Annotated in this window: 54 protein-coding genes (1 of these 54 running past the window's edge); 28 read left to right on the top strand and 26 right to left on the bottom strand. The window is 68.3% G+C overall.

Features of this window, described 5'->3' with window-relative positions:
- The 3 genes from KL771_RS06930 to KL771_RS06920 form a co-directional block, all read left to right on the top strand.
- Window positions 1–445: the 3' portion of a hypothetical protein gene (locus KL771_RS06930; protein ID WP_261967820.1), read on the top strand. The gene continues 254 nt to the left of window position 1, outside the view; the window shows 445 of its 699 coding nt (coding positions 255–699); its start codon lies off the left edge, out of view; the stop codon is at window positions 443–445.
- 283 nt (window positions 446–728) lie between these two features.
- A complete protein-coding gene (locus KL771_RS06925; RefSeq protein ID WP_261967819.1) occupies window positions 729–1,121 on the top strand; it encodes a hypothetical protein in 393 nt (130 codons plus the stop codon).
- A gap of 143 nt (window positions 1,122–1,264) precedes the next feature.
- On the top strand, window positions 1,265–1,837 hold the full coding sequence (locus KL771_RS06920; RefSeq protein ID WP_261967818.1) for a Uma2 family endonuclease: 573 nt from the start codon (window positions 1,265–1,267) through the stop codon (window positions 1,835–1,837).
- Window positions 1,838–2,658: 821 nt separating this feature from the next.
- Here the strand turns inward: KL771_RS06920 and KL771_RS06915 are convergent.
- From KL771_RS06915 to KL771_RS06880, 8 genes are all read right to left on the bottom strand, one after another.
- Window positions 2,659–3,984 carry an AAA family ATPase gene (locus tag KL771_RS06915; protein ID WP_261967817.1) on the bottom strand — a complete coding sequence of 442 codons (1,326 nt, stop codon included), beginning with the start codon at window positions 3,982–3,984 and terminating at the stop codon, window positions 2,659–2,661.
- A gap of 65 nt (window positions 3,985–4,049) precedes the next feature.
- Window positions 4,050–6,710: an excinuclease ABC subunit UvrB gene (gene uvrB / locus KL771_RS06910; RefSeq protein ID WP_315901491.1), complete on the bottom strand. Its 2,661-nt coding sequence runs from the start codon at window positions 6,708–6,710 to the stop codon at window positions 4,050–4,052.
- Between the two features lie 290 nt (window positions 6,711–7,000).
- Entirely contained in the window at window positions 7,001–7,864 is an 864-nt protein-coding gene (locus KL771_RS06905; RefSeq protein WP_261967815.1) for a DMT family transporter, read from the bottom strand.
- A 276-nt stretch (window positions 7,865–8,140) separates the two neighbouring features.
- Entirely contained in the window at window positions 8,141–8,746 is a 606-nt protein-coding gene (locus KL771_RS06900) for a hypothetical protein (protein WP_261967814.1), read from the bottom strand.
- A 142-nt stretch (window positions 8,747–8,888) separates the two neighbouring features.
- A complete protein-coding gene (locus tag KL771_RS06895; protein WP_261967813.1) occupies window positions 8,889–9,269 on the bottom strand; it encodes a hypothetical protein in 381 nt (126 codons plus the stop codon).
- A gap of 255 nt (window positions 9,270–9,524) precedes the next feature.
- Complete coding sequence (locus tag KL771_RS06890) at window positions 9,525–10,196, bottom strand: hypothetical protein (protein WP_261967812.1); 672 nt, start codon at window positions 10,194–10,196, stop codon at window positions 9,525–9,527.
- Window positions 10,197–10,521: 325 nt separating this feature from the next.
- On the bottom strand, window positions 10,522–11,346 hold the full coding sequence (locus KL771_RS06885) for an anti-sigma factor (RefSeq protein WP_261967811.1): 825 nt from the start codon (window positions 11,344–11,346) through the stop codon (window positions 10,522–10,524).
- The gene (locus KL771_RS06880) at window positions 11,343–11,906 is read right to left on the bottom strand and encodes a sigma-70 family RNA polymerase sigma factor (protein ID WP_261967810.1); all 564 of its coding nucleotides are present in this window, start codon (window positions 11,904–11,906) and stop codon (window positions 11,343–11,345) included. Before KL771_RS06880 ends, KL771_RS06885 begins: the two co-directional genes overlap by 4 nt.
- Before the next feature lie 325 nt (window positions 11,907–12,231).
- Between KL771_RS06880 and KL771_RS06875 the strand changes: the two genes are divergently transcribed.
- Complete coding sequence (locus tag KL771_RS06875) at window positions 12,232–13,002, top strand: DUF4394 domain-containing protein (RefSeq protein ID WP_261967809.1); 771 nt, start codon at window positions 12,232–12,234, stop codon at window positions 13,000–13,002.
- A 146-nt stretch (window positions 13,003–13,148) separates the two neighbouring features.
- Here KL771_RS06875 and KL771_RS06870 read toward each other — a convergent pair whose 3' ends face one another.
- Window positions 13,149–13,529 carry a DUF3775 domain-containing protein gene (locus KL771_RS06870; protein ID WP_054360646.1) on the bottom strand — a complete coding sequence of 127 codons (381 nt, stop codon included), beginning with the start codon at window positions 13,527–13,529 and terminating at the stop codon, window positions 13,149–13,151.
- A 576-nt stretch (window positions 13,530–14,105) separates the two neighbouring features.
- Here KL771_RS06870 and KL771_RS06865 point away from each other — a divergent pair.
- The 3 genes from KL771_RS06865 to KL771_RS06855 all read left to right on the top strand — a co-directional run bounded on the left by KL771_RS06865 (window position 14,106) and on the right by KL771_RS06855 (window position 15,442).
- Window positions 14,106–14,612 carry a DUF1097 domain-containing protein gene (locus tag KL771_RS06865; protein WP_261967808.1) on the top strand — a complete coding sequence of 169 codons (507 nt, stop codon included), beginning with the start codon at window positions 14,106–14,108 and terminating at the stop codon, window positions 14,610–14,612.
- A 209-nt stretch (window positions 14,613–14,821) separates the two neighbouring features.
- Window positions 14,822–15,175: a DMT family protein gene (locus KL771_RS06860; protein ID WP_054360648.1), complete on the top strand. Its 354-nt coding sequence runs from the start codon at window positions 14,822–14,824 to the stop codon at window positions 15,173–15,175.
- 6 nt (window positions 15,176–15,181) lie between these two features.
- Window positions 15,182–15,442, top strand: coding sequence for a SemiSWEET transporter (locus KL771_RS06855; protein WP_261967807.1), 261 nt, complete (start codon window positions 15,182–15,184; stop codon window positions 15,440–15,442).
- Here the strand turns inward: KL771_RS06855 and KL771_RS06850 are convergent.
- The 6 genes from KL771_RS06850 to KL771_RS06825 all read right to left on the bottom strand — a co-directional run bounded on the left by KL771_RS06850 (window position 15,390) and on the right by KL771_RS06825 (window position 22,128).
- Window positions 15,390–16,076, bottom strand: coding sequence for a hypothetical protein (locus KL771_RS06850; RefSeq protein WP_261967806.1), 687 nt, complete (start codon window positions 16,074–16,076; stop codon window positions 15,390–15,392). The genes KL771_RS06855 and KL771_RS06850 overlap by 53 nt on opposite strands.
- A gap of 79 nt (window positions 16,077–16,155) precedes the next feature.
- Window positions 16,156–16,695: a DUF1499 domain-containing protein gene (locus KL771_RS06845; protein WP_261967805.1), complete on the bottom strand. Its 540-nt coding sequence runs from the start codon at window positions 16,693–16,695 to the stop codon at window positions 16,156–16,158.
- A 45-nt stretch (window positions 16,696–16,740) separates the two neighbouring features.
- Window positions 16,741–17,733, bottom strand: a complete 993-nt coding sequence (acuI, locus tag KL771_RS06840) for an acrylyl-CoA reductase (NADPH) (protein ID WP_261967804.1) — start codon at window positions 17,731–17,733, stop codon at window positions 16,741–16,743.
- Between the two features lie 126 nt (window positions 17,734–17,859).
- Window positions 17,860–19,080 carry an MFS transporter gene (locus KL771_RS06835; RefSeq protein WP_261967803.1) on the bottom strand — a complete coding sequence of 407 codons (1,221 nt, stop codon included), beginning with the start codon at window positions 19,078–19,080 and terminating at the stop codon, window positions 17,860–17,862.
- 211 nt (window positions 19,081–19,291) lie between these two features.
- Window positions 19,292–20,770: a cell wall hydrolase gene (locus KL771_RS06830; RefSeq protein WP_261967802.1), complete on the bottom strand. Its 1,479-nt coding sequence runs from the start codon at window positions 20,768–20,770 to the stop codon at window positions 19,292–19,294.
- Window positions 20,771–21,171: 401 nt separating this feature from the next.
- Window positions 21,172–22,128: an ArgK/MeaB family GTPase gene (locus KL771_RS06825; protein WP_261967801.1), complete on the bottom strand. Its 957-nt coding sequence runs from the start codon at window positions 22,126–22,128 to the stop codon at window positions 21,172–21,174.
- Between the two features lie 651 nt (window positions 22,129–22,779).
- Here KL771_RS06825 and KL771_RS06820 point away from each other — a divergent pair.
- Window positions 22,780–23,313, top strand: a complete 534-nt coding sequence (locus KL771_RS06820) for a hypothetical protein (protein ID WP_261967800.1) — start codon at window positions 22,780–22,782, stop codon at window positions 23,311–23,313.
- Between the two features lie 25 nt (window positions 23,314–23,338).
- Window positions 23,339–23,683 carry a hypothetical protein gene (locus KL771_RS06815; RefSeq protein ID WP_261967799.1) on the top strand — a complete coding sequence of 115 codons (345 nt, stop codon included), beginning with the start codon at window positions 23,339–23,341 and terminating at the stop codon, window positions 23,681–23,683.
- A 230-nt stretch (window positions 23,684–23,913) separates the two neighbouring features.
- Here KL771_RS06815 and ppdK read toward each other — a convergent pair whose 3' ends face one another.
- The gene (gene ppdK, locus KL771_RS06810; RefSeq protein ID WP_261967798.1) at window positions 23,914–26,607 is read right to left on the bottom strand and encodes a pyruvate, phosphate dikinase; all 2,694 of its coding nucleotides are present in this window, start codon (window positions 26,605–26,607) and stop codon (window positions 23,914–23,916) included.
- 223 nt (window positions 26,608–26,830) lie between these two features.
- Between ppdK and KL771_RS06805 the strand changes: the two genes are divergently transcribed.
- Window positions 26,831–28,609, top strand: a complete 1,779-nt coding sequence (locus KL771_RS06805; RefSeq protein ID WP_261967797.1) for a tetratricopeptide repeat protein — start codon at window positions 26,831–26,833, stop codon at window positions 28,607–28,609.
- Window positions 28,610–29,245: 636 nt separating this feature from the next.
- On the opposite strand, the gene KL771_RS06800 is transcribed toward KL771_RS06805, so the two are convergent.
- A complete protein-coding gene (locus KL771_RS06800; protein WP_261967796.1) occupies window positions 29,246–29,809 on the bottom strand; it encodes a type IV toxin-antitoxin system AbiEi family antitoxin domain-containing protein in 564 nt (187 codons plus the stop codon).
- Window positions 29,810–30,012: 203 nt separating this feature from the next.
- Here KL771_RS06800 and KL771_RS06795 point away from each other — a divergent pair, with 203 nt between their 5' ends.
- Together KL771_RS06795 and KL771_RS06790 are read left to right on the top strand one after the other, a co-directional pair.
- Window positions 30,013–30,330 carry a hypothetical protein gene (locus tag KL771_RS06795; RefSeq protein WP_261967795.1) on the top strand — a complete coding sequence of 106 codons (318 nt, stop codon included), beginning with the start codon at window positions 30,013–30,015 and terminating at the stop codon, window positions 30,328–30,330.
- Window positions 30,331–30,702: 372 nt separating this feature from the next.
- Window positions 30,703–32,853, top strand: a complete 2,151-nt coding sequence (locus KL771_RS06790; RefSeq protein ID WP_261967794.1) for a methyl-accepting chemotaxis protein — start codon at window positions 30,703–30,705, stop codon at window positions 32,851–32,853.
- A 145-nt stretch (window positions 32,854–32,998) separates the two neighbouring features.
- On the opposite strand, the gene KL771_RS06785 is transcribed toward KL771_RS06790, so the two are convergent.
- Window positions 32,999–33,580, bottom strand: coding sequence for a hypothetical protein (locus KL771_RS06785; RefSeq protein WP_261967793.1), 582 nt, complete (start codon window positions 33,578–33,580; stop codon window positions 32,999–33,001).
- Between the two features lie 165 nt (window positions 33,581–33,745).
- Between KL771_RS06785 and KL771_RS06780 the strand changes: the two genes are divergently transcribed.
- Window positions 33,746–34,264, top strand: coding sequence for a TerB family tellurite resistance protein (locus KL771_RS06780; protein ID WP_261967792.1), 519 nt, complete (start codon window positions 33,746–33,748; stop codon window positions 34,262–34,264).
- 39 nt (window positions 34,265–34,303) lie between these two features.
- Here KL771_RS06780 and KL771_RS06775 read toward each other — a convergent pair whose 3' ends face one another.
- Window positions 34,304–35,218: a hypothetical protein gene (locus KL771_RS06775; RefSeq protein ID WP_261967791.1), complete on the bottom strand. Its 915-nt coding sequence runs from the start codon at window positions 35,216–35,218 to the stop codon at window positions 34,304–34,306.
- 7 nt (window positions 35,219–35,225) lie between these two features.
- Entirely contained in the window at window positions 35,226–35,429 is a 204-nt protein-coding gene (locus KL771_RS06770) for a hypothetical protein (RefSeq protein ID WP_261967790.1), read from the bottom strand.
- Between the two features lie 312 nt (window positions 35,430–35,741).
- Between KL771_RS06770 and KL771_RS06765 the strand changes: the two genes are divergently transcribed.
- Window positions 35,742–36,845, top strand: coding sequence for a DUF2336 domain-containing protein (locus tag KL771_RS06765; protein WP_261967789.1), 1,104 nt, complete (start codon window positions 35,742–35,744; stop codon window positions 36,843–36,845).
- A gap of 235 nt (window positions 36,846–37,080) precedes the next feature.
- On the opposite strand, the gene KL771_RS06760 is transcribed toward KL771_RS06765, so the two are convergent.
- The 6 genes from KL771_RS06760 to KL771_RS06735 all read right to left on the bottom strand — a co-directional run bounded on the left by KL771_RS06760 (window position 37,081) and on the right by KL771_RS06735 (window position 45,365).
- Window positions 37,081–37,461: a DUF1491 family protein gene (locus tag KL771_RS06760; protein WP_261967788.1), complete on the bottom strand. Its 381-nt coding sequence runs from the start codon at window positions 37,459–37,461 to the stop codon at window positions 37,081–37,083.
- Between the two features lie 134 nt (window positions 37,462–37,595).
- Complete coding sequence (locus KL771_RS06755; protein ID WP_261967787.1) at window positions 37,596–38,144, bottom strand: DUF1254 domain-containing protein; 549 nt, start codon at window positions 38,142–38,144, stop codon at window positions 37,596–37,598.
- Window positions 38,144–38,719: a DUF1214 domain-containing protein gene (locus KL771_RS06750; protein ID WP_261967786.1), complete on the bottom strand. Its 576-nt coding sequence runs from the start codon at window positions 38,717–38,719 to the stop codon at window positions 38,144–38,146. Before KL771_RS06750 ends, KL771_RS06755 begins: the two co-directional genes overlap by 1 nt.
- Window positions 38,720–38,870: 151 nt before the next feature.
- Entirely contained in the window at window positions 38,871–40,796 is a 1,926-nt protein-coding gene (locus tag KL771_RS06745) for a tetratricopeptide repeat protein (RefSeq protein ID WP_261967785.1), read from the bottom strand.
- 1,029 nt (window positions 40,797–41,825) lie between these two features.
- Window positions 41,826–42,632 (bottom strand): VHL beta domain-containing protein, encoded by an 807-nt coding sequence (locus KL771_RS06740; protein WP_261967784.1) that lies wholly within the window; start codon window positions 42,630–42,632, stop codon window positions 41,826–41,828.
- A 150-nt stretch (window positions 42,633–42,782) separates the two neighbouring features.
- Window positions 42,783–45,365, bottom strand: a complete 2,583-nt coding sequence (locus tag KL771_RS06735) for a transglycosylase domain-containing protein (RefSeq protein ID WP_261967783.1) — start codon at window positions 45,363–45,365, stop codon at window positions 42,783–42,785.
- Between the two features lie 146 nt (window positions 45,366–45,511).
- Between KL771_RS06735 and KL771_RS06730 the strand changes: the two genes are divergently transcribed.
- The 14 genes from KL771_RS06730 (at window position 45,512) to KL771_RS06665 (ending at window position 55,628) form a co-directional block, all read left to right on the top strand.
- Window positions 45,512–46,021 carry a YcgN family cysteine cluster protein gene (locus KL771_RS06730; RefSeq protein ID WP_261967782.1) on the top strand — a complete coding sequence of 170 codons (510 nt, stop codon included), beginning with the start codon at window positions 45,512–45,514 and terminating at the stop codon, window positions 46,019–46,021.
- 220 nt (window positions 46,022–46,241) lie between these two features.
- Window positions 46,242–46,850, top strand: coding sequence for a hypothetical protein (locus KL771_RS06725; protein WP_261967781.1), 609 nt, complete (start codon window positions 46,242–46,244; stop codon window positions 46,848–46,850).
- On the top strand, window positions 46,795–48,129 hold the full coding sequence (locus KL771_RS06720; RefSeq protein ID WP_261967780.1) for a DNA-packaging protein: 1,335 nt from the start codon (window positions 46,795–46,797) through the stop codon (window positions 48,127–48,129). Before KL771_RS06725 ends, KL771_RS06720 begins: the two co-directional genes overlap by 56 nt.
- A gap of 1,035 nt (window positions 48,130–49,164) precedes the next feature.
- Window positions 49,165–50,340, top strand: coding sequence for a phage portal protein (locus KL771_RS06715; protein WP_261967779.1), 1,176 nt, complete (start codon window positions 49,165–49,167; stop codon window positions 50,338–50,340).
- A gap of 545 nt (window positions 50,341–50,885) precedes the next feature.
- Complete coding sequence (locus tag KL771_RS06710; RefSeq protein ID WP_054360676.1) at window positions 50,886–51,071, top strand: hypothetical protein; 186 nt, start codon at window positions 50,886–50,888, stop codon at window positions 51,069–51,071.
- A 42-nt stretch (window positions 51,072–51,113) separates the two neighbouring features.
- The gene (locus tag KL771_RS06705; RefSeq protein WP_261967778.1) at window positions 51,114–51,245 is read left to right on the top strand and encodes a hypothetical protein; all 132 of its coding nucleotides are present in this window, start codon (window positions 51,114–51,116) and stop codon (window positions 51,243–51,245) included.
- A 1-nt stretch (window position 51,246) separates the two neighbouring features.
- A complete protein-coding gene (locus KL771_RS06700) occupies window positions 51,247–51,849 on the top strand; it encodes an HK97 family phage prohead protease (protein WP_261967777.1) in 603 nt (200 codons plus the stop codon).
- Complete coding sequence (locus tag KL771_RS06695; protein WP_261967776.1) at window positions 51,846–53,132, top strand: phage major capsid protein; 1,287 nt, start codon at window positions 51,846–51,848, stop codon at window positions 53,130–53,132. Before KL771_RS06700 ends, KL771_RS06695 begins: the two co-directional genes overlap by 4 nt.
- 165 nt (window positions 53,133–53,297) lie before the next feature.
- Window positions 53,298–53,873, top strand: coding sequence for a head-tail connector protein (locus tag KL771_RS06690; protein WP_261967775.1), 576 nt, complete (start codon window positions 53,298–53,300; stop codon window positions 53,871–53,873).
- Window positions 53,852–54,199: a head-tail adaptor protein gene (locus KL771_RS06685; protein ID WP_449301119.1), complete on the top strand. Its 348-nt coding sequence runs from the start codon at window positions 53,852–53,854 to the stop codon at window positions 54,197–54,199. The genes KL771_RS06690 and KL771_RS06685 overlap by 22 nt, the downstream gene beginning before the upstream one ends.
- Entirely contained in the window at window positions 54,196–54,609 is a 414-nt protein-coding gene (locus tag KL771_RS06680) for a DUF3168 domain-containing protein (RefSeq protein ID WP_261967773.1), read from the top strand. Before KL771_RS06685 ends, KL771_RS06680 begins: the two co-directional genes overlap by 4 nt.
- Window positions 54,610–54,624: 15 nt before the next feature.
- Complete coding sequence (locus tag KL771_RS06675) at window positions 54,625–55,038, top strand: phage major tail protein, TP901-1 family (protein WP_261967772.1); 414 nt, start codon at window positions 54,625–54,627, stop codon at window positions 55,036–55,038.
- Between the two features lie 51 nt (window positions 55,039–55,089).
- On the top strand, window positions 55,090–55,467 hold the full coding sequence (locus tag KL771_RS06670) for a gene transfer agent family protein (protein WP_261967771.1): 378 nt from the start codon (window positions 55,090–55,092) through the stop codon (window positions 55,465–55,467).
- A gap of 5 nt (window positions 55,468–55,472) precedes the next feature.
- Window positions 55,473–55,628 (top strand): phage tail assembly chaperone, encoded by a 156-nt coding sequence (locus KL771_RS06665; RefSeq protein WP_261967770.1) that lies wholly within the window; start codon window positions 55,473–55,475, stop codon window positions 55,626–55,628.
- The last annotated feature ends 227 nt before the right edge of the window (window positions 55,629–55,855 follow it).

Here is a 55,855-nt window from a genome sequence, read left to right as displayed (position 1 = left end):
CATCGAGAAGGTCACCGCGCCGGATGCGGCCCGCAAGGAACTGGCCGAGCTGCAGGCGCTGATCGCCGACGCGCTCGGCTCGGTCTCCGACAACGGGCCGGTCGCCACGCTCGGCCAGAAGGTGATCGAGTTCTCGCGCGCCAAGCAGCGCCAGATCGAGGCCGACACCAAATTCACGGCCGAGGAGCGCGCCTTCCTGCTGAAGGAATGGACCCGCATCGGCACCGAGGCCCGCCGCGCGGCTGAAGACCTGACCAATGCCCGGCAGGAATTCGCCAAGCTCCTGCGCACGGTGCAGACGCGCAGCGACTATATCGAGGAGCTGCAGGCGCTCAACAATGCCGACCAGATGCTGCAGGTGATCAAGCGGCTCGCCGACGACATCCGCAACGCGTCCTCGGCCCTGAAAAACTTCATCCAGACCGTCACCCCGCCGCAATCCTGATCCCGTCGGCGGCATCTGGGCCGCACGGGTTGCGTCCCATCCCCGTGCGGCCCGAAATCTCCCCGGCCCGAATCTCTCCCGCATGGGCCTCTCCGGGGCGGCCCGGCGGGACCTGTGCCGAACCGCCGCAGATTTCCTGAAGACCCGCGAAAGCCTGCCCGCCATGGTCGCCGAGATGCCTTGCCGCCGCCCGTCCCCGCTCGCTGAACCCGTTGTCCCCGCCGGGGGCTTGAGCCTGCCGGCAGCGGCGATCCGGCCAAGGACTGGGACGACCCTTTCGGAGTTGCCGAAGGTCGGGGCGGCCGCGACCCGGCGCGCGGCCCTGCGGACACCCCACGCCCGGCGCGCGACCTTCGCCCTGGCGGCAGCCCTGGTGGGCGTTGGCCTCGCCGGCTGCAAGCTCTCCGAGGAGACCGGCTTCGTCGAACTGCGCCGGCAATATGCGCAGACCGGCGCCGGCATCTACCGCCTGGAAGGCGAGGAGGTCCCCGGCCTCGCCAACCCGACCGCGACCGCCTCGGCCATCGTCCGCCGCCGCACCGGCACCGTCACGGTCGACTTCTTCCGCGCCGATCGCGCCTACGAACTCTGCCGCTTCCCCCTCGCCAAGAACCGCATCGTCACCGTGACGCTGACGCTCGAGGGTCGCGAGATCAAATGCCGCGTCGAGGCGTGAGGGCGGGGCATTGCGGCGTTCCGGCCGGTCCGGCTTGAACCCCTTGCCGGCGGGCGTCAATCGGCCCCGGACGGCGATCCCCGGTCGCCTGCCGACCGGCCGGACGTTTCCGTCCGATCGGGAAATGCTCTAAAGTCTCGCGCATGAACATGCGCACGGTTCTTTCGGCGGACGGACGCCTGCGCCGCGCCTTCACGGTCGAGGACGTGGAGCGCATGGTCGAGGTCGGCCTGATCGGTCCCGACGAGCGTCTGGAGATCGTGGCCGGGGAGATCCTGCCGATGTCGCCCAAGGGAGCGCGCCACGAGGCGCTGCGCGTCGCCCTGCTCGAACATCTCTTCGACCATCGCCCACCCGGCCTGCGCATCGCCTCCGAACCCGGCTGGCGCCTGGGCGAGGCGCTCTATCTCGAACCAGACCTGCTGCTCTATCCGTCCGCCATCCCGCTCGATCGCCTGCGCGGCCCGGACGCGCTGCTGGTGATCGAGATCGCCGACTCGACCCTCGGCTTCGATCTCGGCCCCAAGGCCGCCGTCTATGCTGACCAGGGCGTACCGGAATACTGGGTCATCGACGCCGCCACCCGGGCGACGCATATCCACCGCCGGCCGGGGGCGGAGGGATATGCGGTGATCGAGGTGGTCGCGGCGGAGGCGGAGGCACGGGCCGCTGGGGCGGGGATTTCGGTGGTGATCGGGGCGTTGGGGGAGGGGTGATCGCGTCGGCGGCTCCTCAGAACGGCGAGGGGATCGAGCGCGGACACGCCCATCGGTGTGAAATACCGCAGGTCGCGTGTGAGCACCGTGTAGCCGTGGACGGTCGCGGTAATGTGACCGGCGCGAGGCGTTTGACTTTCTTGACACAATAACGGTGTCCTGAAAATGTCATTTATTTAGTAATAAATTTGATAAAATTAAGTAATACCTAGAGATACATTGAGCGCTGGTTCTCCAAATTCTAATAATGCATCACATATTCATCCAGTGACATATGTCAAGCAAAGCCTTCCGCAATTGTGAAAAGCTTGGAGATATCTCGGCAAGTTTCTTTGGGGAAATAGAACAGAATAGATCTACTCCAACTGTTGTTTTGTCATAATCAATGTTTGCTTTTCGCAATTGTCTTATAATTATTGACTCGCATACAATTCCTTCGTAATTTTTCTGTGGTACTAAATTTGTATTTATGCTCCCGTCGTCTTGCAAGAACGGTGCAATCCAGGATTCTAAAGACCTATCGGCAATACATATTATTAATTGGTCTTCCTTTATTCCAAGCTTATTTAAGTGAAAACGCAATTCAGTATTTAATGAATCACAGCTTTTATTTCTTTTTTCTCTATCGAATATCACGACGACTGGATGGTGCCGATTACCAAGATTCTGAAAATGAGCGTATATGCGCGTTGCGATTGCCTTCATCTCGACGTCAGAGTTGTTGATCCCAAGAAGTATAACTCTCTTTCCCGGACAAATACGGTTAATTACAAGTTTTTCTTGCTTTCCTTCGACTATAAAAGCTGGGTCTGCCATTGATTTTAACCAAGCGATCCAGTTGTGTAAAACCAGCCGAGGCCAAAGCCAGTTTTTTTCATTATTTGACGTAGTCGTTTTGTATCGGAGATCGCGCTTGTCATTGTGTATCCAGCTTTGAAGTCGACAAGTACGATCTCCTCTGGTCTTAGCAAATTTATTAGCGTTTCGCTGTGAGTTGTTATGAGGGCAAAATTATTTTTATTCTTCTCGCAAGATGCCCTAAGTAAGTTTACTATCTCGCTTAACATGCGTGGATGTAGGAAATTTTCCGGTTCCTCAATCACAAAAATCGATCGATTACTTAGAATCGCAGTTACTAAGGCAAGCCATTTCACAGTTCCGTCAGAAAGGTAGCGCAACGGGACAATGAACTCGCAGCCGTCGCCTCTTAATGTGGCGCGCATTTGCAGGCGGTTCTCGATTACCCTATTTTCAACGTCTATATCTATAATGTCATCGTTCACAAGTTTCAGTAGCGATTTAATTCGAGGTAGAATATCTGGTTCATACATATCAAACTGATTCAAGTAAAAATTAAGACGATATTCGTCCTCAATTTGGGGTTTCTTGAGATGAAATATTGTTGCAGCAAGACCGCTTCCATCCGGATTTACTATTGGCTGAGTAGAAATATCTTCATCGCGCTTTACGTTCTCCGGGACAATATTGAAAGCACGGCCGGCATGAAGATCAATCGTGATCCTCGAAAAAAGATATCCAAATATATACGATTGAGATATCAAGGATATCTCAGAGAATATGTCTTTCTGACTGTTTATAACTTCGTCGAAATAAATCTTTCTATTTCCCAGAAAATCTAAAAAATCTCTCGATTCACTTAGATCCACCGAAATTTCTTTGCCTTTTGACTTTATTATTAAATCGCTAAGTTTATCGTGATCGATAGCTTTTGCTGTAAGTGAAAACAAACCAATGCTAATCTCTTGGGAACCAAACCCTACCTCGCCTTTCTGAGGGTCGAAAAAAATATTAGCGCTATACTTGTACGCAATAGTTTTCTTGTGATTTCTATTTTTACCATTCCTTGGACGCTCTGGGCCATCGCCAAAAACAGTTATACTTAAATATTGGGTTTCCCCTCGCCGTGCGGTCTCTGTTGCTCGATCAAATACTTCTCCTGCACCACCTGAGCGGCCAATTGCCTCTGATGCTGAAAATATGCAGATATTTGAAATGAACTCAAATAAACGTACGATAGTAGTTTTACCAGCCCCATTTGTCCCAAGCAGTACATTCAATCCTTGCCGAATTTCAAACGAGAAATTGCGGAGGCTTCGAAAACCATCAACTTCGATTTTTCTGAGCATGTAAGAAACCAAAAACTCACTAAAGCCACACATTTATAGAAAGCGAACGCACGCAAGTCTAGGCCTTATGTTCTCCCCTTCCAACGCCCCTTGCCCTTGGCGGCGACCGTCCCCGCTGCCGTGCTCGAGGCCGGGCGCTTCGGCAGCTCCCCCGTCCCGAGCGGGATTTCCGTGCGGCCGACGGTCATTTCGTCGAGGGAGTTCTTGCGGGCGCGGCTGGGGGGGAGGTTGCCGGCGGCGCCGTATTTGCGCGGGCCGGTGAAGCCGCCGGTGGTGTCGTCGACGGCGGCCTGGCGGGCGATCGGGTCATCGGCGACCATCAGGTCGGTCTCGCGCAGGCGCTTGATCTCGTCGCGCAGGCGGGCGGCGGTCTCGAATTCCAGGTTGGCGGCGGCGTCGCGCATGCGCTTCTCCAGGTCGGCGATATGGGCCTGGAGATTGTGGCCGACCAGATGGCCGCCCTCGGCGAAGCCGGCATCGACGGTGACGTGGTCCTGCTCGTAGACCGAGCCGAGAATGTCGGAGATCTCGCGCCGGATCGTCTCGGGCGTGATGCCGTGCTCGACATTGTAGGCGGTCTGCTTCTCGCGCCGGCGGTCGGTCTCGGCGATGGCCCGCTCCATCGAGCCGGTCATGTGGTCGGCATAGAGCACCACCCGGCCGTCGACATTGCGCGCGGCGCGGCCGATGGTCTGGATCAGCGAGGTCTCGGAGCGCAGGAAGCCTTCCTTGTCGGCATCCAGGATGGCGACCAGGGCGCATTCCGGGATGTCCAGGCCCTCGCGCAACAGGTTGATGCCGATCAGCACGTCGAAGGCGCCGAGGCGTAGGTCGCGGATGATCTCGATCCGCTCCAGCGTCTCGACATCGGAATGCATGTAGCGCACGCGCACGCCATGCTCGTGCAGGTATTCGGTCAGGTCCTCGGCCATGCGCTTGGTCAGGGTGGTGACCAGGCTGCGGTAGCCGCGCGCCGCGACTGCCTTGACCTCGCCGAGCAGGTCCTCGACCTGGGCCTTGGCCGGGCGGATCTCGATCGGCGGGTCGATCAGGCCGGTCGGCCGGATGACCTGTTCGGCGAAGACGCCGCCGGCCTCGTCCATCTCCCAGCCCCCGGGGGTCGCCGAGACGCAGATGGTCTGCGGCCGCATCGCGTTCCATTCCTCGAAGCGCAGCGGCCGGTTGTCCATGCAGGAGGGCAGGCGGAAGCCGTATTCGGCCAGCGTCGCCTTGCGCCGGAAGTCGCCGCGATACATGCCGCCGATCTGCGGCACGGTGACGTGGCTCTCGTCGACGAAGACCAGCGCGTTGTCGGGCAGGTATTCGAACAGCGTCGGCGGCGGCTCGCCCGGCTTACGGCCGGTGAGGTAGCGCGAATAGTTCTCGATGCCGGCGCAGGAGCCGGTCGCCTCCAGCATCTCGATATCGAACACGGTGCGCTGCTCGAGCCGCTGCGCCTCCAGGAGGCGGCCGGCGGCGTTGAGCTCGTTCAGCCGGTGCTTCAGCTCCTGCTTGATCGAGGTGATCGCCTGCTGCAGCGTCGGCTTCGGCGTTACATAGTGCGAGTTGGCATAGACCTTGACGAATTTCAGGGCCTGCGCCTTCTGCCCGGTCAGCGGGTCGAACTCGACGATGGATTCGACCTCGTCGCCGAACAGGCTGATGCGCCAGGCGCGGTCCTCATAGTGGGCCGGGAAGATCTCGACGGTATCGCCACGCACCCGGAAGGTACCGCGCACGAAGGCGGCCTCGTTGCGCTTGTATTGCAGGGCGACCAGGTCGGCCAGAAGCTGGCGCTGGTCGAGCCGCTCGCCGACCTCGATCGAGAAGGTCATCGCCGTATAGGTCTCGACCGAGCCGATACCGTAGATGCACGAGACCGAGGCGACGATGATCACGTCGTCGCGTTCGATCAGCGAGCGCGTGGCGGCGTGGCGCATCCGGTCGATCTGCTCGTTGATCGAGGATTCCTTCTCGATGAAGGTGTCGGTGCGCGGCACATAGGCTTCGGGCTGATAGTAGTCGTAGTAGGAGACGAAATATTCGACCGCGTTGTTCGGGAAGAAGCTCTTGAACTCGCCATAGAGCTGGGCGGCGAGCGTCTTGTTCGGAGCCAGGATCAGGGCCGGGCGCTGGGTGCGCTCGATGACCTGCGCCATCGTGTAGGTCTTGCCCGAGCCGGTGACGCCGAGCAGCACCTGCAGGCGCTCCGCCTGCTCGACGCCGGCGACCAGATCGGCGATCGCGGTCGGCTGGTCGCCCGCCGGGGCATATTCGGACACGATCTTGAGCGGGATGCCGCCTTCGGATTTCTCCGGCCGCTCGGGCCGGTGCGGCGTCCACAGCTTGCCGTCCTTGAACAGCGGATTGCCGGACGAGATCAGCGCGGAAAGCGCCTCGACGGTGGCGGTCGCGCTGGCGCGCGGCATCGCCTGCGCCTCCTCGAGCGTCAGGTCGAGCCCGGCCATCGGCATCAGGCCGGCGCGGGCGCGCTCTTCCGGCGAGGCGTCGCCATCCGCGCCGCGCTGGCGGCCCTTGGCGCGCGGCTTCTTGTCGGCCTTCCCGGTCGCGGCGGCGGGACCGGCGGCCTTGGCGGTCGGCGGCGCGGCCGGACGCTCGCGTGCGGCCTCCTCGGTGATCTGCTGCGCCCAGCCGGCGACCGGCCCGCTCAGCGGCACGCCCTCGAAGCCGGCCTGCGGCTGCTCGCCGAAGCCGTCGCCGGTCAGGCTCGAACCGGCGGGCTGCGCGAAATCGGCTCCGCCGGCCTCGGCATCGAGCGGCACGGAGGCGTCCAGAGGGGCGACGAGGGGGCCGCGGCGGCGGGGCGCTGCAGCCGGGGAGGCGGATTTCGGGGAACGGGCCATGGCCCGAATATGGCCCGAGTCCCCCGCCCGGAAAAGGGCGCCGGCCGCCGATCCCGTCAGACCGTGTCAGGAGGGCGGGAGGGGGAGCCCTTCACGGGGTGTTGGTAGACTGGGTAGGCAGAGTGCAAATGGCCGCCGGGAAGCCCGCGCCTTCAGGCTGCCGTGTGGGTCCGCCCGGGGCGCCACTGGCCCCAGAGAGTTCCGGCGACGATCATGCCGGCGCCGGCCAGAGTCGCTGCGCCCGGCACCTCGGCGAAGAACAGGAAGCCCCAGACCGAGCCCCAGACCAGGGCGGTATATTCGATCGGCGCCAGAGTGGCGGCCGGGGCGCGCGCGAAGGCCATCGCCAGCAGCATGTGGCCGACGACCCCCATCGCGCCGATCAGCGCCGCCAAGGCCCAGCCCTCCGCGGAGACCGGCACCCAGACCCAGGCGGCCGGGGTGGCCAGGATCAGCGCGGGGCCGATATTCTGGAACGCCACGATGGTCACCGCCGGGTCGCGCGTGGCGCGCGAGCGCAGCAGCACCAGCGACAGCGCATAGGTGAAGGCCGAGGCGACGGCAGCCAGCACGCCCCAGCCGGCGGTGAAGCCGGCGCTGCCGAGCCGGCCGCCGACGATCACCAGCATGCCGGCGAAGCCGATTGCCAGGGTGGCGCCGATGCGCCAGGAGAAGCGCTCGCGCAGGATCACGACGCCGAGCAGCGCGATCAGGGCGGGTGCGATGAAGGACAGCGCGATCGCCTCGGCCAGCGGCAGGGCGGTCAGCGAGTAGAAGAAGGTCGTCGCGGTGACCACGACCAGCATCGCCCGCCAGGCATTGGCCGTGATGGTCTCGCGCCCCGGCCAGCCCGGACGCAGCCAGGCGGCGAGCAGGAGTGCCCCGAGCGACCCGGAGGCGAAACGCAGGAAGGCGAGCTGCGCGACCGGCATCTGGCCGCCGAGATACTTGATGGCGACATCCATGGCGGCGAGCAGGCCGACACCGGCGACCGCGAGAAGGGCTGCGGCATTCATGGTCGGCGGCGTCTCCCGTGGGGGCGGCCCGGTGGCCGCACCCGGCGCGCGTTCCGATCCCGGGAGATCGTTCGCAGGCCGTTTCGTTGTTCGGACTGGCGCGCCGGTCGTTCCGGGCGGGAAACGGCGCGGCGCGTCGCATCCTTAGCGGTTTTGCGCATCCGCGGCGAGCCTTGCCGGGCGCGGAGCCGGGATGCGGGCGCCGCGGGGGCTTTCGCCGACCTGCGGGGCCGAGTTTCGGCTCTGCGGGGGTCTTCGAGGGTCCCGAAGGGATCGTCAGCCCATGCCGGCCGGATGACGGCGCAACGTGGCGGCCAGCTGGATCAGGCTGAGGGCGAGGAAGCCGGCCAGCAGGCAGGCCAGGGCGATGCGGGCGTCGGGGGTGATCGAGACCGGGTCGCCGAGGCCCGGGATCAGGAACAGGGCCAGCAGGGCGCCCCAGAACAGCGCGGCGACGATCAGCATGCGCCGGCTGGCCTTGGGCCGGAACAGGAGTTCGGAGGGTGAAAGCGGCGAGCGCAGCACGGGCGTCGGTACGGTGGGCCGGCCGGCCACGTCGCGCAGATCCAGCCGGAGCCGGATCAGGCTGCCGATCGTGAAGGCGAGCATCGAGATCGCCAGCGCCGTGGCCAGGGCCGGAATCGAAAGCCGGTGATCGAAGCCGACGACCACGGCCGGCATGGCAAGGCCGATCGCCAGGCTCGCCGTCAGGCGCACCGTGCGCTGGCGTTCCTCGACCGCGTCGCGCAGGGCCGCGTCGGCCGCATAGGCCTTGACCGGTCCGAAGACCGAGAATGCGGCGAGCGGGACGAATGCCGGACGCCCGTCGCTGTCGGCGAAACGGTAGTCCGGAAGGCGGGGAAAGAGGGCCCGTAGGCTCATGGGAGTTTCTCCTCGGCAGGACTCCTGACAGCTCTGGCGTCGCGGCCGCGGCCGGGCGTCCCGCCGGCCGCGCTCCGTGAACGGCGGCAGCGGCGGGCGGAGGCGGTCAAACCCGCTTCCGCACCGCCGCGATCGTCTCGGCTCAGTAGCTGTTCTCGTAGCGGCCGTTGGCGCGGGAATTGTCGTGGCGGGCACGGGCGCGCTGGGCCGGGGTCACGCAGACATGGTCGCCCGGGAAGGCCTCGCGCCAGACATAGCCGTTGCGGCAGGTGTCGCGGCCATAGGCGCCGCCCGACGGATTGACGCGATACTTGGCGGCGAAATTGTCGGCCTTGGCGCGAGCGCGCTCGGCCGGGGTGACGCAGACGGTGTCGCCGACGAAGGCCTCGCGCCAGACGTAGCCCTGGCGGCAGGTGTCGGGGCCGTAAGCGCCGGCGGCGGCCGCGGGGCCGGTGGCGGCGAAGGCCGAAAGGACGGTGACGACGGCGGCAGCACCAAAGGCGACGAAGCGGGCGGTCAGCATGGTCGGTCTCGCGGGGTTCGGAGGGGGCGGCCGGTTCGTTTCTTCCCGTCCGCCGATGTTTCGAGACTATTGCGCGGCCACTGAACCGGCTCTGAGGGACGGTTGCAGAAAGCGTTCATCATGAAATCTCGTGTCCGGACGGTTACGTCGCGGCGCTGCATCCGCACGGGCCGGCCGCTCCGCGTCCGGATCGCGCCGGGCGGTGAGACCCTGACCGGGCGCCTCGATGTCGGTCCTTCACCCGTCCCCGGGGCGTCATTGCGGCCGGGCGCGGGCGCACCAGTCGAGGCTTTCCGGCTCGAAGGCCGGCCGCTTGCCCTCGATGTCGCCGAGTACCGACACCGCATGGGCGGCGGCTTGGTCGGCGGAACGGTGCAGCATCACGGGCCGGCAGTCGCGCACCAGCGTCAGCTTCGGGTCGTCGAGGCGGCCGAGCGGCTTGCCGGCGGCGTCGACGATCCGGCCGAGCACCTGCACGATGCCGCCCTTGGGATCGAGATAGATGCGGCCCTCGCGGCGTGCGACCCGGCCGGTCTCCGGCCCGCCCGGGGCGTCGGCCAGCGGCGCCGTCAGGGTCGTGAACAGGAAGGCCAGACTGCCGTCGGGCCGGAAGCAGGAGGTCTCGACCTGGCGGGCGATACCGTCGATGTCGAGCGTGATGCGCAGCACCGAGGCGGCCTTGTCGTCGCGCCGGTCCCAGAACGCGAAAGCATCGCCATAGCCGTTGCCGAAATCGCGTCGCCAGCCGACCCAGCCCTCGGGGCCGGCCTTGGACAGCACGGCCTCGCAGGCCGCCCAGGCCTTGCGGATCTCCGGCAGGGCCGGATCCTCCGCGGCGCGTCCGGCCGTGGCGGCCGACAGCAGCCCGGCAGCGAGGCCTGCGAGCATCGTCGCGGAGTGGCGCAAGGACGAAAGGCGGAACGGCATGGCGACTCCTGCTCGGGATCGCCGCAGCCTAGCAGATTGCTGAAAAACGCGCCGGAATGCGATCAAACGCGGGTCGTTCCAACTCTGTCATCCCCGGGCTTGTCCCGGGGATCCAGACTTTCCAAGGACTTGGCCATCGCACTGGATCCCCGGGACAAGCCCGGGGAAGACAGAATGGCGGGTTCGGAGTGATTTTCAGCAGCCTGCTAGATCAAGCCGCGCCGCCGGGGGAGGCCCGGCGGCGGGTCGCCGTGCGGATCGCCCGCAGCAACGGATTGGCCTCGGCGATGGGCCGCCGTCGGCATGCGGCGGCCGGTCAGGGGGCTCACAGGGTCCGGCTGGTCAGGCCTTTCATCAGCACCGGGCCGGTCGGCCGGCCGGTCGGCGAGCCGGTTTCGGGTTCCAGCGTGATCTCGAACAGCTGGTCCGGGCGCGGGCCCGGCAGGCTGCCGAGATCGAGCGAAAGGGTCCGCGCCCGCCCGGTCAGGCCGACCGGGACCGGGCCTTGCGCCTTGTCCTGCAGCGTCCAGACCTGCAGCGCACGGCCGGCCGGCACCGGCAGGTCGGTCAGCGGCACCAGGCGCACGCGGCCATCCGCGAAGGCCTCGACGACGGCGCCGGGCTTGCCGGGTTCGATCAGCAGCACCGCGACCACCTCCGGCCGGGGCGCTGCCCGCATGGCGACCGAAAGGGCGACGGCGGCGACCAGGGAGGCGGCCACGGCCAGCCCGCGCCAGACCCGCAGGTTGGCCCACAGGCCGGGGCTGGCCCCGGCATCGGTACCCGGTCCGGGTTCGCCAGGGCGGCGGAAGGGCAGCACGGTGCCGCCGGATTCCGCCGAGGCTGCGATATCCTCGGCGACCGGACCGGCTTCGATCCGGGCGGCGGCGGTCTCGCCGGGCGCGGCGCGTTCGGCGGCCGCAATGCCGGCTTCGATCGCCGGCCACAGGCGGTCGGGCATCGGGCGCTGCGGCGCGGTGGCATCGAGCTCGGCGAGCCGGTCGCGCCAATGGGCGACCTCGGCGGCGAACAGGGCGTCGTCCTCGGCAAGGCGCTCGGCGGTGGCGGCGTCCTCGGGCTCGGCCAGTCCGAGCACCCATTCGGCCGCAAGGACCGTGCGGCGGGCGGGATCGCGGGCGAGGTCGGTCATCCGAGGCACTCTTTCAGGGTCGACAGGCTGCGCCGTATCCAGGATTTGACGGTGCCGAGCGGCATGCCCAGCCGGCCGGCCAGCTCGCCGTGGCTGAGCCCTTCGGTATAGGCGAGCACAATGGCGGCGCGGCGTCGGGTGTCGAGACGTTCCAGGCAGCGGCGCAGCGCACTGGCCTCCGAGAGCTTCAGGACCATGGTCTCAGGATCGTCGCCCTCGGACGGCCGGTCGAGTTCGTCGGGTTCCGCGACCAGGTCGGTGCGCGCCTCGGAGCGCAGGATGTTGAGCGCCCGGTTGCGCAGGATGGCATAGATCCAGCTCCGGCCGCGGCCGAGGCGGGGGTCGAAGCTGTCGGCGCGGCGCCAGATCTGCACGAAGGCATCCTGCACCGCCTCCTCGGCCAGGGCCCGGCGCTTCAGGATGCGCTCCGCCACGCCGAGCATGCGCCCGGCTTCGGCCGCATAGATGCGCGCCAGGGCCGCCCGGTCGCCGGCGGCGCATCCGGCCAGCAGCGCCTCTGTCTCGACGCCGTCGGCGTCGCGATCGGTTCGTGCGTCCAAGCCTGCTCCTCCCTGCCTTTGCGGACGTGTCGCCGCGTCCAAGCGATCCGGCTGCGCATTCCGACAGTAGCGTCTCTTTCGGTCCGGTCCCGCATCCCGACGGAACCGGTTCCGTGGTCCCGTCCCCGCAAACCAGCAAAGCCGGTCTCTCGGCCTCGAATGCGCATTCCAATAGAACCGGACGACAGGTCTACCCATGGCGCCGGCGATCGGATGCGGGGCGGGTCAAATAAAGATGATGGCCGCATCCCGGCCGGCGTCCGGCGGGTATCCATGGCGCGGGTCGGAACCGGCTCGCATCCAGATTTTTGACCGGAGACATCCCATGATCCTGCGTAGCGCCGCCGCCCTGACCCTTCTCCTGCTCCCGACCGTCGCCCAGGCGGAGACCATCGCCGCCTTGGTCGGCCCGGACATGATCGCCGTCATCGACACCGCCGAGAAGCGGGCGGCCAAGCCGGTTCGCGTCACCGGCCTCACCGGCCCGATCGTCGGCATCGACATCCGTCCGTCCGACGGCATGCTCTATGCGCTCGGCGCGGACGGCACCGTCGCCACCGTCGACGCCATGACCGGCAAGGCCACCGTCAAGGTCAAGCTGGAGACCTCGCTGCCGGCCGGCGTGAAGGGTGCGGTCGACTTCAACCCGGTCGCCGACCGGATGCGCATCATCGGTGAGGACGGTACCAGCCTGCGCGTCAATGTCGACGACGGCAAGGTCGCGGTCGACGGCAAGCTGCGCTACGCCGACCAGGACGCCAACAAGGGCAAGATGCCGAAGGTCGGCGCGGTCGCCTATACCAATTCGATGAAGGGCGCCAAGGAAACGACCCTCTACGATCTCGACGCGGCGACCGGTGCGCTGGCCCGCCAGGTGCCGCCGAACGACGGCATCCTGAACACGGTCGGCACCGTCGCCGGCACGGTCGCGGCCTTCGATATCGTCTCGGACGGGCAGGGCGGCAACGCCGCCTGGGTGCTGGTCGGCACGAGCCTGCACAAGCTCGACCTCGCCGCCGGCACCATGGCGAGCCCGGTCAAGATCGACGGACTGACCGGTCCGGTGCGCGACATGGCGATCATGACGCGCGGCTGATCCGCCCGCTGCAGACCGGAGCGGGCCGGACCCCAGAAGGGCGGACCGATCCGTCTTGGACAGGAATCCCCTGAACCCGCATCCGTTAAACGCCCGATCGGAGCCTCAGAGATCCGATCGCGGCGCCCGGGTCGGCCGCCGCGCCGTCACTCGGTCTCGTAGCCCATGATCGACAGACCCTCCTCGAGCAGGTCGCCGACATTGGGGATGCCGAGCAGGTAGCGGGCGGTCGAGCGGACCGCCCGTTCGCCGGCACGGCGGACGGCGACGGGCCATTCCTGCGGTTCGAAGTCGCCGCGGCCGACCCAGACAAGAGCGACCAGATCGGCCTGTTCGTCGATGTTGAGCCCGTCGATGACGCCGCGGATCTGCTCCTCGGTGCCGTCGTCCGCCAGCGTCTCCAGGACATGCAGCGCGCCGTCCTCATAGCCGTCCTGGCCGCCGTCATAACCGCCGGCGCCCTCCTTGCCGTCGAACATGCGCAGATATTCGATCAGCTCGGTGACCTTGCCCACCGCAATGTCCATCCGTTCCCTCCCGACCATCGGCCCTCTCCCCTGCAGTCTCGGATTCCGTTCCTACCGGTCGGTGGAGATCGGTGGGCGAAAGGTCGAACCTGCAGTCCTCCACGCGATCCGGAGGCCTTCGGGCGCGTCCATCATGCCACAAATCCCACTGATGCAGGCATCATGGCCGGGTCTGGACCTCTCCGCCTTGCGTCGGATCAAGCCCGTCCGACCGCGCGGGGGGCTTCCGGGATGGCACGGTGGCCAATTCGGCAGTGTCGTAACGTCGCAAGCCCGGGCTGCCGGGCGGTCCGGCGGTCGGGCGCCGCGTCCTGCTGCGGCGCGGCAAGTGCCTGAATCCGTGCAGCCTTGTGTGCAAGACAGATCAGGATTCGATCTTACGGATCCGTCTCGACCGAAAAGACCCCTATGCGGCGCCTCCATGACAGCAACAACGCACTTGTGCATAGTGCCGGGCGCTGGGGGACGTAGAGGGGATGCGCGGTCGTCAAGACGCGCAGGGCGCCGCTGTGAACATTTGTGTTCGGCGGTACGGCAACGTCTTCCCGGAACTGAAGAAAGAACTGGGAGGGAATCATGCATCTCGTTACGGCATTGGCCATCGTGATCGGCGCCATGGGGGGCCTCGCCACCTATGTCTATCTCGGGCCGCTGGCGCCCTACGGCCTGGCGATCTGGGCCACCTTCATCGCCTGGGCGAGCTTCTTCCACTGCGGCGGTAACGAAGCGGCCCTGCGCAATTCGATCTTCGCCAATCTCTGGGGCGCGCTGTGCGCGACCGTCGGTCTGGTCCTGGTGACGCAGGTATCGCTCGGCGCCCTGCCGGTTACCGCCGGCGTCTGGGTCGGCGTCAGCGTCGCCGTGATGATCCTCGGCGCGCATGTGCCCCTGTTCGGCGCCATCCCGGCCGCGGTCTACGGCTATGCCTCGACGGCCGCCTTCGCGCTGCTCGCCGACAAGCTCGGCACGCTGCTCGGCGGCGGGCTCGGGACCAATCCGTTCCTGACCATCGGCGCCTCGATGATCATCGGCAACCTGCTCGGCTACGTCTCCGGCAAGATCGCCGGTGCGCTGGCGAAGTGAGCGGACGGGATATCGGAGGCGGCCAAGCCGCCCGTTGAAGCCGATCGGTTGACGGATGGGGCTCGGCCACAGGCCGGGCCCTTTTCGCATGAGAATTGCCCGGATTGCAGGGGCGGCAGTCCCGGATCGGGCTTGGCCGGCGTCCCGGCTGCGGGTATGTCCGGAGCGGGTCGGACGCGAGGGGCGTCCGCCCGAACCTCCGGACCGCCATGCAAAGTCTTCTTTCGACACCGATCGCGCCGATCGTCCTGCTTGCCGCGTCGAATGTCTTCATGACCTTCGCCTGGTACGGGCACCTGAAATTCCCGCAAAAGTCGCTATGGGTCGTGGTGCTGGCAAGCTGGGCGATCGCCTTCTTCGAATATTGCATTGCGGTTCCGGCCAACCGCTACGGACACGCCTTCTATTCGGCCGCAGAACTGAAGACCATCCAGGAGGTCGTCACCCTGGTCGTCTTCGCCGTCTTCTCCTACTTCTATCTCGGCGAAAGCCTCGGCTGGAACCATGCGATCGGCTTTGCGCTGATCGCGCTCGGTGCCTTCTTCATCTTTCAGAAATGGTGACCAGTCGTGAACCCGGTCTTCATCGAAATCATCGGAGCCGTCGCGGCGCTGTGCACCACGCTGTGCTGGCTGCCGCAGACCATCCGCGTCATCCGGCTGCGCGACACGTCGAGCCTGTCGCTCGCCACTTTCTCGATCTTCGTGATCGGGATCGTGCTGTGGCTCGCCTATGGGATCATGATCGTCAGTTGGCCGCTGATCCTGGCCAATGTCTTCACGCTCGCACTGAACGGGACGATCCTGGCATTGAAGCTGCGCTACGGCTGAAGGTGAGGCGCCGGGCCCAGGCGGCGACGCGCACGAAGCCGAGATAGCCGAGCGCATAGACCACCGCGGCCGGAACCGCCGGGATCAGAAGCCACGGCACCATGGCCGAGGTCGCGTAGTTGTCGCCGAGCTCGACGCCGTAGATGCGGCACAGGCCGCGACCGGCCTCGGTGATCCGGCAGGAGTCGTGGTCGGCGAAATGGACCGCCGCCACCGGCGCGGCCAGCACCCCGAACAGGCAGATCACCGGCAGCAGGGCGCCCCAGACGAAGCGCTGGCCGAGATCCTCCGTCGAGCGGTGGACCAGGACCGTCGCGATCAGCATCGGCAGGCCGACGAAGACCGGCATGTCCCAGGCCGCCTCGACCGAAACGCGGATCACTTGACCGAGATCGACCGCGCCGATCCGGCAAAGCGATGCGGCCTCGGCGTCGCAGCCTGCGCTCGACCCGAACAGGGCGGCGAGGGCGATCAGTGCGCTCGGTACCAGCGGCAGGGCCAGCACGAAGGCGGCCAACTCGAACAGCGGTTCCGCCTGTTCGGTCGCCGGCGCGACGCTGTGGAGGGACGACGGATCGGACGACAGGGGATGGCGCGGCACCGTCAGGGTGCCCCGGCGTTGGACTACGGACATGACACAACCCTCCCGGACACGCGAACGGCCCCCTACCGGCCTCCGCCCGATCGCCGTCGGAACGGCTTGCGGGCAGGGGTCAGGACTCGTCACGCCGGAGCGGGATCTCCGAGGAAAGGCGATCGATCCACCGCATCAGGCGCGACCGATTCCTGTCCGGATCGATGCCCCCGATCTGGCTGCGCGACGATAGTGCAAGGGTGCTATGGTCTCGTGTAAGTTCAATGTACCTCACGACAATCGTATCGGGGAAGCGAAATATTAGGGTTCTGGAAAGGTATCGCTCCTCGCCGAGACCGGCGTCGCTGGCAATCCGGCGGGTGAGCGGATCGGCTTCTGCGATGCGCTTCAGGGCCCGGGCCAGCTCGCGCGCGGGGACCGCGAAGACGGGGGCGGAACGGTCCGGCCGCGCCGCGCGGCAGAGCGACGGCGGGCAGACCAGTCCGTCGGCTTCGGGGTGCGGACGGGTCAGCGTCTCGAAGTCGACCCGGCCGAGATCCGGGTCGCCGAGGAACAGCCGCAGGGTGCCCTCGCGGCCGACCACGGCGACGAGCAGCAGGGACGAAACCAGCAGGAAGCCCGCCATGTGGATGGCGATGGAAATCGCGATGCGACGCATGGCGGGCCTGCCTCTTGGCCGGGCCGGAACGGTCGAGGCCGCCGGTCAGGCGACCTTGACGACGATGCGGCCGCGCACCTTGCCGGCCAGGATGTCGGGCGCGGTGCCGATCACGTCGGCGAGCGCGATCTCGCTGGTCATGGCCTCGAGCTTGGCGAGGTCCAGGTCGGTGACGACCCGCGCCCAGGCGGCCTCGCGCAGGGCCTTCGGCGCCATCACGGAATCGATGCCGAGCAGCGCGACGCCGCGCAGGATGAAGGGCGCCACCGAGGACGGCAGGTCCATGCCGCCGGCGAGCCCGCAGGCCGAGACCGCGCCGCCGTAGCGGGTCATCGACAGGACGTTGGCGAGCGTTGTCGAGCCGACGGAATCGACGCCCGCCGCCCAGCGCTCCTTGGCGAGCGGCTTGGGCGGGCCGGCCAGTTCGGCCCGTTCGAGGATCTCGGCCGCGCCGAGGCCCTTCAAGTAGTCGGCCTCGCTGGTCCGGCCGGTGACGGCGATCACGTGCCAGCCGAGCCGGGCCAGCACGGCGATCGCCACCGAGCCGACGCCGCCGGCCGCGCCGGTGACCACGACCGGGCCGCGCGCCGGGGTCAGGCCGTGCTTTTCGAGCGCCATCACGGCCAGCATGGCGGTGTAGCCGGCAGTGCCGACCGCCATGGCGGAACGGGCCGAGATCGCCGCCGGGCGCTTGATCAGCCAGTCGCCCTTGACCCGGGCGCGGCCGGCATAGCCGCCCATATGGGTCTCGCCGACGCCCCAACCGTCGAGGATGACGGCATCGCCGGGTGCGAAATCGGGATGGGCCGAGGCGGTGACGGTGCCGGCGAAATCGATGCCGGGCACCATCGGGAAGCGACGCACGACCGGGCTCTTGCCGGTGATGGCGAGGCCATCCTTGTAGTTCACGGTCGACCACTCGACCGCGACGGTCACGTCGCCGTCCATCAGCTCGCTCTCGGCGATGGCGGTCAGCGCGACGCTCTGCTGCTTCGTCGCGTCGTCGCGGGTGACCAGGACCGCGGGGAACTTATCCATGCTTTGCGTCTCCTCCGGAACATGTGCGGCGGAAACTGCCCGACGCGCCGGAGATCGGCAAGCGGCGCGGACGGCGGATGAGCCCTGCGGTCAGCGGGGCTCGAACCGATCGCGCGGTGCGGCGCATCATTCCGCCGGGGCGGGACCCTGCAGGCGCGGCACCGCCGCCTCGCGGATCGGCATGTGGATGACGGCGGCGAACAGTCCCAGCGCCACGCCCATCCACCAGACCGGGTCGTAGCTGTTGTTGAGGTCGTAGAGCTTGCCGCCGAGCCAGACGCCCAGGAACGACCCGATCTGGTGCGAGAAGAAGACGATGCCGCCGAGCATGGCCAGATAGCGGGTGCCGAACATCACCGCCACCAGCCCGTTGGTCGGCGGCACGGTCGAGAGCCACAGGATGCCGATCACGGCGGAGAAGATCACGACGGTGGTGGGCGTCGCCGGCACCAGCAGGAAGACCGTGAAGGCGACGGCGCGCAGGAAGTAGATCAGGGCCAGGATGACGCGCTTGGAGACGCGCATGCCGAGAAACCCGGAACCGAGCGAGCCGAAGATGTTGAACAGGCCGATCAGCATCAGTGCCGTCACGCCCCACTTCGCGTCGAGGCCGAGATCGCGGATATAGGCCGGGAAATGCACGGAGATGAACGCGACCTGGAAGCCGCAGACGAAGAAGCCGGTGAACAGCAGCACGAAGCTGCGATGGCCGAAGGCCTCCGACAGGGCCGCGCCGACCGACTGGTCGACCGAGCCGATCGCCCGCGGCGCCGGCTTGCCCTGCAGCGGGATCGACAGGAGCGGGATGATCATGATGATCCCGGCCAGCGCCCACAGCGCATCGTGCCAGCCGAAACGCTCGATCAGGCCCTGGCTCAGCGGCGAGAAGAAGAACTGCCCGAAGGAGCCGGCGGCGGTGGCGAAACCGAACACCATGGTGCGCTTCTCGGGCGGCACGGCGCGGCCGAGCGCCGCCATGATGATGCCGAAGGCCGAACCGGCGACGCCGAGACCGACCAGGATTCCGCCGCCGACCTGCAGCCAGGCCGGTTCCGGCGCCCAGGCCATCACGATCAGGCCGATCGAATAGGTGATGGCGCCGAGCGAGAGCACCCGCGCGGTGCCGAACCGGTCGGCGAGGCCGCCGAAGGCGACGGCGCCGACGCCCCACATCAGGTTCTGCACCGCCATGGCCAGCGAATAGGTCTCGCGGCTCCAGCCCTTGTCGGTGATCATCGGCAACTGAAAGAAGCCCATCGCCGAACGCGGGCCGAAATTGATCGCGGCGATCAGGCAGCCGGCGGCCACCATCAGCCAGAGGGGAAAGCGCAGGGTGCTGGTGGTCATGGCCGGTCTCGTCGGTGCGCGCCGTGGCGAAAGGCCGAAGGCCCCGGCCGCCGCATCCGCAGAGCGGGGGTGAAGGCGGATGGGGCTGAAATGGTGCGCGAGTCAGACCTCAGAATAGGGAGTGCCGACCGTCCGGCCTAACGAATTGTCCTGATGCTTTCGGTGAACGGCGTTGATGGATCGCCATCCATAGACAAGAATCGCTGCGGTATCAGATCCAGCCGCCGTTCACGGTGCGGTAGAAGACATGGACGCCGATCCTGGTTTTCCGGATCATGCCGCGGCGCCAGTTCGGATAGACCCAGGTGGCGTGATAGTGGGTCGAGTCGCCGATCTCCGGCAGATAGGTCTTGCCCGTGGTGACCGCGCGGGCGATCTCGACGGCCTTGTCCCAGGCCTCCGGCTCGTTGACCTCCTCCGGCCTGCCGTCGCAGGCGAAGGAGAACTGGCAGCGGCCGAACCAGCGGGCATTCTGGTAGACCACGTCGCAGATGCGCTTCGGATAGGCGGGATTGCGCAGCCGGTTGAGCACCACCTGGGCGACAGCGGCCTGGCCGCGCTCGTTCTCGCCGCGCGATTCGAAATAGATCGCCTCGGCGAGGCATTTCTGCTGGCGCTGATCGTCGGCGCCAGCCGGCAGGTCGCCATAGGCCCATGCATGCATGTTCGCCGGCAGCTTCGGTCCGACGCTGGCCTTGGCGCCCGGCTCACCGAGAACGGATCGGAACGGCGCCTCAACGTCGGGCGCGTCGGTGGCATAGCTGAGCATCGGCACCTGGGCTTCAGGGGCGAAATCGCGCCCGCGCGAGGCGGTTCGCACCGCAGTCCGGCGGCGTGCCGCGGCCGACGTTTCGGTGGCGGCCGGGGCGATCCCGGCGCTGCGCCCGACGGCATTCGGGGCCGTGGCGCTGGCATGGATCATGATCCAGGGCGCCGGCGCAAAGCCGCCGGCCACGCCGGCATCGGCGCTCGGCAGGGATAGGGCGGCGGTGGCCGATGCCTCGGCGGTCTCGCCGGTCGTCGGCGGCGCGGCGGAAGCGACGGGTGGGACCGGGCCGGCGTCGATCGGCGGCGGCGCGATCTCGGCCGACGGCCCGGAACGGTCCGAGACCGCCGGATCGGCCACGAAGGTTTCGATCGGCTCGACCGGGATGCGCAGAACCGCGACCTTGCGATTCTCCACCGGGACCGGCGCGGGCGGCAGCAGCATCGGGCCCTGATGCGCGGCCACGGCCGGTTGCCCGGCCGATGCCGGGTACCCCGCCGGCGTCGGGCGCCCTGCCGGCGCCGGAAGCACCGACGCGGCGGCGATGTCGGCCCGCATGGCGGCGTCCGGCGTGATCGCTCCGGTGACGACCGGATCGGCCACTCCCGGTCGGGCGAGGCCGGCTGCATGGGCGGCCGGTGCTGCCGCCAAGACGGGCGTGGCGTCACCGAGGGCGCGGCCGTCGCCGGCCACCCGGCTCGCGTCGCCCGTCGCCGTTTCGGTCCCGGCCAGTCCGGTCCGCAGGGCGGAATATTCCTCGAACCAGGCGGTGCCCGGCGGCGCGAAGGCGATGACGGTGATCCCGGCCCCGGGAGCCTTCGGCGCGGGCGGTTCCGCGGCGAAATGCTGGATGGCCGGAACGCTGAGGGCGGTCAGACCGGCGATGCCGAGAACCCGGCGAATTCGACCCTTGGACGGACGCAACTGACTGACCCCATACGACGCGTGAACCGGCACTCAATGGCCACGGCTGGCATTTTCTGCCTGGTAACCTTGAGAAGCCGTTAATGGTGGCGAGATCGTGGGCGAGGCCGATCCGGAGCGGCCGGCGGCATCCGGTGCACCACCGATTCCGATCCGCTTACCGGATGGAGAGCATCACCTGTCAGGGGCGATCGCGCCGGCCCCGAACAACGCAAGATCCCATCAGGCTGCTCCGTTCTGATCGGAAAAAACCTTCGTCAGCAATGATCGAATGAGGAGGATCCGGTCCTCTCGATGCGGGCGACCCTCCGGTCGCCATCCTCGGCTGCCGCGGTTCGCCGGACCGCGCCCCGCCCGATACCGACGGAAGCCCGATATCGACAAAAGCTGGAAGCCGGCGCTCAGCTGCCGACGGGGACGGTCAGCCGCCGCTCCAGGTCCTGCGCGAGGCGGCGGATCGCCTCGAAGGGACCGCCCGAGTCCGCGAGGGCGGCGGCGGCATCGACGGTCGCGAGGCCCCGCTGACCGTAGCGCAGGCGGATCGCATCCTCGACCCAGTGGCGGACCTGGGCGGCCCTGCGAAGTCCGAGCCGTCCCGCTTCCGTCGTCCAGGCCGCGTGCTCGGCGACGGCGGCCTCCAGCGCCGCCAGTCCTTCGCCGGAGGCCGAGGATACCGAGACCACCCGGGCGCGCCACGCGTCGGCGGCGGCATGGGTCAGGGTCAAGGCACCCTCCACGTCGGCGCGCGCGCGTCGCGCGGTCTCGCCCATGTCGGCCTTGGTGACGGCGACGACATCGGGCAGTTCCATCACGCCGGCCTTCATGAATTGCAGGCTGTCGCCCGAACCTGGCTGGATGCACAGAAGCACGGTGTCGGCCGCGAAGGCGATGTCGGCCTCCGACTGGCCGATGCCGACCGATTCCACGATCACCCGGTCGAAGGTCGCCCGCATCAGCACCACCGCTGCCACCGCGTGGTCGGACAGCCCGCCGAGCCGGTCGCGCGCCGCCATGGAACGGACGAAGGTCCCGCCGTCGTCGGGATCGGTCCTGAGACGCGTCCGGTCGCCGAGCAGGGCGCCGCCCGTGAAGCGCGAGGAGGGATCGACGGCGATCACCCCGACGGTCCGGCCGGCCTCGCGATGGCGACGGATCAGGGCGTTGGTGAGGGTCGACTTGCCGACACCCGGTGGGCCCGTAATGCCCAGGACCAGCCCGTCCGCCCGCCGCGTCGCCGCATCGAGCAGAGCCGCGAGCGGTTCGGTCCCGTCGGCGGTTTCGATCAGGGACAACGCCCGCGCCAGGGCGGGCTTGCCGCCCGCGCGGATGTCGTCGAGCGAGGGAAACGGGCGGGCCATGGCGATCGGTGGTCTCCGGCGATTGTCGGCCCGGCCGCGTGGCGGGCGCCTGCTGCAGTCATCCCGTCCGGCGGGAAAGCTGTCAATCGAGACCCGATCAGGCCCGTCGAACCGCCCGGAGGGGCGCAAGTCCAACGCAACGCCTTTTCTGTGGCATGCCAAATCTTCTCGAGTCGGTCAAAACGATACCGCCTGCCGGGCGATCGATGTCAGGATTCACCGGGCCGGATTGGGGATTCGACTTAAGTTTCTTCTTCTGGAAATTCCTGAATTCTCGTCTGCTATCTTTCAAAAATCGCAAGAATGTCGCCTGGAGAACAGGCCTGTCATTCGAATTCACTGCAGTCATGACGTTGCTGTCGTCAATCCTGAGGACCTTCGGTTCCGCCTTCTACATAGGCATTTCTGCAACAGCCGACAAAAGGTCGCAGCACCTGCTTTTCCCTGCGGCATATTGCTGTTAAGGGCGACATGTTCATAGGGCTCCTCTCAGGGACTCCCAGCCCGCCGAGGACCGAACACCCCTCGGACGCCTGCGTCCGAGGGGATTTTCCTGCGTGTCCGGGCGATCGCGAGAACGCGCCGCGGCCTTGCACATCTTCCTGCCGTATGAAAGATGTTTGCTCGTTTTGATTTGAAGCCGTTCGAACCATGCTCGATCTTGCATTTGGACCTTGTCTTGGTCCTGCCCGCAGCGTGTCGGCGGCCGAGCTGTCCTTTTCACCTCAGACGCTTCAGAGCCTGACAAGAAAGACATCGCGAACTTTAAAAAGATACATGAGTGCTGCCGATAGCGGCCTTCTCATTCCCCAAGTCATTCAGAAGCATCACAACATTCTTTGGGTTGTTGACTGTGATGGCGAAATTTGGTTCGCGTTGAAGGAAACCGGTGACGATCGCACCGGCGGATTGCTTTATCCGCTTCCGAGATCTCCCGAATTCAGACGCCCACCAAATCATGTCAAGTTGGGTCATCCGGCACTCGTGAGACCGCAGCAAATGGCTCGAATTGGCGGGGAGATTATTTTCGACCCTGATTTCGGTACAACGTCAAATTGGGTGATCAACAACGCCTCTGGACGATTCGGCATTCGTCCCCATCTCAAGCTGAGACATCTGGAGGCGGTGCGCGACGCATTTTCGGACTTTGGCATTGCTTTGGAACTGGAGTTCATTGAGGCTTGAAGCTGGGCATCTGGAGGTAGCAGACATGATGGAACTCCGCAGGTTGCGCCCGTCCGAATTTCGTTTGCTAGGCAATGAACTTGCAAATGGTGCTAAGGCGAGTGCCTTCCTGGCCGCCCTCAAGGCCTGTCTCAAATCTGTCAATGCCGGTGATGCCGCAGACGCGGATGATCTCTTTGTGATGTCCAGGAAACTCAGCGCTGCAGGCGTGTGGGACCAAATGCCGGTCGATAGATTGACGGCGACGTTGCATCGCGCCTCACGCGCGGCCGTCGACCCCGTCATCGACGGAATGCCACAAGCCCTCGCCGAAAACATTCGTTCTTTGCTTGACGCAATGGAGAACGACGAACTGCGACGCCGAGCCTAGTGGTCAAAATCTGACATTAGCGTCCCGCAAATGTCAGATTGAATTGACCATGCGGTCAAAGGGTTAGTGGTTCGATCGAAATCCTTTACCCCGTCGGGCTCATGAACCGGTGCGGTGGCGACTTCAATGGCCGCCGGCGATTGCCTCCTTGTCGCGATCGCCGGGACCTCAGCGAGATCCTGTTGGAGTTCCGGCCGATCCAGGCGCGACCGGCCGGAACTGGATAGCTTTCAAGCCGTCGTGTCGGCGTGGCCGCTGTGTCGCTTCTCCTCGATGGAGGCCTGGGCGGCGGCGAGGCGGGCGATCGGCACCCGGAAGGGCGAGCAGGAGACATAGTCCAGCCCGACGCTTTCGCAGAAGCGGATCGAGGCCGGGTCGCCGCCATGCTCGCCGCAGATGCCGAGCTTGATCTTCGGTCGCACCGCACGGCCGCGCTCGACCGCGATCCGAACCAGTTCGCCGACGCCGGCCTGATCGAGCGACACGAACGGATCCTGCTCCAGGATGCCGCGCTGCAGATAGGGCCCGAGGAACTGGGCGGCATCGTCGCGCGACAGCCCGTAGGTGGTCTGGGTCAGGTCGTTGGTGCCGAAGGAGAAGAACTCGGCCGTCTCGGCGATCTGGCCGGCCATCAGGCAGGCGCGCGGCAGCTCGATCATGGTGCCGACCGAATAGTCGATCGTCGTGCCCTTCTCCTTGGCGACGGCGGCCGCCATGGCGTCGATGCGCGCCTTGACCAGATCGAATTCCTGGCGCATCGCGACCAGCGGGACCATGACCTCGGGCACCACCGGCCGGCCGGTCTTGCGGCCGGCCTCGACCGCCGCCTCGAAGATGGCGCGTGCCTGCATCTCGGCGATCTCGGGGTAGTTGATCGCCAGCCGGCAGCCGCGGAAGCCGAGCATCGGGTTGAATTCATGCAGTTCGTCGGCGCGTTCGCGCAGCTTCTGCGGATGCACGCCCAGACCCTTGGCGACCTCGGCGATCTCCTCCTCGGTCTTGGGCAGGAACTCGTGCAGCGGCGGATCAAGCAGGCGGATCGTCACCGGCAGGCCGTGCATGATCTCGAACAGTTCGACGAAGTCGGCGCGCTGCATCGGCAGGAGCTTGGCGAGCGCCTGACGGCGCCCCTTCTCGTCGTCGGCGAGGATCATCTCGCGCACCGCGACGATGCGGCCCTCGTCGAAGAACATGTGCTCGGTGCGGCTGAGGCCGATGCCTTCCGCGCCGAAGCGGACCGCGACGCGGGCATCCGCCGGGGTCTCGGCATTGGTGCGCACCGCCATGCGGCGGGACGCATCGGCCCATTCCATCAGCTTCGCGAAGTCGCCGGACAGTTCCGGCTGCAGCATCGGTACCCGGCCCTTGAGCACCTGGCCGCTGGCGCCGTCGATGGTGACGATGTCACCTTTCTTCAGCGTGATCCCGCCGGACGTCAGGGTTTCGGCCGCATAATCGACCCGGATCGAACCGGCGCCGGAGACGCACGGCTTGCCCATGCCGCGGGCGACCACGGCCGCATGGCTGGTCATGCCGCCACGGGTGGTCAGGATGCCCTCGGCCGCATGCATGCCGTGGATATCCTCGGGGCTCGTTTCGATGCGCACCAGGATGACCCGGCGGCCCGCCTGCTTGGCCGCCACCGCATCCTCGGAGTTGAACACGACCTCGCCCGACGCCGCGCCCGGCGAGGCCGGCAGGCCCTTGGCGACCAGGACGCGCTCGGCGGCAGGGTCGATGGTCGGGTGCAGCAGCTGGTCGAGGCCGCCCGGTTCGATCCGCAGGATCGCCTCGTCGCGGGTGATCAGCCCCTCGCCGCACATGTCGACCGCGACCTTCAGGGCCGCCTTGGTGGTGCGCTTGCCCGAGCGGGTCTGCAGCATCCACAGCTTGCCGCGCTCGATGGTGAATTCCACATCCTGCATATCACGGTAATGTGCTTCCAGCGTGTCGCAGATGGCGACGAACTCGCGGAAGGCTTCCGGCATCACCGCCTCCAGCGAGGGCCGCTCGGAACCGGCCTCGATGCGGGCCACTTCGGTCAGATCCTGCGGCGTGCGGATGCCGGCGACCACGTCCTCGCCCTGGGCGTTGACCAGGAACTCGCCATAGAGCCGCTTGTCGCCGGTCGACGGGTTGCGGGTGAAGGCGACGCCGGTCGCCGAGGTTTCGCCCATGTTGCCGAACACCATCGCCTGGATGTTGACGGCCGTGCCCCAGCTCTCCGGAATGTCGTGCAGACGGCGATAGGTGATGGCGCGCGCGTTCATCCACGAGCCGAACACGGCGCCGATCGCGCCCCACAGCTGTTCGTGCGCATCCTGCGGGAACGGCTTGCCGGCTTCCGTCTCGACCATCGCCTTGTACTTCCCGATGACCGTCTTCCAGTCGTCGGCGATCAGATCGGTATCCAGGCTGTAGCCGTTGTCGTCCTTGTAATTCTGCAGGATTTCTTCGAAGTGGTGATGGTCGATGCCCATCACAACGTCCGAATACATCTGGATGAAGCGCCGGTAGCTGTCGTAGGCGAAGCGCTCGTCGCCTGCCGCGGTCGCCACCGCCGCCACGGTCACGTCGTTGAGGCCGAGATTGAGCACGGTATCCATCATGCCCGGCATCGAGGCGCGGGCGCCGGACCTGACCGAGACCAGAAGCGGATTGGCGTCGTCGCCGAAGCGCCGGCCGGCCAGGGTGCCGACATGGGCCAGCGCGGCGTCGACCTCGGCGGCCAGTTCCGGCGGGTAGGCGTTGCCGTTCGCGTAATAGTAGGTGCAGACACCGGTGGTGATGGTGAAGCCGGGCGGCACCGGCAGGCCGAGATTGGACATCTCGGCGAGGTTGGCGCCCTTGCCGCCGAGCAGGTTCTTCATGCCCGCGGCGCCTTCCGCCTTGCCGTCACCGAACGTGTAGACCCACTTCGTCATCGGACCCTCTCCGTCGGCCGCCGCCCCGTGGCGGCCACGCTCGCAATGCAACGCTCTCGGCCGCCATGCAAGCATCTTGTGGTCAATCCGGTTCCCTGCGGAGCCGCACCGGTTTTCGGCGGACCCGCCGCACCCTACATTGCGACCTTCACAAGCTGACTCAAAACGGCCATCCTCGCGGGTCAGATGATGATCGGCCGTACCGGTCCGGAGCACCCTTTCGATGAACGTCGCCCGCCTGCATCCCCGCCGCCGGTCCGGCCGGACCGCCCTTGCCGCGCTCGTCGCCGCTCTCGCATTGGCGACCGTTGCGGGCGCCGGGCGCGGCGAAGCCAAGACCAGCCAGGACCAAGTGCCGGTCGGCGGCCATGCCACCTCGCTCGCCGGCAACTATCTCGCCGGCCGCCTCGCCGGAGCGCTGCGCGACATCGAGAACGCCGCGACCTTCTATCGCGAGGCGCTCTCCAACGATCCCGGCAATCCGATCCTGATCGATCGCGCCTTCCCGCTGCTGCTCGCCGATGGCCGCATCAAGGACGCCCTGCCGCTCGCCCAGCGGGTCGTCCAGCGCGACAAGGCCAACCAGCTGGCCCGCCTCGCGCTCGGCATCGACGCCTTCAAGCGTGGCCAGTACGAGCGGGCGCGGACCCATTTCTCGCAGATGGCGGCCCGGCCGCTGACCGACCTGACCGCCGCCGTGCTGACCGCCTGGACCTATGCCGGCCAGGGCGACACCGACGCCGCCCTGAAGGCGATCGACAAGCTCAACGGCCCGGAATGGTACGGCATCTTCAAGAATTTCCACTCCGGCCTGATCGCCGATCTGGCCGGCCGCCGCGCCGAGGCCGGCAAGCGGCTCGGAGCCGCCTACAAGTCCGACCAGAACACGTTGCGCGTCACCGACGCCCAGGCCCGCGCGCTCGCCCGCCAGGGCAAGATGCTGGAGGCCGCGGGCATTCTCGACAATTTCGAGAAGATCGTTCCGGATCATCCGCTGATCCAGGAGACCCGCGAGGACCTCACCGCCGGCAAGGTTCCGGCGCCCCTGGTGACTTCGGCGACGGCCGGCGCCTCGGAACTGCTCTACGGCCTCGGCGCGGCGATCGGCCGCGACGGCGGCGAGGAGATGGCCGCGGTCTATCTGCAGTTGGCCCTGTTCCTGGAACCCAAGGCCGAACTGCCGCTGCTGACCTTGGCCTCGCTGCAGGGCCAGATGAAGAACTACGAGAAGTCCGTCGACATCCTCGGCCGGATCGCCGCCGATTCCCGTCTGAAGCCGATGGTCGACATTCAGATCGGCCGCTACTACAGCCTGCTTTCCAAATTCGACGAGTCCCGCCGTGCCCTGGAAGCGAGCCTCGAAAAGGCTCCGAAGGATGTCGACGCCATCCTGGCGCTCGGCGACGTGCTGCGGTCGAACAAGAAATTCGCCGAAGCGGCCGAGGTCTATTCCCGCGCCGTGGCGTTGAACCCGCAGCCGCAGAAGTCGGACTGGTCGATCTACTATTATCGCGGCATCTGCTACGAGCGCACGAAGCAGTGGCCGAAGGCCGAGGCCGATTTCTTCAAGGCGCTGGAGTTGAACCCGAACGAAGCCTCGGTGCTGAACTATCTCGGCTATTCCTGGATCGACATGGGTCTGAACCTCGACAAGGGCCTCGACCTGGTGCGCCAGGCGGTCGAACTGAAGCCCGACGACGGCTATATCGTCGACAGCCTCGGCTGGGCCTACTACCGGCTCGGCCGTTACGACGATGCCGTACGCGAACTGGAACGCGCCGTCCTGCTGCGCCCGGAGGATCCGGTCATCAACGACCATCTCGGCGACGCCTACTGGCATGTCGGCCGCCAGTTGGAGGCGACCTTCCAGTGGCGCCATTCGGTCGATCTGAAACCCGAGCCCGAAGACCTGGCCCGCATCCAGAAGAAGCTGAAGGAGGGGCTGCGGGAAGGCTCGGCCCCGGCTTCCGCCCGCAACGACGGCCAGCCGCCGGCGCAATAGGCCCGACCGCCGCGCAGGATGAGGCCGACCGGACGCCGATGTAGTAAGTTTGCCAAAATCCGGTGCCGGCCTGCGCTTCCGATTCCTTCCCCTTCTGCCTCCGGCGGGGCGAAGAGGATAGCGCGTTGGGGGATCTGGGAAAAGTTGCGCGCGATCTTCCGGCTCCATCCCTTTCTCCCCCAAGGGGGCGAAGGGGATGGAGCCGTGGAGCCGGAGGCGCTGGGAAGCCAGTTTCTGTCAATTATTCAACGGCTTTTCCCCTTCTCCCCCAAGGGGGGGAGAAGGTGCCCGAAGGGCGGATGAGGGGGGCGAGACCGGCAACCGACGCTGCCCGTCCGGTTCCATACCGCCCGGTTCCTTCTTGCGTTTCCCGCTGCCGGCCGATCGGCGTTCGCTGCGAAAACCCCCTCATCCGGCCTTCGGCCACCTTCTCCCCCAAGGGGGCGAAGGGGAAGGAGCCGTGGAGCCGGGAGGCGCTGAAAGGTCGTATACCGTAGATTTTTCAACGGCTTTTTCCCTTCTCCCCCAAGGGGGGAGAAGGTGCCCGAAGGGCGGATGAGGGGGGCTGGATGCCGCAGCATTCTCGGAATCGGCGGCCACGCCGGGGGCGGGGATGATCGGCGACAACGCGCCGGTCTACGGCCGCTGCATGCCGGCGTCGCCGTTGAGGTCGGAAGCGCGGGGGCCGGGGGCATAGAGGCCGCGGCCGGGGCGGTGCAGATGGCCGCTGCGGACCATGCGATGCAGGATCACCGAGAGATTGGCGGGTGAAATCGGCGGATCGAAATCCCCCAGATGCGACTGGATGTCCTCGACGCTCAAGACGCCGTCCGAACTACACAGCACGTCCAGAATGAAATTCGGAACATCGGGACCCGAATGCGCGGCGGTCGATGGGGCGCGTCGCCGATCGAGCTTGACGACGGTCGCCGTCGGTTCGGCCGGCCGTGCTCGGCCCCGCGCCTCGGCCCGCTCCGCCCGCTCGAAAGTCTCGTCGGCGGCGGGCGGATCGCCCGTGACGGCTTCCATCCGCTCGACGGCCGGATGCACCACCTCGTGGAACAGCCTCTGACCGAAGCGCGGGTTGCCGCGGGCATAAAGTTCGAACTTGCCGACCAGAACGCGCATGTCGGTCTCGAAGGCGGCCTGCACGGCGGCGAGAGCCGGGTCGTCCGCGCTGTCGTAAGAATTATGCCCCATGGAACGCCCCCGCTTGACGCCCGTCGATCGACGATGCCTGACATTCTGCCATGGTCGGCTGGATATTACAACATGACCGTCTGGTGCCGCGAATCACAACCGACCCGATAACCACAGGTCGTTAACGAAGCCTTAACGGTCGCTGGCCGCGAGGATTTTCTTGATGTAGTAGTAGAAATAATACCAATCACGGAGAGACTTCAATGCCCGATCTCGGCGTCGCCACCCTGCTCCTCGCCTCGGGAACGGCTGCGGCTGCCGTGATCGGGCTGATCCGCTACCGCGTGGTGTTCCTGTCGGAACCGTCCCACGGACCGAACGGTCACGTGGTGCACAATCTCTATCTCGGTGTCGAACGGCGCAAGCTTGGCCGCCGTCGCGCCGCCGCGGTGACGGGCGGGTCGAACCATGCGGATCGCGATCCGCCGGATGGTTCCGCCGCCTCCGGGGCCGGCGACGGCCCGGAACAGGGCGGCGGGCGGACCGGGGGCCTGCACATCTATGTCGTCTGGAAGCGCTGACGCGGCGGGCGGCCGCGAACGATGCCGGACCGGCAGCGGCTTCGCCGGCGGTTCGGCGGCGGCCGATCGTCCGGTCGCTCCGGCGATCCGGCCGCCTTGGCTGACCCCGCAGCCCCGTTCGGCGGGTGCCCCGGGCCGGACTGCGGCCGCCGGCCACCCGGTCGGGGACTCGATTGCGAGCGATCCGGGCGGACCGAGAGGCTTGGGCGACCCTGAAACCCGGCCTTTCGCCGATCGGCGCCGAGGTCCTTCGGTCGACCGCCGGAAGGACCGGACCGACCGGCCGGCCTCCGATCGACTTTGGAATTCCAGGGTCTGTTAACCTTCATCGTCCAAATTCCCCTCGCGTCCGTCGACGGGTTGGGGGAAGTCATGTGGATTGGCAAGGGGACGAGCCGGGCCGAAGCGGTGCCGCCGTCGAACCTGATCGAATCGGGGGCGACCTTCTCCGAGGCGGCTCGAGCCGATCTGGAAACCGCCCGCCGACTGCTCGAGGGGCAGTTCCGCCCGGTTCTCGACCGGCTCTACGACAGCATCCAGCTGACCCCCGAAATGGCCGCGATGGTACCGGACGCGGCGACGCGGGAACGCCTGGTCGCGGCCCAGATCGCCCATTGGGGCACCCTGCTGGCCGGCCGGGCGGATGAGGCGTTGCGCGAGAAGGCGCGCCGGATCGGGCTCGCCCATGTCCGCGCCGGCCTGGAACCGCACCACTATGTCGCGGCCTACTCGCTGATGGCGCGCGGCTTCGTCGATGCGCTGATTGGACGCCACAAGGCGGCGGGCCCGGTCAATGCCTTCCTGCAATGCGTCTTCCTGGACATCGGACTGGCGCTTTCGGCCTATGGCCAGCGCAGCGAGACGCTGACCCGCGAACGCGAGGCCGAGGCCCTGGTCGGCGCCATCGAAAGCGAGATGCAGCAGGCCAATCAGTCGATCGCCAGCCAGGCGACCGCCCTCACAAACGTGGTGCGCGACCTGCGCCAGGCGGTCAATGCCGTCGCGCAGGCCAATGAAGGCGTGCTGCGCAGCTCCGGCATCACCACGGACGGCGCCCAGTCTGTCGCCTCCGCCACGGAGGAACTGGTCGCCTCCAGCCGCGAGGTCGGCCGGCAGGCCGACGGAACGGCAGGGCTGGCGGGCGATGCCGTGCGCAAGGCGGGCGAAGCGGCGCGCATCGTCCAGGATCTGAAATCCGCCTCCGACCGGATCGGCGAGGTGGTCAAGCTGATCGACGGCATCGCCCGGCAGACCAACCTGCTCGCGCTTAACGCGACCATCGAGGCGGCCCGGGCCGGCGAGGCCGGGCGCGGCTTTGCCATCGTGGCGCAGGAGGTCAAGCAACTGTCGCAGCGGACCGCGCAGGCGACCCAGGACATTGCCGACCAGATCGCCGGCATGACGCTCGCGACCAATGCGGCCGTCTCGGCGATGGACGAGGTCGGCCAGTCGATTGGCGGGATCGAGTCCGTGGCCGCCAACGTCGCCGAAAGCGCCAGGGGGCAACTGCGCGCCCTGCAGGAGGTGACCCAGAACGTCCAGATGGTCGCCGCCGTGGCCAGCGAGCTGCAATCGAGCGTGGGGACGATCGGCACCGGCGTCGACAGCCTGAACCGGGCCTCCGGCGTGGTCGGCGACGCTGCCGGCGAGGTGATCGCGCTGTTCGAGCATCTGGAACAGCGCCTGGTCGTCACCGTCCGCGCCTTCAACACCACCGACAACCGCCGCCACGAGCGGGTCCCGGTGCGCTGGCCGATCCGGATGTCCGGCGCCGGCCTGAATGTCTCCTCCCGCACGGTGGAGATTTCCGCAGGCGGCGTCCTGGTCGAATATGAAGGCCCCGAGGTGCGGGACGGCAGCGAGTGCGATCTGGAGATCGCGGAGGTCGGCCGGCTGCGCGGTCGTCTGCATGGCCGCCAGCAGCTCGGTCTGCGCTTCGAGTTCCTGGCGCCGCCGGAGGCGGTCAGCACCCGCCTGGGTGCGCGCATCGATCAAGCCCTCGAGGCGCAGTCGTCGCTCAAGAAGGCGCTCCGGGGGGCGGCCGACCAGATCCAGACGATCTTCCACGACGCGCTGGACAGCGGCCGCATCGACCTCGACACGCTGTTCGACGAAAGCTATCGCGAGATCGCCGGCAGCAATCCGCGCCAGGTCACCAACCGGGCGCTCGATTTCCTGGAGGGCGTCCTGCCGCCCATCCAGGAGCCGATGCTCGGCGTCGACAGCCGCATCGTCTTCTGCGCGGCGGTCGACCGGAACGGCTATCTGCCGGTCCACAATCGAAAGTTTTCGCAGCCGCAGGGCACCGACCCGGTCTGGAATGAAGCCAATTGCCGCAACCGGCGCATCTTCGACGACCGAACCGGCCTGTCCGCCGCGCGCAGCGTGCGCGATTTCCTGGTGCAGACCTATCTGCGCCGGATGGGCGGCGGAAACACCGTGCTGATGATGGATGCGTCGACGCCGATCACCGTCCGCAACCGGCATTGGGGCGCTCTGCGCGCCGGCGTCCGCTTCGACTGACGACGGATGCCGGCCGTCCGGCCGAGATGAAGGGCGGCGGCCGGGTGGCGGGATCGCTCGGGCGGCCCGACGGCCCGCGTGGACCTCTCTTACGGGAGGGCGCGCCCGGCGACCTCCCGCGCGCCGGCCCCGGGGGGCTGCGCCATCACCGCAATTCCTTGACGCGGGTGGTCACCGAGGGTCCGTTCGGCGGGTAGATGGTGGTCTCCAGACTGAACATGAAACCGGGCTGGTAGGAGCGAACGACGCGGGCGAACGGGCCGCCGTCGGAGCTCTGCCGCGTCTCGATGCGCAGCACCGGATAGGTGCAGTCGCCGACGGTGATGGTGCCGCCCTCGCTGACGGTTGCCTCCGACCACAGGCGGCGGCTCGTGCCGGCCGTGCTGGTCACGGTCGCCTCCGCGGTGATCGACTGGCCGGCCGCGACCGGCGGCAGGGTCGTGAGATCGACGGACCAGCTGAAATTCTGGGCGCCCTTGGCGCCGATCGCCTCGGTGGTGAAGAAGGCGCCCTTGACCGTCATCTCCAGCGTGGTCTCGGGCGAGCGGCCGACCCGGTAGCGCAGCCGGTCGCCCCGGCGCTCGATCACCTCGAAATGCGAGCCGTCGTCGAGTTCGGCCTGCATCGGCAGGTGTGACGAGGCGGGGTCGAAGCAGGTTGCGACCGCGGGTGTGGCCAGGACGGCGAGCGCGAACGCGAGGACGAGGCTGAGCGGGAATACGGGCATGGGCATCTCCGGCCGCTGCGAGGCTGTGGTGGGATGATACCGAAGGGCACCGGAAGCGTGCAAATGACCACCAGCTGAAGGCCCGTTCTGGTCAGGTTCATCAACCTGAACTAGGCTCCGGCGTCGAACCATCCGCTTTCTGTTTGCCCTACCAGGTTTGCCGAGATGCATATTGTCCTCGCCATCGCCTCCCTCCTGGGCGTCGTCGCCTTCTGGCTGATCCGCGCCCGTTCGGCCGCCGATGCGGCGCGCGAACTGACCGATGCGGCCGAGACGGTCGGCGGCGCGTTGCGCCGGCGCAAGTTCCGCAAGGCCGCCGAGGCGGCGCAGCTCGACCAGATCGCCGATCCGCGCGAGGCTGCGGTGGTGCTGCTGGTCGCCTTCGCACGCGTCCACGGCGATCTGACGGAGCGCCAGAGGGCCGCGATCGCGGATGCGGCCGGCCGGGTCATGGAGGTCGACAATCCGACCGAACTGATCGTGCGCGCGCGCTGGCTGACCGAGGGCACCACCGATCCGGCCAACCTGGTGCTGCGCTTCACGCGGCTTTTCCGCGACACCCTCGGCCCCGAGGAGCGCCGGCAGCTGGTCGATCTGTGCCGGATGGTGTCGGGTCTGGAAGGTCCGGTCGATCCGATCCAGGACAATGCCATCCGGCGTCTGACCGAGCGTCTCGGGCTGTGAGGACGGCCCCGGGCCGAGCCGTCGCCCGCCTGCCGGGCCTCACTTCTGCGGCACGGGCTCGTCGGGCGGCGAGGCGGTGGCCAGCCGCGACGGCTTGACGGCCGTGGCGATCGACGGTCCCGGCCGGCCGGCCAGCAGCGTGCTCTCGCGCTCGGCGGCATGGATCGCCTGTTCCAGCGCCGCATAGGCCCGCTCGACCGCGGCGCGCCGGTCGGTCGGCGTCTCCACGGCCAGCCGGTCGATCGCGTAGCGGTAGGAGACCAGGCGGAAGCGCATCGAGCGCCAGACCCAGTCGAGCACGCGCGCATTCTCGTCGATGCGGGCGGTCGCATCGCGCAGTTCGGAGACCGCGAGGTCGCTGCGCCGGTTCATGGCGGCCAGCCGGGCACGGTCGTCGGCGGCGACCCGGCGCGCCTCCGACCAGAACGGCCCGATCAGGATGGCATCCTGGTTCATGTCGGAGATCAGCCGCGCCCAGCGCGCCTCGGACGACTTGAAGCCGTAGCGGCTGATCTCGAGCCGGTCGACATGGATCGGCAGGCCGTCGGAGCGCAGCAGGTTCCAATAGGCGGCGACATTGTAGCGGTGGTCGATCTCGGGCAGCAGGCGCGTGCGCTGGCCCTCGACCAGGATTTCGCCGATCCAGTCCTTGGTATGCGGCGGGACGACCAGCACCCAGGCCCGCTCGCGCAGGACGAGCTCGCGATCGGTGTTCTGGAACCCGGAGACCAGTTCGCCGCGGCCATATTCGGCGACGAGACCGCCGGCGAAAGGCAGCACGGCGTCGCTGATCGGGTTCGGTTCGACGCGGCCGAAGTCGCCGGTCTGGCGGATGCAGCCGCCGAGCGCCGGCAAGGCGAGTGCGACGGCGAGCGCGAGCGGGACGAGGCGGGGCGGGCGCGCCGCCGCATCGGTGACAGCCCGGCCGGGACGTCGGATCGCGGTCCGGCTCATGATCCGGTCACGCGCGCTTCCGGCGCCGGTTCGGCCCCTTGCCGCGCGGCCCGGGGTCGGGCGCGGCGCGGCGGACCTCGGCATCGACCGGGACGGACGGCCGTTCGTAGCGCACGCCGGTGAAGAGCAGGATGTGGGCCGGGCCGCACGCCGCATCCGGGCGGCGGGGATGCGGTTTGCGGGCCGGATCGAACGGGATCAGGATGCCCATGGCGGTCTCCGGGGGCAGATTCGCGGAATTGGGGCCATCCCGGTCGGGCCTCGACGCACCCTGAACGGAAACCGGACGGACGCGATTCCGCCGTCAGGCCGATGTCACGCCGGCATGGTTAACGAAGTCTTAATGTGACGCATCGGCGCCACGATCGGGCGCCGACTGTGGCCCGGCAGCAAGGGGCGGCGCGCCCCGGCTGGGCCGCAAAGGCGCCGGAACCCTTAACGGAACCTTAGAGAAATCGGTGCAATCTGCCATGCGGGGTCGCTTCGACCGCGCATTCCACCGACTGTGTTCAGAGTGTCGGCCATGTCCCGGTTTCCCTCGGAAGGCTTCTCCCGCTTTGCCACATTGCCGCCGGCCGGACGGTCCGCGACCGTGCTGCGCGCGGCGGCCGAACTGTTCGCGGCGAGCCCGGACCACCGGCGCGACGACCAGGCGGTGTTCGAGGATCTGTTCCTGTCGGTCTATCCGGAGGCCGCGGCCGAGGATCGTCGCGCGGTCGCGGACCTGCTGGCGCCGGCGGCGGACCTGCCCGCCGCGGTTGCCGCCGCGATCGGCAACGACGACATCGACATTGCCGAAACCATCCTGTCGTCGAGCCCGTGCATCGGCGCCATCGACCTGATCCGCATCGCCTGCCACCGCACGCAGGCCCACCGCCGCGCCATCGCGCGCCGGCCGGGCGTGGCCAGCGGCGTCGTCACGGCACTGGTCTTCGACGGCGACGCGGATGTGATCGAGATCCTGCTCGACAACCCGGCCGCGGACCTGACGCCCGAGGACCTGGACCTGATCGCCGAGCGCGCCGGCCGGCATGCCGGCGTCGCCGAGCGGCTGGCCCGCCGGCGCCCGGCCATGCAGGCGCTGCCCGTCGACGATTTTCTGGGGCTGGAGGCGGACCGGCGCTGGCAGGCGCTCGCCCAGGAAGGCGCCGAAGCCGCCCGCCGCAGCCTGGAGACCCGCGGCCACCATCAGGCACCGGCCGAGGCCGGCGAGATCGGGCAGGGCCTGTTCGAGGCGGCCGTCGCCGGCGACCGCGCCGCCATGGCCGAATGGCTGTCCGTCGGCCTGGAGCTCGACCGCGACACGACCCGCAGGATCGTCGCCGATCCGGGCGGCGAGGCGCTGGTGGTTGCCGCCATGGCGCTCGGCATCGACCGGACGCTGATCACCTCGATCGCGCTGCACCAGGGCATCCCCCATGGCCGCGACTACTGGCGGCTGAAGGACCTCGACAGTCTCGCCGAACATGGCGGCTGGCGCGCCGCCCAGGCCCTGGTCGACCGCTGGCGCGGCGGCGAGATCCGCGCCGTGGAAACCATCCGCCAGGTCCAGGCCGGCACCCGGCGCGAACCGCAGACGCTCCAGCGCCGCGCCGCGGTCCGCGATACCGCCGCCCGGCGGGCGTGATTCCCGGCGACGAAGCCGGCCTGCCGCAGCGACAGCCCCGCCGCGGAGCGTCTGGGCGACCCGGCCGTCGCCCGACCGCGCGGATCGGCGCCCCGAGGGCGCAAGTCGGCACCCCGAGGGCGCAGCGAGGCGCCCCGAGGGCGCCAGTCGGTACCCGGAGGATGCAGGGAGGCGCCCCGGGGGCGCAGGTCGGTGGCGACTGCGGCCGGCCCTGGTTTGAGCGGCTGGGCGCGCGCTACCGCTTCCGAAAGAAGGCATCGGCGGGATTGTCCGCCTTGACCAGATCGAGCCGGTGGCGGCCGTCGGCATCCTCGATCTCGATCACCCAGCAATCCGGATCGAAGCGTCGTTCGGAGGCGAGCCGCGCCTCGACATCGCGTTCCGGCACCCGCTCGGCGAGCCGCTCGAACAGGCGGTCCGGCCCCGGCCCATCCTCCTCGAAGGCGCTCTGCGGCGCCGGCCCGTAGAGATCGGCGGTGCCGTCGCGGCGCCAGACCTTGATGAAGATAGCCCCGGCCTCCTCCGCTCCGCTACGCGCCACCATCGCGGTGATCCCCTCGGCGGCGAGACGGCGGATATGGGCGGCAACCCAGATGGCGGATTTCAGGCGGATCATGGGGGCGTCCCTTCATCTGCGGCCCTGGACGCCGACGCGGCGGGTCGTCGAAACCGCGCCCGGGTCTCGGGGGCTGCAGCGGCCCGGGACCTTCGCGCCTCGATACCGGCGATCATTGTCGCGGGCTGCCGCCACTATCCGAGCGGCGCGGTCTGGCAGGTCGCCTTGGCGATCGAGGCGTCGGCGTCGCGCTGGTCGGAGGTGTTCGGGGCGAAGATGCGCAGGACGGCGAAGCCGTCGTCGGCCTTCCAGTCGACGATGATCAGATCGTTGAAATCGGCCGGCGGATTCTCGCGGATCTGGGCGATCTGCTCGGCATCGGCGACCAGGATGTCGAGCGGCTTCTGGCCGAAGGAGCGGTCGCTCAGGTTGTAGGTATTGACGCCGTGGCCGTCGAACACCGCCACCGTCCAGAAGGTGTCCGGCATGGCGCCGCGGATGCGCACCGGGCCGTCCTCCAGGTCGAAGCGGCAGACATACTGGGCGAAGGCCGGGTCGAGCAGCGGCAGGGTCGGCGTGCCGGAGCCGGGCCGCGGGATTGGATTGAAGCGGTAGTCGGGTCCGTAGCCGGCGACGCGCGTGAAGGCGTCGTCGGCGGCGAAGCGCGGCAGGCCGAGCACGGTGACGATATGGATGATGCCGCCGAGCACCAGGCCGAACACGATCGCGAAGACGAGGCGCATCAGCGGCACCCCTTCCATTCGATGCGCGGCATGATCAGCGCGCCGGCCGTACGCGGATTGGCGGCGCCGGAATCGTAGAGCCGCAGCACCACGGTGAGCGCCCCGGAGTCCGGGATCGGCATCCAATTGCCGGGCCGGGCCAGTGGCGACAGCGTGATCTCCAGGCTGCCGTCGGGCTTGCGCAGCACCTCGCGGCTGTGGAAATGCGTGCGGCCCGAGCGGTGGCGCGGCACCTCGCCCTTGGCGTCGACCACCGACAGCGTCCAGAGCCGCGCCAGCGGCGTGTCGCCGGTCAGCACATATTCGCAGCCGCCGCGCAGCGGCGCGCGGTCCGAATCGCGCGAGGCGAAGAAGGCGATGCCCTCGCCGCCGCCGAGCGGAATTTGCGCCGTGCGGGCGAGAATCGCGCGCGAATAGGGATCCGGCGTCGCGCTGCCGCCCTCCGGCCAGGCGGTCCAGTCGCCGGCCTTGTAGCTGCGGAACGCCCAGCCCTCGCCGACCGTCAGCCAGGCCGAACCCAGGCCGACGACGACCGCAACCAGAACGGCGACGATGAGGCGGAGAACGAAGGGCAAGGCGCGGTCCGCTCGAACGGGGGCGACAAGGCTCGGCGCCATCCTTCCGACAGCCCGCGCGCCGCGTCAACCGCGAATGCGGACCCGCCCGCCGACCCGGCTGCCGGCCCCGCCGCCACACGCCTTGTGCGGGCCGTATCGACGGGCGGTGTCAGCGATCCGCCAGGACGATGTCGCCGACGAGCGAATCGGTGACCAGCGGCAATTGCCGGTTCTGGGTCGCGGCGGCCACGTCGGCGCGGACGGTGCGCATGATCAGGCCGAAGTCGCGGCGCTGGCCGATATGCTTAAGGAGCGCCGTGGTGAAGGGGCTGTTCGGGCCCTCGCCGTCGGCCGCGGTGGCGCCGGCATCGGTCGCGAAGGCGATCAGGGTGCCCTGTGCCACCGGGCCGGGGCGGGCGAGGCCGCGCTCGACGCTGCGCTGAAGGCCGCCGCCGGCCATCCGCATGGCGCTGGCGAGCGGGTTGTCGCGGCAGGCATCGAGCACGACGATGCGGCTGCGGGCGCCGCCCATCTGGCGCAGGAGCTCGGCGAGCGAGACGGTCTCGATCTCCGCGTCCCGGCTGTCGGCGAGCCGTGCGTCGACCGGCACCAGATAGTTCTCGCCGGCATTGTCCTTCGGCATCTGCAGTCCGTGGCCGGCATAGAAGACGAAGGCGATCTCGGCGCGGTCTGCCTTGGCGCGGAAGTCGACCAGCGCCCGCATCAGGCCCGCCCGGTCGGCATCGAGCACCGGCTCGGCAACCTCGAAGCCGAGCCCGGCCAGCGCCCTGGCGACCGCCCGGGCGTCGGCGGTGGCATTCGCCAGGGCCCGCGTGTGGCGATAGCGGGCATTGCCGATCACTAGCGCGACGCGGCTGCCGGCGGCGACGGCGGGCGGTGCCGGAGCGGTCGCGGGGGCCGGCGGGGTGGGGGGCGGCAGTGCGGCGGCGAGTGCTGCGGCGGCCTTCGCCTTGTCGCGGGCCTCGATGGCGGCGGACCGGTTCGAGCGTGCCCGTTCGTGATCCGGCTTAAGGGCGATGGCCTTGTCGTAGTCGGCGATGGCCCTGTCGAAGTCGCTTTTGTTGAAGTAGGCGACGCCGCGATTGTTGAACGCGTCGGCATAGCCGGGCTTGAGGGTGATGGCCCAGTCGTAGTCGGCAATGGCCCTGTCGAAGTCGCTTTTGTTGAAGTAGGCGACGCCGCGATTGTTGAACGCGTCGGCATAGTCGGGCTTGAGGGCGCTGGCCCGGTTGAAGTCGGCAATGGCCCTGTCGAAGTTTTTCTTATCGTCGTAGGCGACGCCGCGATTGTTGAACGCTTTGGCAGAATCGGGTTTGAGGGCGATGGCCTTGTCGAAATCGGCGATGGCCCGGCCGATGTCGCCCTTGGCTTGATAGGCGAGGCCGCGATTGTTGAACGCCTCGGCAAAGTCGGGCTTGAGGGTGATGGCCCTGTCGTAGTCGGCGATGGTCCGGTCGAGGTCGTTCTTGCCGGAGTAGGCGTTGCCGCGATTGTTGAACGCGTCGGCATAGTCGGGCTTGAGGGTGATGGCCCTGTCGTAGTCGGCAATGGCCCTGTCGAAGTCGCTTTTGTTGAAGTAGGCGACGCCGCGATTGTTGAACGCGTCGGCATAGTCGGGCTTGAGGGTGATGGCCCTGTCGTAGTCGGCAATGGCCCTGTCGAAGTCGCTTTTGTTGAAGTAGGCGACGCCGCGATTGTTGAACGCGTCGGCATAGTCGGGCTTGAGGGCGATGGCCCGGTTGAAGTCGGCAATGGCCCTGTCGAAGTTTTTCTTATCGTCGTAAGCGACGCCGCGATTGTTGAACGCTTCGGCATCGTCGGGCTTGAGGGCGATGGCCCGGTTGAAGTCGGCAATGGCCCTGTCGAGTTCGCCTTTGGCATGGTGTTCGTAACCGCGATTGTAGAACGCTGCGGCGTTCTTCGGGTCTTTGGCGATGACGGCACTGCAGGCCCGGATGGCCGGTTCGCCGGATTTGTCGCGGCAATCCTCAGGGTCGCCGGCCTGGGCTCGCCCTCCGACGGTGGCGGCGAAGAGGGTGACGGCCAGGGCGGCGGCGATCCGGAGGGCGGGCATGGGGGCCTCGTCGGGAGCGCGGCCGACCCGTCTCGGGGCGCGGCCGTTCAGGAATGCAACCGCGACTATGCCGGACCCTCCACGCCCGTCAACGCCGACGGCCTCCAACGGCGTTGGAGGGGCGGGCTGACGAAGGGGGCGCGGCTGTCCGTCTTGCCGCCCCACCCCATCCCCCGGTTCCTTCGCCTTCTCCCCTTGCGGGAGAAGGTGCCCGAAGGGCGGATGAGGGGTCGCGATGCGGCTGCCCTGTCTGAACCCCCGGTCCCGCTCGGACTGGGCTCGGACCGGGGAACTGGCGGAAAACCGCTCGATCCAACCCCTCATCCGGCCTTCGGCCACCTTCTCCCCCCTTCAGGGGGCGAAGGGCAGATCGCGGGATCGTGCCACGACGGCCGAGGCTTCCATCCGCATCGCCTCGAATCCTTCGGTTCCTTCGCCTTCTCCCCTTGCGGGAGAAGGTGCCCGAAGGGCGGATGAGGGTTCGCGATGCCGATGATCTGTCAGAACTTTCGGCCCCGCTCAGACCGGGCTCGGACCGGGGAACCGGCCGAAAACCGCCCGATCCACCCCCTCATCCGGCCTTCGGCCACCTTCTTCCCCCTTCAGGGGGCGAAGGGCAGATCGCGGGATCGTACCACGACGGCCGAGGCTTCCATCCGCATCGCCTCGAATCCTTCGGTTCCTTCGCCTTCTCCCCTTGCGGGAGAAGATGCCCGAAGGGCGGATGAGGGGTCGCGATGCGGCTGCCCTGTCTGAACGTCCGGTCCCGCTCGGACCGGGCTCGAATCGGGGAACCGGCGGAAAACCGCGCGATCCACCCCCTCATCCGGCCTTCGGCCACCTTCTCCCGCAAGGGGAGAAGGGGATGTTGCGGGATGCGGCGAGAGGCACCTAAACCAACGGCCCACATCCCGGCCGATCCCCCGGTTCCTTGGCCTTCTCTCCTTGCGGGAGACGGCGCCCGAAGGGCGGATGCGGTCGAGCGGTCTCACTCCGGAGGCGCGGCACCGGCCCTCTGGGCGCCGCGCGCTAGTCCCAGATCTGGAATTCGTTGGGGCCGTCGCTCTGGTCCTTGGGATCGGGCATCATGACGCTGCCGTGGCAGTTGCCGCGTTGGTCGACGGCGATCCAGGGATGGGTTGCGAAGGTCTTCTGCCTGACGTTGCTGTCGGGGCGGAGGGTATGATACTTTTTCCACCCGCCGTTGAAATCGATCCAGTAGATGTTGAGCGGAATCTTGGTGCCGTTGTAGAATAGAACGTTGACGGCGACGTTGCTGTTCTGGGACCGGTAGCGGCCCGGCGGCGGGCAGCCCTTGCCCGAAGCGGCGGGCGGTGCCGGGATGGCCGGTGCGGCGGCGACCTGTTTCTGGCCGCGGTTGCGGACGCATTCGCGTGCCAGATCGATGGCGGCGGCGGCGCCGGCCAGGGTCCAGGTCTGCTCGCCCCGGTCGAGATTGATCGAGAAGGACGGGTTCGACCGGAAGGCGTCGATCTGGTCTTTGTCGATCGCCATCATGGCCCAGCCCTGGCCGTCGGCGTTGAAATTGGCGACTTCCGCCGCCGCGCCGAAACCGAAATAGGCTTCGACCTTGCCCTTGCGGCCATAATAGGGGACGCCGACCTGCCAGGAGCGCCCGTCCGTCGCCAGCCGCAATTGCACCTTGCCGTTGTCGATGTCGGCCGTGCAGTAGTCGAAGCCGGCCGGCGCCGTGACCGCCGCGATGCTCCAGCGGCCGCGCTTGTCGTAGGCGATTTCGTCGGCGGCTGCGGAGGACATGATTGAGAGGCCGGCGAGCAGGGCGAGGCTCGCGCAGGCGATTTTCCCAAGGGACATGGATGGAACCTTCAGCTTCGCCGGAACGGAAACGCGACTTTTGGTATGGTTCCGGCGAGGGGCTGTCAAGCTGACTTGGGCGTCAGTTTGGGGAACTCGGCCCGTGCGGCGTTCGCCCGGGCTCGGCCCCTTCGGCGTGCGGTAAAAACGTTACCGGACCGCCACCACCAGGGTCTCGACGCCGCGGCGCACTGCGTCGCCGGCGACATAGGTCAGCCGCCCGATGCCGGCGCGGACGGGGCGTACCGCGGCGGCCTTCTCGGCGCTGCCTGCGACCGGACGCAACGGCGCGCCGGGCCGGGTTTCGAGCGGGGTCAGGGCGCCCTGGCGGCCCGGCGCGGCGCCGAAGCCGGGCTGGCCCGTGCCGGGCTGGCCCGTACCGGGCGGGACGGACGCCGGCGAGGCCTGACGCATCAGGCCCTCGATCTCGGAGAGGACGCCGACCGCCCGGGTGGTCAGCGTCTTCGGCCGTTCGGCGCCGCCGGCGACCTCGGTCAGGCCCGGTTTGCCCCCCTGTCCGGCGGCGGCCACGGCGGCGCCCTGATCGGACTTGCGCGAGGGCGGCGGCATGCCCGGACCCTGCTTCAGCTCGATCGACGCGTGGGCATATTCCATGATGTCGTGCCAGATCGGCGCCGGCACGACGCCGCCGGTAACCTTCTCCATCGGCCGGTAGTCGTCGTTGCCGACCCAGACCACGCCGACCATGTTGCCGGTGAAGCCGCAGAACCAGGCGTCGCGCGAGGATTGCGTGGTGCCGGTCTTGCCGGCGGCCGGGATGCCTTCGAGGCGGGCGCGCGTGCCGGTGCCGCGTTCGACGCCGGCATTCATCATCTGGTTGATCTGCTGGACCTTGTCCTCCGCGACGATGCGCTTCGGCGCCGGGCCGTTCTTCTTGCGGTCCCAGATGACCTCGCCGGCCCCATTGAGGACCTGCTCGATCGGCATCGCCTCGACCTTGTAGCCGCCATTGGCGAAGGCGGCGTAGCCGACCGCCTGGTCGATCACGCGCACCTCGACGGCGCCGATCACGAAGGGCCAGTCCGGCTTGTCGGGCAGCGGCAGGCCGAACATCTGGGCGAATTTGGCGACCCGCTCGCGGCCGATCTGCTGGGCGAGCTGGACCGGAATCGAGTTCAGCGAGCGGGCGATGGCGTCGGTCAGGTTGACGCGGCCGGAATAGCGCCCGCCATAGTTCTTCGGGCACCAGTCGCCGATGCAGACCGGCTGGTCGGAGACGACCGAGCGCGGGTTGTAGTTTCCGTAGACCAGCGCGGAAAGATAGACATAGGGTTTAAACGACGAGCCCGGCTGCCGCTTGGCGTCGGTGGCGCGGTTGAACTGGCTGGAGCCATAGTCGCGGCCGCCGACGATGGCGCGCACCGCGCCGTCCGGCTCCATGATCACCACCGCCGCCTGGCTGATGTTGAGCTCCTGGCCGACCTCGCGCAGCTGCCCCTCGACGACCTCCTCGGCCTTCTTCTGCAGGCCGATGTCGATGGTCGACTTGACCGTCAGGGTGTGGACGGGCAGATCGAGCTCGTCGATCTTGCCGAAGGCGTAGTCGAGGAAATAGTCCGGCGTGTAGTCGCGCTTGCGGTCGACCGGCTTGGCCGGGTTGCGGCGCGCGGCCAGCACCTGGCCCTCGGTGTAGAAGCCGGCCTGGACCAGGTTGGTCAGCACCTCGTTGGCGCGCGCGCGGGCGTTGGGCAGGTTGACATGCGGGGCATATTTGGTCGGCGCCTTGAACAGGCCGGCCAGCATCGCCGCTTCCGACAGATTGATGTCGCGCACGCTCTTGCCGAAATAGAATTCCGACGCGGCCGCCACGCCGAAGGTGCCGCCGCCCATATAGGCGCGGTCGAGATAGAGCTTGAGGATCTCCCGCTTGGTCAGATTGGATTCCAGCCACAGCGCCAGGAAGGCTTCCTTGATCTTGCGTTCGAGCGAGCGTTCGTTGGTCAGGAACAGGTTCTTGGCCAATTGCTGGGTCAGCGAGGAGCCGCCCTGCGTGACGCCGCGATGGCGCAGGTTCTCGACCACGGCGCGCGCCGTGCCGATGATGTCGATGCCGAAATGGTCGAAGAAGCGGCGGTCCTCGGTCGCCAGCAGCGACTTGATCATGTGATCGGGAATGTCCTGCAGCGGCACGGTGTCGTTTTGCAGGATGCCGCGCTTGCCGATCGGGTTGCCGTAGCGGTCCTGGAAGGTGACCGAATAGTCGACCTCCTTGCGCCAGTCCTTCTTGGTCTCCTCGAAGGCCGGCAGCGCGAGCGCCAGCATCAGCACCGTGCCGGCGACGCCGAAGGTGGCGGCGTCGTCCAGGACTTCGACCAGGCCGCGCCGCCAGCCGGTCACGGTGAAGCGGCGCATGAAGATCGAGAACCGTTCGTAGAACTCGATGAGGCCGCGGCCGGCGCGCCAGATCGAGGTGTCGATCCAGGCATCGAGTTCCAGGAAGCCGAAGCGCGACCGGCGCGGTTCGGCCGTGCCGCGTGCCGCGCTGCCGCCGGGCGCGGCGTTCCCGCCCGCAGGGCCGGCCGGATCGGCAGCGCCATCCCGGCGGGCGACCTCGGCTGAGGCCACGAGGCGCGTCGCCTCGTCGGATCCGGTCAGGGCGGACCCGGGCAGGCCGGACGCGGCGCGGTCGGCGGTGGCCCGGTCGGCGCCGGCCGACGGATCGGCAGCGGTCGGGTCGGAATCTTGGCGGCCGTTCGGATCGGAAGGCGTCACGCGGGTCGGTCCTGGTCCGGGGCGACGCCGATGCCCATTCTCGGGACGCGGCGACTGCGTTAAGGAGAGTTTAAAGCAGGGCACGGGTCGCGGTCGAGATGCGCGTCGGGGTCTTGGGTCCACTTCTTCTTGATCGGGTCTCGAACATGGCCGGAGCCGGCGCGGTTCCCTTCTGGCGCGCCAAGCGCCTCGACGAAATGACGGATGCGGAATGGGAATCGCTGTGCGACGGCTGCGGCCGCTGCTGCCTCAACAAGCTCGAGGAGGAGGAGACCGGCGACATCTACTGGACCGATGTCGCCTGCCGGCTGCTCGACACGGAAACCTGCCGCTGCCGCTCCTATCCGAACCGTCACGATTTCGTCCCCGACTGCGTGCGCCTCGACGTCGAGGAGGTCACCAACCAGACCTATACGTGGCTGCCGCCGAGCTGTGCCTACCGGCTGATCGCCGCCGGCAAGCCGCTCGCCTGGTGGCATCCGCTGGTCTCCGGGGACCCCGAGACGGTGCATCTGGCCGGCGTCTCGGTGCGCGGGCGGGGGGTGAAATCGGAAGCCGATATCCCCGTGGAAGAGCTGGAAGACCACGTCGTGGAGTGGCCGGGCGAGCATCCGAAGCCGCGCAAGCCGATGCGCCGGACCGGATCGGTCGGATGAGTATCCAATTATATCAATGGTTTGATAGGGTTTTCGAACAGATATGAATATATAGAGTTGTTGATTTGCATGTTTTCGCGTTGACAGCGTGACGCTGCTCACCTAAAGTTCTTGCATCATCCCAAAATTGTGATCGCAAGGCACTGATCCTGCAGGGCTTCGAGGCTCTCCAGGACGGGCACAGGCGCGTCGCCTGGCCGGAACGGAGACCGCCGATCCGATGACCGACCATGACGAAGCCGTGCCGGCCGACCCGGCAGCGGACCCTGGCGCGCGACCTGAACCGGCGCCTGCCGGCGTTTCCGGTCATGCGCCGGGGCCGGCTTCCGCCGCTCCCGATGGCCCTGCCGCCCGGCCCAAGCGCAAGCGCCGCGCGGGACCGCCGGAACGCCGCCAGCGCTTCGACTGGCGGGCGATCCGCGCGGCCTATGAGAGCGGGTTGCGAAGTCAGGTCGAACTGGCCGCCGACTACGGGGTCAATGCGAGCACCATCAACTATCACAAGACCCGCGAGGGTTGGTCCGAGCCGGCCGAGACGCCGCGGCTCGGCATCAACGAGGGCGACCGGGTCATGCTGGTCCTGCGCCTGTTCCGGATGGTCGACGCGCAGATCGGCGAGATCGAGCGCCGGCTGACGGCGGCCGATGGGACCGGGCCGGACGAGAAGGACGCCCGCACGCTGGCCGCGCTCGCCCGCACCATCGAACTCCTGATCGACCTGGAGGCCAAGACGCGACCGGAAGCGCCGGCCGCGCCTGAGGAGGGCGACGAGGATGCGTTCCGCACGGAGCTTGCGCGCCGCATTCGCGGCCTCGCAGGCGAGGTCTGATCACGAGCGGCTGCTTGCCGGCCTGTCCGCCGCCGAACTCGACCGTTTGCTGCATGACTGGCTGGTCTGGGCGCGCGACGACCAGGTGCCGCCGCCGGGCGACTGGACCACCTGGCTGGTGCTCGGCGGCCGCGGCGCCGGCAAGACGCGCGCCGGCGCCGAATGGGTCAAGGGCCTGGTCGCCGGCCGGCCGCCCTTTGCGGAACGGCCCGTCGGCCGCATCGCGCTGGTCGGCGAAACCTTTGCGGATGTGCGCGACGTGATGATCGAGGGCGTTTCCGGGCTCCTGGCCGTGCACCGGCGCGGCGAGCGGCCGGACTGGAAGCCGTCCCTGCGCCGGCTCGAATGGCCGAACGGGGCTGTCGCGCAGGTCTTTTCGAGTGAGGATCCGGAGGCCCTGCGCGGGCCGCAATTCGGCGCCGCCTGGGCCGACGAGGTCGCCAAGTGGCGTCATGCCGAGGAGTCTTGGGACATGCTGCAATTCGGACTGCGCCTCGGCGCCCTGCCGCGCCAGATGGCGACCACCACGCCGCGCCCGACCCTGCTGATCCGCCGCCTCCTCGACGAGGCCGGCACGGCGGTGACCCGCGCGGCGACCCGCGCCAACGCCTTCAACCTGGCGCCGCGGTTCCTCGATACCGTCGTGGCGCGCTACCAAGGCACCCGGCTCGGCCGGCAGGAGCTGGAGGGCGAACTGATCGACGACCGGCCGGACGCCCTGTTCCGGCGCGACGAGATCGAGCGCTCGCGGCTCGCCCGGCCGCCGGCCGATCTCGTCCGCATCGCGGTCGCGGTCGATCCGCCCGCCGCCTCGACCCGGGCGGCGGATGCCTGCGGCATCGTCGCGGCGGGTCTCGGCGCGGACGGCATCGGCTATGTGCTGGCCGATTTCTCGGTGCAGGGCGCGCGGCCGACCGAATGGGCCGCCCGTGCGGTCGGGCTCTATCGCAGCCTCGACGCCGACGCCCTGGTGGCCGAGGTCAACCAGGGCGGCGACATGGTCGCGGCGGTGCTGCGCGAGGTCGATCCCGGCGTGCCGGTCAAGGCGGTGCGTGCCCGACGCGGCAAGTATCTGCGCGCCGAACCGATCGCCGCCCTCTATGCCCAGGGTCGCGTGCGCCATGCCGGCACCTTCCCGGAACTCGAAGACGAGATGGCCGATTTCGGTCCGTCCGGTCTTTCCTCGGGCCGCTCGCCCGATCGCCTCGACGCGCTCGTCTGGGCGCTGACCCACCTGATGCTGGAGGATCGCGGCGTACCGAAGGTTCGCACCATGTGACGCGGAGGGGTGCCGGTTCTCCTCTTGAGCGTAGGGCGGATGTCGCGAAAAGCCGTTAATCTCGCAGCCGATTCCCGGCCGGAGCCGCAGGCGGAGAGCCGGGACCCAATCCACTGCCAAGTTGCCTCAAGCGCATGATTTTGCTGACGATCTTGATGCCGCTCAGAGGCGAGTAGGCCCCGGATCGGCGGCCCTTCGGGCCTTGTCCGGGGATGCGACCGCGAGATCGATGGGCCATGCGGGAGGATCGCCACAAGGCCGGAATCCAGCTGGATCCTGCTCAGGACCCCGCACCCCCGTATCCCGGACACCGCACCCCGGACCCCGCACCCCGGACCCCGCACCCCGTATCCCGTATCCCGCACTCCGGCCTCCCGGATAGGCGCCCCTCTCCCGGCGCATTCCCGGCCGGAGCGCAGCGGAGAGCCGGGACCCACTCTGCTGCCGGCTTGCCGCAAGTGTCTGATTATCCTCACGATCTTGATGCCGCCGTGAGGCGAGTGGGCCCCGGATCGGCGGCCCTTCGGGCCTTGTCCGGGGATGCGGTCGCGAGATCGATGGGCCATGCGGGAGGATCGCCACAAGGCCGGAATCCAGCTGGATCCTGCTGCGGACCCCGCATCCCCGTATCCCGCACCCCGGACCCCGCAACCCGGACCCAGTATCCCGCATCCCCGGCCTCCGTATCCCGGACCCCGCACCCCACCCCCCGGCCTCACGGATAGGCGCCCCTCTCCCGGCGCATTCCCGGCCGGAGCGCAGCGGAGAGCCGGGACCCACTCTGCTGTCGACTTGCCTCAAGCGTCTGATTATCCTCACGATCTTGATGCCGCCGTGAAGCGAGTAGGCCCCGGATCGGCGGCCCTTCGGGCCTTGTGCGGGGATGCGGCCGCGAGATCGAGGGCGCAATCCGGGGGCTTGGGGCCTCCGAGCAAGATGCCGCCATGACCGGACTGCGCCTTCGCGGGCCGGCCTCGTGATCCCGGCCGCGGATACGGCCATCCGCCTGTTTCACCGCACCCTTCGGAGAGCTTCATGACCCGTCTGGACTGGCTTGCCGGGCTGCGCCGCCGCGCGGCCGCCGTCGACATCAAGGCGTCGCGGACTGCGCCGCTGATCGCCTTCCAGGCGCATGGCCGGCCGGTCTGGACGCCGCGCGACTATGCGGCGCTGGCGCGCGAGGGCTTCCTGCGCAATCCGGTCGTGCACCGATCGGTCCGGCTGATCGCCGAGAGCGCGGCCTCGATGACCTGGATCGCCTATGACGGCGCGGCGGAACTCGACGCGCATCCGCTGCTCGACCTTCTGGCGCGACCCCATCCCGGCCAGTCGGGCCGGGCCTTCCTGGAGGCGGTCTATGGACACCTGCTGGTCGCCGGCAATGCCTGGATCGAGCGGGTCGACATGGACGGGAGCCCGCGCGAACTGCACGCCCTGCGTCCCGATCGGGTGCGCGTGGTGCCCGGGCCCGAGGGATGGCCGGAGGCCTGGGACTACACGGTCGGCGAGCGCACGCATCGCTTCCTGCGCCCCGACCGGCCCGGCGCGCCGCCGCCGATCCTGCAACTCGCGCTGTTCCATCCGCTGTCCGACCATTACGGACTGGCGCCGCTGGAGGCCGCCCAGGTCTCGCTCGACGTGCACAACGCCGCCTCCGCCTGGGCGAAGTCGCTGATTGACAATTCGGCCCGGCCGTCCGGCGCGCTGGTCTATCAGCCGAAGGACGGCGGCAACCTGACCGACGACCAGTTCCAGCGGCTGAAGCGTGAACTGGAGGACGGTTACCAGGGCGCGCGCAATGCCGGCCGGCCATTGCTCTTGGAAGGCGGGCTCGACTGGCGCGCCATGGGCTATTCGCCGAAGGATCTCGACTTCATCGAGGCCAAGCGCGAGGCCGCCCGCGAGATCGCGCTCGCCTTCGGGGTGCCGCCCATGCTGCTCGGCATTCCGGGCGACAACACCTATGCGAACTACCAGGAGGCCAACCGCGCCTTCTGGCGCCAGACCGTGCTGCCGCTCGCCGCCCGCACCGCCGATGCGCTCTCCGCCTGGCTGAGCCCGCCGGATCGCCCGGTCCGCCTCGCCCACGACACCGACGCCGTCGAAGCGCTCGCCGCCGACCGCGACCGCATCTGGACCCGCATCGCCTCGGCCGACTTCCTCAGCGAAGACGAAAAGCGCGCTGCCGTGGGTTACGGGCCGCGGGGGTAGGGCGGGCTTCGGCGGGGACCATGCCTAACCGGTCTCAAGGCGGTCCGGACCGCAGCCTCATCGTGTTGACGGGAGATCGACCCCCTCATCCGCCCTTCGGGCACCTTCTCCCCCCTGCGGAGGGAGAAGGGGATAACTCGTTGAAGGATCGGGAAGAACGGCCGCCGATCCCTCGGCTCCTTCCCCTTCGCCCCCTGCCAAGGGGGAGAAGGTCGCCGAAGGCGGGATGAGGGGGCTGGAGGCTGCAGCAGCCTCGGAATTGGCGGTTTGGACTGCGGCATGATCGCGGCCCCAACGCAGCCTGATCGTATTGACGCGGGATCGTCCCCCTCATCCGCCCTTCGGGCACCTTCTCCCCCCTGCGGAGGGAGAAGGGGATAACCCGTTGAGGGATCGGGAAGAACGGCGGCCGATCCCTCGGCTCCTTCCCCTTCGCCCCCGGCCAAGGGGGAGAAGGTCGCCGAAGGCGGGATGAGGGGGCTGGATGGTGCGGTTGGCGGTCCGGGGAGACGGGCGGGCGAACTGCTAACCGGAGACGGATGGCCATGAACGAGCTTTTTGCGGTCTTCGCCGAGCGCGGGGACCTGGCGCATGTGGCGCTGTTTTTGTGGGCGTCGGGGGCGAGCGGGTTGCTGGTCTGGACCTGCAAGGAACTGGCGGCCTCCAACCGGCGCTTCAACGACTTCGTTTCCGAGATCGCCCGGCTGACCCGCGTCTTCGACGAGGAATGAGCGCGGCTTTCGATCCGCTTCCCGAGCCCCATGAGGTGTTGCATGACTGCCCTGATCGCGCTGATCCGGCCCGCGCGGGCCGACCACCACACCGTCTTCGCTCGCTTCGCCGAGGCGCTGGGGCGCCGGGCGCGGATGCGCGTCCGGCCGTCGGATGTCCGGGAGGCCGCCTGACATGGCGGGCCTCGCCGCCGCGCCGGAGGTGAAGCGGGCCGTCGCGCCGCTCGCCGATCTCGATCCGGACGGAAGCTTTGCCGGCTATGCGAGCCTGTTCGGCGCGGTCGATCTCGCCGGCGACCAGGTCGAGCGCGGCGCCTTCGCGGCCTCGATCGCCAGGCGCGGCGCGGGCGGGATCAAGATGCTCTGGCATCACGATCCGGCCGAGCCGATCGGCCGCTGGCTGTCGATCGAGGAGGACGACCGCGGCCTCTTGGTCAAGGGCCGGTTGCTCGGCGAGATCGGCCGGGCGCGCGAGGCGTTGGCGCTGATGCGCGCCGGCGTGCTCGACGGGCTGTCGATCGGCTTCCGGACCGTCAAGGCCGTGCGCGAACCGCGCAGCGCCCGCCGGCGCCTGATCGAGATCGACCTGTGGGAGATCTCGCTGGTCACCTTTCCGATGCTGCCCGATGCCCGCGTCTCCGCGGTGAAGACCGCCGCGCCGCCGCACGGCCTGCGGCTCGCCCGCACCATCCGGGCGGCCGCCCGTTCGCTCGGCCCCGCCCCGAAATCCGCCCCCAAACCGGCCCCCTGGCCCTCGAACCCGACGAGTATGCGATGACCGATTGCCTGACCGCGGCTCCCGAAACCAAGTCCGCCGCCGCCTCCGGCGCCGCCGGCACCCGCCCCGGCGATGCCGAGGTGGCGCTCGCCTTCCAGGATTTCATGGGCGCCTTCGAGGCGTTCCGCGACACCAACGACCGCCGCCTCGCCGAACTGGAGCGCCGCGGCGCGCCCGACGTGGTGACGGTCGAGAAACTCGACCGGATCGACCGCGCGCTCGACGAGCAGAAGCGGCTCGTCGACGACCTCGCCTTGAAGGCCGCCCGCCCGCGCCTCGGCACGGGACCGGAGGACCGGCGCACCGAACCGACCGAGCACAAGCGCGCCTTCGACGCCTATGTGCGCGGCGGCGTCGAGACTGGGCTGAAGCAGATCGAGGCCAAGGCGCTGTCGATCGGCTCCAACCAGGACGGCGGCTATCTGGTGCCGGCCGAACTCGAACGCGAGGTCACCCGCCGGCTCGGCGACCTTTCGCCGATCCGCGCCATCGCGGGCAACCGCCAGGTCTCGGCCGCGGTCTACAACAAGCCCTTCTCGGCGAGCGGGCCGGCGGTCGGCTGGGTCGCCGAGACGGCGGCCCGGCCGGAGACCGCGAGCCCGCAGCTGCAGCTGCTCGCCTTCCCGACCATGGAACTCTACGCCATGCCGTCGGCGACCGGGGCGCTGCTCGACGACGCCGCCGTCGACATCGACCAGTGGATCGCCGAGGAGGTCGAGCAGGCCTTCGCCGAGCAGGAGGGCACCGCCTTCGTGACCGGCGACGGCGTCGCCAAGCCGAAGGGCTTCCTGGCCTATACCAAGGTCGCCAACGCCTCCTGGAGCTGGGGCAATCTCGGCTATCTGGCGACCGGCGTCTCCAGCGCCTTCCCGGCCTCCAACCCGTCCGACAAGCTGGTCGATCTGGTCTATGCGCTGAAGGCCGGCTACCGGCAGAACGCGCATTGGGTGATGAGCCGCAAGACCCAGGCCGAGATCCGCAAGCTGAAGGACGCCCAGGGCACCTATCTCTGGCAGCCGCCGGCTGCGGCCGGCGCGCAGGCCACGCTGATGAACTTCCCCGTCGCCGAATCCGAGGACATGCCGGCGATCGCGGCCGACAGCTTCGCGATCGCCTTCGGCGACTTCCGGCGCGGCTACCTGGTGGTCGACCGGATCGGCATCCGCGTGCTGCGCGATCCCTATTCGGCCAAGCCCTACGTGCTGTTCTACACGACCAAGCGCGTCGGCGGCGGCATGCAGGATTTCGACGCGATCAAGCTGATGAAGTTCGGCGCCAGCTGACCGCACCGGTCGCCTGACCGTCCCTCGAGCCTGTCCCCGGAGCCGCGATCCCGCCCCCGTCCGCCGGGCGGTCGCCGGAGGCGGCCCGGGGGCAGGCAATCGCCCCGCGGCGACGGCATCGAACCGCCGTCCGCCGCCATTGCAGCCCGACCGTCCGGAGCGACCATGACCGCCGCCCTCATCACGCCGCCGGCCGTCGAGCCGGTTCTGCTCGCCGAGGCCAAGGCGCATCTGCGCCTAGACCATTCCGACGACGACCTGGTCGTCTCCGCGCTGCTGGTCGCCGCCCGCAGCCTGATCGAATCGCGGCTCGGCACGCTGATGATCCGCCAGGGCTGGCGGATCTATCTCGACGCCTGGCCGGCCTCCGGCATGGTCCGGCTGCCGCTCGGCCCGCTCGTCGCGGTCGACCGGATCACCGTCTACGGCGCCTCCGGGCTGCCGGCCGAACTGGCGCCGACGCAATACCGCGTCGATGCGGCCGGCGATCCGGCGCGCATCGCGCTGGCGCCCGGCACCGTGCTGGCGCCCGGCGTGGCGATCAACGGCATCGAGATCGACATCACGGTCGGCTTCGGCCTGTCCGGGGTCGACGTGCCGCAGCCGCTGCGCCGGGCGCAGCTGATGCTCGCCGCGCGCTGGTTCGAGAACCCGCAGGGCACCACGATCGGCATCGTGCCGGCGGCGATCGCCGACGAGGTCGAGGTGCTGCTCGCGCCATGGCGGCGGGTGCGGCTGTGAGTGCGCCGGCCCGTTCCCTCCACCCCGGACGGCTCACCAAGGTGGTGACGCTCGAACGCGCCACCACCGCACCGTCCGGCGACACCGTCTGGACCGCGGACGGCACGCTGCGCGCCGGGATCGAGCCGGTCGGGGCGGGCGAGCGCGATCTCGCCGGCCATGTCGAGGGCACCGCGACGCACCGCATCCTGCTCAACGGCCGCGCCGCGGTGACCAGCCGCGACCGGCTCGCGCTCGGCGAGCGCCGGTTCCGCATCTTGGCCGCCTACGATCCCGACGAGACCGGCCGCTGGCTGGTCTGCCTCGCCGAGGAGGCATCCCGATGAGCCACGATGCCGGTTCGAAACTGCTCGCCGCCCTGCGCGGCCGGCTCTCGGCCGATGCCGCCCTGCAGACCCTGCTCGGCGCGCCGGGGCGCATCCATGACGGGCCGCCGCGCGACGCGGCTCTGCCCTATCTGGCGATCGACACGATCGCCGGCCGGCCGATCGGCGGCGTCGAACTCGACCTCGTCGAGCACGAGATCGTCGTCTCGGCCTGGTCGCGGGCCGGCGGCAAGCGCGAGGCGCTGGCCCTGGCCGACCGGGTCGACCTGACGCTCGCCGAAACGCCGCCGGCGCCGGAGGGCCACCGCCTGGTCTCGCTGCGGCTCGCCCGGCGCGATGCGCGGCTCGCCCGCGACCGCGTCACCGCCATCGCCACCCTGACCTTTCGCGCCGTGACCGAGGCGCTCTGACCCGAGGGGGACATCATGGCCGTCCAGGCCGGCAAGGACCTGCTCCTGAAACTCGACGAGACCGCCACCGGCAGTTTCGTCACCGTCGCCGGCCTGCGCAGCCGCCGGCTCGCCTTTTCGACCGGCACCGTCGACGTGACCCATGCCGACAGTCCCGACCGCTGGCGCGAACTGCTCGCCGGGGCCGCGGCCAAGCGGCTGTCGGTGTCCGGCGCGGGCGTGTTCAAGGACGCGCCCTCGGATTCCGCCGTGCGCCGCCTGTTCTTCGAGGCTCTGATCCGCCCGTGGCAGATCGTGCTGCCGAATTTCGGCACGCTCGAGGGCCCGTTCCAGCTGGTCTCGCTCGACTATGCGGGCGACCACGAGGGCGAGATCAGCTGGGACATGGGCCTGGAATCCGCCGGCGCGATCACGTTCGCGGCCGCCTGAGGCGCCCTGACCGCCAACGCGAATCCGCTTTCAACAACAAGGAGACAGCCGATGCCCAATGCACGACGGGGCGAGGTGGAGGCCGTGATCGACGGCCGGCCGCGCATTCTGGTCCTGACCCTCGGCGCGCTGGCCGAACTGGAGGCGGCCTTCTCGGTCGCCGACATGGTCGCGCTCGGCGAGCGATTCGGTTCGGGCCGGCTCGCCGCACTCGACCTGATCCGGCTGATCGGGGCCGGGCTGCGCGGGGCCGGGGAGGCGGTGACCGATCTCGACGTGGCGGCCATGCGCTTCGAGGACGGCGCGCTCGGCGCCGCCGGTCTGGCCGGACGCCTGCTCGCCGCCACCTTCGGGCAGGCGCAGCCTGTTGGCGAGGTAGGGGCGGCCGGCCCTTTTGCGGCGAGCCCTTTCCCTGGGACGACACCCTGAGTTTCGTGGTCGGCCGGCTCGGCCTGGCGCCTGCCGCCTATTGGGCGATGACGCCGCGCGAATTGTCGGTGGTGCTCGCCCCGCATGTCGGCCCGGCACCGCTGCGCGCCGCCGATCTCGCCGCACTCGCCGCCCGCTATCCCGATCGGCCGCCGGCCTGAGCCTGCCGGTCGACTTTGCTGGCCTGGCACGACCGACCGATCCCCTTGCCGCCCGCGCGCGGGTCTCCCGGCTTTCCCCTTCGCCCCCCTTCAGAGGGAGAAGGGAATAACCCGTTGATGGATCGTGAAAAAGCCGGCCGCCGATCTCTCGGCTCCATCCCCTTCGCCCCCTGCAAGGGGGAGAAGGTCGCCGAAGGCGGGATGAGGGGGTGCGATGCCGCGGCATC

Source organism: Prosthecodimorpha staleyi, from assembly GCF_018729455.1.
Classification (GTDB): Bacteria; Pseudomonadota; Alphaproteobacteria; order Rhizobiales; family Ancalomicrobiaceae; genus Prosthecodimorpha; species Prosthecodimorpha staleyi.
Note: the sequence above shows the minus strand (reverse complement) of the source record. Positions and strands in the feature narration are given on the sequence as shown.

Coding starts and splice junctions, on each gene's coding strand:
- KL771_RS06920 (WP_261967818.1), top strand. CDS start 1,265: ATGAACATGCGCACGGTTCTTTCGGCGGACGGACGCCTGCGCCGCGCC.
- KL771_RS06915 (WP_261967817.1), bottom strand. CDS start 3,984: ATGCTCAGAAAAATCGAAGTTGATGGTTTTCGAAGCCTCCGCAATTTC.
- KL771_RS06905 (WP_261967815.1), bottom strand. CDS start 7,864: ATGAATGCCGCAGCCCTTCTCGCGGTCGCCGGTGTCGGCCTGCTCGCC.
- KL771_RS06900 (WP_261967814.1), bottom strand. CDS start 8,746: ATGAGCCTACGGGCCCTCTTTCCCCGCCTTCCGGACTACCGTTTCGCC.
- KL771_RS06895 (WP_261967813.1), bottom strand. CDS start 9,269: ATGCTGACCGCCCGCTTCGTCGCCTTTGGTGCTGCCGCCGTCGTCACC.
- KL771_RS06890 (WP_261967812.1), bottom strand. CDS start 10,196: ATGCCGTTCCGCCTTTCGTCCTTGCGCCACTCCGCGACGATGCTCGCA.
- KL771_RS06885 (WP_261967811.1), bottom strand. CDS start 11,346: ATGACCGACCTCGCCCGCGATCCCGCCCGCCGCACGGTCCTTGCGGCC.
- KL771_RS06875 (WP_261967809.1), top strand. CDS start 12,232: ATGATCCTGCGTAGCGCCGCCGCCCTGACCCTTCTCCTGCTCCCGACC.
- KL771_RS06870 (WP_054360646.1), bottom strand. CDS start 13,529: ATGGACATTGCGGTGGGCAAGGTCACCGAGCTGATCGAATATCTGCGC.
- KL771_RS06865 (WP_261967808.1), top strand. CDS start 14,106: ATGCATCTCGTTACGGCATTGGCCATCGTGATCGGCGCCATGGGGGGC.
- KL771_RS06860 (WP_054360648.1), top strand. CDS start 14,822: ATGCAAAGTCTTCTTTCGACACCGATCGCGCCGATCGTCCTGCTTGCC.
- KL771_RS06850 (WP_261967806.1), bottom strand. CDS start 16,076: ATGTCCGTAGTCCAACGCCGGGGCACCCTGACGGTGCCGCGCCATCCC.
- KL771_RS06845 (WP_261967805.1), bottom strand. CDS start 16,695: ATGCGTCGCATCGCGATTTCCATCGCCATCCACATGGCGGGCTTCCTG.
- acuI (WP_261967804.1), bottom strand. CDS start 17,733: ATGGATAAGTTCCCCGCGGTCCTGGTCACCCGCGACGACGCGACGAAG.
- KL771_RS06835 (WP_261967803.1), bottom strand. CDS start 19,080: ATGACCACCAGCACCCTGCGCTTTCCCCTCTGGCTGATGGTGGCCGCC.
- KL771_RS06825 (WP_261967801.1), bottom strand. CDS start 22,128: ATGGCCCGCCCGTTTCCCTCGCTCGACGACATCCGCGCGGGCGGCAAG.
- KL771_RS06820 (WP_261967800.1), top strand. CDS start 22,780: ATGCTCGATCTTGCATTTGGACCTTGTCTTGGTCCTGCCCGCAGCGTG.
- KL771_RS06815 (WP_261967799.1), top strand. CDS start 23,339: ATGATGGAACTCCGCAGGTTGCGCCCGTCCGAATTTCGTTTGCTAGGC.
- ppdK (WP_261967798.1), bottom strand. CDS start 26,607: ATGACGAAGTGGGTCTACACGTTCGGTGACGGCAAGGCGGAAGGCGCC.
- KL771_RS06805 (WP_261967797.1), top strand. CDS start 26,831: ATGAACGTCGCCCGCCTGCATCCCCGCCGCCGGTCCGGCCGGACCGCC.
- KL771_RS06800 (WP_261967796.1), bottom strand. CDS start 29,809: ATGGGGCATAATTCTTACGACAGCGCGGACGACCCGGCTCTCGCCGCC.
- KL771_RS06795 (WP_261967795.1), top strand. CDS start 30,013: ATGCCCGATCTCGGCGTCGCCACCCTGCTCCTCGCCTCGGGAACGGCT.
- KL771_RS06790 (WP_261967794.1), top strand. CDS start 30,703: ATGTGGATTGGCAAGGGGACGAGCCGGGCCGAAGCGGTGCCGCCGTCG.
- KL771_RS06785 (WP_261967793.1), bottom strand. CDS start 33,580: ATGCCCGTATTCCCGCTCAGCCTCGTCCTCGCGTTCGCGCTCGCCGTC.
- KL771_RS06780 (WP_261967792.1), top strand. CDS start 33,746: ATGCATATTGTCCTCGCCATCGCCTCCCTCCTGGGCGTCGTCGCCTTC.
- KL771_RS06775 (WP_261967791.1), bottom strand. CDS start 35,218: ATGAGCCGGACCGCGATCCGACGTCCCGGCCGGGCTGTCACCGATGCG.
- KL771_RS06770 (WP_261967790.1), bottom strand. CDS start 35,429: ATGGGCATCCTGATCCCGTTCGATCCGGCCCGCAAACCGCATCCCCGC.
- KL771_RS06765 (WP_261967789.1), top strand. CDS start 35,742: ATGTCCCGGTTTCCCTCGGAAGGCTTCTCCCGCTTTGCCACATTGCCG.
- KL771_RS06760 (WP_261967788.1), bottom strand. CDS start 37,461: ATGATCCGCCTGAAATCCGCCATCTGGGTTGCCGCCCATATCCGCCGT.
- KL771_RS06755 (WP_261967787.1), bottom strand. CDS start 38,144: ATGCGCCTCGTCTTCGCGATCGTGTTCGGCCTGGTGCTCGGCGGCATC.
- KL771_RS06745 (WP_261967785.1), bottom strand. CDS start 40,796: ATGCCCGCCCTCCGGATCGCCGCCGCCCTGGCCGTCACCCTCTTCGCC.
- KL771_RS06740 (WP_261967784.1), bottom strand. CDS start 42,632: ATGTCCCTTGGGAAAATCGCCTGCGCGAGCCTCGCCCTGCTCGCCGGC.
- KL771_RS06730 (WP_261967782.1), top strand. CDS start 45,512: ATGGCCGGAGCCGGCGCGGTTCCCTTCTGGCGCGCCAAGCGCCTCGAC.
- KL771_RS06725 (WP_261967781.1), top strand. CDS start 46,242: ATGACCGACCATGACGAAGCCGTGCCGGCCGACCCGGCAGCGGACCCT.
- KL771_RS06720 (WP_261967780.1), top strand. CDS start 46,795: ATGCGTTCCGCACGGAGCTTGCGCGCCGCATTCGCGGCCTCGCAGGCG.
- KL771_RS06715 (WP_261967779.1), top strand. CDS start 49,165: ATGACCCGTCTGGACTGGCTTGCCGGGCTGCGCCGCCGCGCGGCCGCC.
- KL771_RS06710 (WP_054360676.1), top strand. CDS start 50,886: ATGAACGAGCTTTTTGCGGTCTTCGCCGAGCGCGGGGACCTGGCGCAT.
- KL771_RS06705 (WP_261967778.1), top strand. CDS start 51,114: ATGACTGCCCTGATCGCGCTGATCCGGCCCGCGCGGGCCGACCACCAC.
- KL771_RS06700 (WP_261967777.1), top strand. CDS start 51,247: ATGGCGGGCCTCGCCGCCGCGCCGGAGGTGAAGCGGGCCGTCGCGCCG.
- KL771_RS06695 (WP_261967776.1), top strand. CDS start 51,846: ATGACCGATTGCCTGACCGCGGCTCCCGAAACCAAGTCCGCCGCCGCC.
- KL771_RS06690 (WP_261967775.1), top strand. CDS start 53,298: ATGACCGCCGCCCTCATCACGCCGCCGGCCGTCGAGCCGGTTCTGCTC.
- KL771_RS06685 (WP_449301119.1), top strand. CDS start 53,852: ATGGCGGCGGGTGCGGCTGTGAGTGCGCCGGCCCGTTCCCTCCACCCC.
- KL771_RS06680 (WP_261967773.1), top strand. CDS start 54,196: ATGAGCCACGATGCCGGTTCGAAACTGCTCGCCGCCCTGCGCGGCCGG.
- KL771_RS06675 (WP_261967772.1), top strand. CDS start 54,625: ATGGCCGTCCAGGCCGGCAAGGACCTGCTCCTGAAACTCGACGAGACC.
- KL771_RS06670 (WP_261967771.1), top strand. CDS start 55,090: ATGCCCAATGCACGACGGGGCGAGGTGGAGGCCGTGATCGACGGCCGG.